Source organism: Armatimonadota bacterium, assembly GCA_031460175.1.
GTDB lineage: Bacteria > Sysuimicrobiota > Sysuimicrobiia > Sysuimicrobiales > Sysuimicrobiaceae > Sysuimicrobium > Sysuimicrobium tengchongense.
Genome location: JAVKGW010000009.1, coordinates 1 through 56,604, shown reverse-complemented (window position 1 = coordinate 56,604; position 56,604 = coordinate 1). Strand labels below are relative to the sequence as shown.

Sequence of the window (56,604 nt, the reverse complement as noted above, 5' to 3'; positions counted from 1 at the left end):
ACTGTACTGAACCAGGTACCACACCAGGCCACCCGCGGAGTAGACGTTGAAGGGACCTTCCCCGCCGAAGAGCGTCCGGAAAGCGGCGTTCAGCAGGCCCGCCCGCGGGGCCGCCAGCATCCCCCAGGCCGCCGCCATCAACACGGGAGGGATGAAGAGGGGGAGGGTGAATAGGGCTTCCCACAGGGCCGCACCGGGGACGTCTGTCCTCGCCACCACCCATCCCAACAGAAGCCCAAGCACGAGCCCCGTACCCGACCCCGCGAGCGCGAACCCGAACGTCTCCAGTAGGATCCGGAGGTTCTCCCCGGACCCCAGGGCCCGATACCCCTGCGCGGTCAAGGTTCCGGGATCCCCGGGGGGCGCGCTGTAGAGGCTTCCGTAGATCAGGAACGCGGTGGGGTAGACCACCAAGAGGCCGAGACCCAACAGGAGCAGGACCGCCGTTCCCTCCCGCCGGAGGGACGCCCGTACACCGGGGATCTCAGGACGCCAGACCTGCGCGCCGACCATCTACCGGTAGATCTCCGCGGCCGCCTTCAGTTGCTCTTCCGCCCGGGGTGGATCCGTGGTGTCCCACAGCCTGGCCCGCAGGAGGGTCCGAACCTCCGGAGGCGCCTGCAGGAGGGTGCCGGCCACCGCGGGCAGGAGGTAGTCCCGCGCCAGCTGCTTTTGCACCTCCTCCGAGAGGAGGAACTCCGCGAACAGCCGTGCCGCGTTCGGGTGCCGCACGGTCTGGGGCATGGAGACTCCCTGGAAGACGTAGGGCGCGCCCTCCCGCGGGATGACCACCTTCACGTTGGGGAGGTCCCGGACCCGGGGGAAGAGCCCCAGGGCGAAGGGGTACATGAGGGCGAACTCTCCCCGGGCCACCCGGTTCGCGGCCTCCGCGATGGCCCGGGTCAGGAACGGCCGTTGGGCGGCCAGGGCCTCGTGGTATCGCCGACCCAGCTGCTTGTATGTGGCGGCGAAGAACACGAAGCCTCCCCCAGGAGCCCGGGGGTCATCCGTGATGAGCTTGCCCCGCCACCTCGGATCCAACAGGTCCATCCAGCTCCTGGGCTCCTCCTGCGGCGGCACGAGCTGCGTGTTGACGAGGATCCCGTAGAGCTGTACGGCTTCCGTGAGCATCACGTCCCCGATCCCCCACGCCTCCATCTGGAGGCGGATCTGAGCTGAAACCTTCCTCCCGCTCGGAAGGGGGCCCAGGGGCTGCAGGGTCCGATCCAGGTTCTTCATCTGCCAGGCGGTGGTGGACCCCACGGTCACGAGGTCCGCCACGGGCCGGCCCGCACGCTGCTCGATGCGTACCCGCTCCACCGCCTCGCTGGCCCGCATGACGCTCACTTCCACCCGGATCCCGTACCTCCGCTGGAAGCGCTCCGCCGCGAACTGGATGGTGGGGATGGCCCCCCCGTGGCCATCGTAGAGCACGAGCTGGTTTTCCCGCCGGGCCGCCTCCACCACCTGCGACCAACCATCCGCGGGCGAGCTCCACCCCGCGAGGGCCGCCAGCAGACAAATCGCGAGCGCGGACAACAGTACTCCCTCCCGAGACCAACCGCTCCCCTTCCGCGGCATGCGCATCGCACCACCTCCTTCGGCATCCTAACGGATGGGAAAGGCCAGGAGACGGCCCACCTGGGCCACCACCCACACGGACTCTCCTTCCTCGAACCGCTCCGTCTTGGGGACCTCCACCCGGAACACCCCCGCTTCGCCTCGGATCACCAGGAGCCGGGACTGCCCCCGGAAACGGCTCTGCTCCACTCGCCCCCGCCAGGACGCCCCTCCGTCGGCTTTCGGATCCCGGCGCACCTCCAGGTCCTCCCCCCGCACGCACACCTTCACCCGGGTGCCCGCGGGGATCGGCTCCCGGGCCCTGCACCAGCCACGCCACCCCACCCCTTCCACCTCCACCAGGACCCCGTCCGGGCTTCCCTCGCTCCCCCGCACGGTGGCGTCCAGCAGGGTCGGGGAACCCAGGAACTCCGCCACCGTGGCGTCCGCGGGCTGCAGATAGATCTCCTCCGGAGTACCCACCTGGAGGACCCGGCCCGCGTGCATCACCACCACCCGATCCGAGAGCACCATGGCCTCCTCCTGATCGTGGGTGACGTACACGGTGGTCATGCCCAGCCGGCGCTGCAGGGCCCGCAGCTCATTGCGCATCTCCTCCCGCAGCTTCGCGTCCAGGTTGCTCAGGGGTTCGTCCATCAGGAGGACCTCGGGCTCGTACACGATGGCCCGGGCGATGGCTACCCGCTGCTGCTGACCGCCGCTCAAGGCGGTGGCCGGACGATCCATCAGGTGCTGGAGGCCCACGAGCTGCAGGACCTCCGTGACCCGCCGCCGGATGGCCTCCGCGGGCCAGCGCCGCACCCGGAGGGGGAAGGCCACGTTCCCGAACACCGTCATGTGCGGCCACACCGCGTACGACTGGAACACCATCCCCACGGACCGCCGTTCGGGGGGGACGAAGATCCCCACGTGCGGGTCGCTCACCAGCCGGCCCCCGATGTACACCCGGCCCTCATCCGCCTCCTCCAGTCCCGCGATGATGCGCAGGGTGGTGGTCTTCCCGCAGCCGCTCGGGCCCAGCAGGGTCACGAACTCCCCCTTGGCCACCTCCAGGGTGACCCGATCCACCGCGGTCACGCTCCCGAACCGCCGGGTCACGCCCTCCAGCCGGATCTGCACCCGACCCGGCCCCCCTTCCGTCTCCCCGTGCGGGGTCCGGACCGTCTCCACCTGCATGCCCCCACCTCCTCACGACAGCCGGAGGTTCATCTCCACGATGCGCGTGAGCTGCCGGAGATCCTCGATCTCGTAATCCGCGGGGACATCCCCCGCCTCGAAGGTCACGTTCCGGCGTCCCAGTCGTCCGTGCGCCCGCCGGAGCCACGCGGCCTTCATCCCGCAGGCGATGGCGCCCTGCACGTCGAACTGGGGCGCGGCGCAGTAGAGGACATCCCGGGGCTCCAGGCCCACCTGCCGGAGAACCCAGAAGTACACCCGGGGATTCGGCTTGTGCACCCGGGCCTGCTCCGTGCTCCCCACGAAATCCGGCCGGAACCCCCGGAGCTTGCTCACGTACATCTCGATGTATTTCGTCTCCACGTCCGAGAAGATGAGGATCTTCACTCCCAGATCCCGCTGCCGCTGGAGTTCCTCCAGCACCTCCGGGAACGGCTCCACCCGTTCCTGCAGCTCCAAAAAGATCTTCACGTCCTCATCCGGGTTCCCCCGGATCCCGTGCAGCCGGTAGGCGTACCGCAGCCCGTCCCGGATGTGATTCGTGAGATCCGCGTACCGGGTGAAGGCCGCCCGGCGCTGGAACCCCTCGAACATCACGATCCAGTCCTCCGTGAACTCGTCCACGTCCACGCCGCCGCCGTACTTGGCCGCGATGCGCTGCGCGGCCTCTCGCCAGCTCCACGCCCAGTCGAACAGGGTGGTCTTCGAATCGTAGAAAATGGCCCTCGGCCAGCGTCCTGTAGCCATCTCCTCCCCTCCTGTTCTTCGGTGGATTTACTCCACCAGGATGGCGCCGTCCCGCAGGGGACGTACGAGCCTCCGGTAAATCTCCAACCATCCGTGCTCCTCCACCGGGCTTTCCCAGGGACGGGCCTGCCGCCGGGCCTCGAGCACCTCCGGGGGCACCTCCAGATCCACCCGGCGCGCCTCGAGATCGATGACGATCCGATCCCCGTCCTCCACCCACGCGAGAGGACCCCCTTCTGCGGCCTCCGGGGAAACCTCCGCCACCACGAGCCCGCGGTTGAGCAGACCGGACACCTGTCCGTCGCTGACCATCGCGACCCGCCCGCTGAGCCCGGCCCGGTCCAGGGCAAAGGCGAACGCGGAGACCATCCCCATGCCGGGTCTGCCCCGGGGGCCCATCCCCCGGATCACCACCACCTGTCCCGGACCCACCTCTCCCCTCCGCAACCCCTCCAGGGCTCGCTCCTGCGAGTCGTAGACCTTGGCCGGCCCGGAGAAACGTGTCGACCCGTCCTGCGCGGATCCCAGCCGTACGATGGCCCCCTGGGGGGCGAGGGAGCCCCTCAGGATCACGATGGTTCCCCGCCTCCGCCAGGGTCGGTCCAGGGGACGGACCACCTCCTCCCGGCCCACCCGCACGTCCCGGAGGATTTCCCGGAGCGTCCGTCCCGCCACGGTGGGAACGTCCGCGGCCAGCAGGGGCTCCAGCCGCTTCAGGACCGCCAGGGTCCCCCCGGCCTCTTCCAGATCCTCGATGCGGTGTTCGCCGTTCGGCCGGACCGCCACCAGGAGGGGCACCTTCTCCTCATACTGCGCGAAGAGCTCGTAGATGTCCACCGGGCAGCGGGCTTCCCGCGCCACCGCCTGAAGGTGCTTCACCACGTTGATGCTCGCCCCCACTGCCAGCATCACCGTGACCGCGTTGGCGAACGCTTCGGGGCGGAGGATTGAGCGGGGCCGCACGTCCTCCACCACCAGCTCCACGATGCGCTGGCCGGCCTCCTCCACCACTCCCCACATCCGGGGACCATTCGCGAGCACCGGTGTGCTTCCGGGCAATGCCATCCCCAGGGCCTCGCAGGCCATGTGCATGGAGTTCGCGGTGCCCATGCCCGGGCACACGCCGGGCCCCTGGATGGCCCGGTCCGCCATCTCCCACACCTCTCGGAGATCGCAGGCTCCCGCGGCCGCGCCGGAAGCGTGCAGGAACACGTCCTCGATGTCCACGGCTCTTCCCTTGTATTCGCCGCTGGGCTGGTACCCGCAGGCCACGATGAGGGTCGGAAGGTTCAGCCGGGCGGCGGCCATGAGGTGGGCGGGAACCGTCTTGTCACAGGACGAGAGGCAGATCATGCCGTCCAGGAGGGCCCCCTCCACCGCGACCTCGATGTCGTTCACGATGAGGTCCCGGGCGCTGAGCACATATCCTCCCCCGTGCCCGGCGCTGGTGATGAAGTCCGCGGGGGCCGCGGTCCGGATCTCGAAGGGTACCCCTCCCGCCGCCCGGATGATCTCCTTGAGCCGCGCCGCAATCCCGTCCAGGTGCCGGAAGCACATGGCCAGTTCCGAGGAGCTGTTGACGATGGCGATCTTGGGCCGTTCCAGATCCTCCTCCGTGAGCCCCATGGCCCGCCAGTGCGCCCGCCGCACCGCCCACCGCGGGGATTCCTCCGCAAGGCAGCTCCGCCACCGCCTCCGCAGGCCTTCCTCTCGACGTCCCGCTCGGTCCACCATCCACCTCCCTTACTGACCTTCGTCCGTTCGTCCGGAGCCCCCCGGCCACCTGCCTCCGGAGACAAAACTGCCCAGGAGGTTTCCCCGGGTCACGGGCACCAGCAGGAACGAGGGGTGTTGGGCATTTCGGAAAACCGTGATGCGGGAAGGGGACTGCCGCCGGAGGCTGCCGCTTCCGATGACCTCCAGGGGATTCGTGGCAGGATCCTCCACACCGCTCAGCCTGAGCCGGAGCCGCTCTCCGGGCCGAAGTCGCACGCCCGTGGGGACGATGTTGATGAAGAACTCGTACATCTCTCCCGGGCGTAGCGGTTCCCGGCGATCATGCGGATGGTGCACCTCCCATGGGCAGGATGCCTCCCAGTCCACGTGGCGCTGGGAGCCCCGCAACCACCCCCGGGTCAGGAGCGTCCGGTTCCCATCTCGATCCTCCCTGTAAACCGACGCGATCCAAAAGATCTCCACGTCCGTGCTCGCCGCCCGCAGCACCAGGACCATAGGCCCCAGGATCTCCGTGGTCTCCACCATGGGCGGGGTCACGTACTCCAATGCGCCCCGGTACCACGGGGAGTCCTCCCACGCATCGCTGCCCTCCTCCCCGAAAGGCTCGCGGTCCAAAAGCAGCCCTCCCTCGTGCAGGAAGAAGGGGATCCACCGCGTGCCCGGGACCGGCCAGTCCGTGGCCTCCCGCCAGTCTTCCAGGCCGACGATGAACAGCCGAACCGGAGGCTCTTCGAGAATGCGGGTCTCCATGCCCTTGAGCCAGTAATCGAACCAGCGGAGGGCTTCGAAATGCAGTTGGTAGAGGGGACGATCAAGGTACACGGGGGGTCCGATCAGCATCTTCTTGGGCCCCCGAATCCGTCGCCAGCTCCGAAACGCCCCCGGCAGGTGGAGGCCGAAAATCCCCCAGTCCCCGCCCAAGTACGCGGGAATTTCGATGGCATCCAGGCGGGCAGAACGCTCTTCCCAGAACGCGTCGTACAGGGGGTGCAGGAGGACGTCCACGATGAAGGGATGAATCCCCTTCTCCGGATTTTCGAGGACGGTACGGAGCTCCGGCACTCCTGCCAGGTCTTCATCCTCCAGGAGTCCCTGGACGGCCTGACGATAGGCCCGCTCTCCGAGCATGGCCTTGCTGTGGTTCGCGGGCCGGCATCCCGCATAGGAAAGGGAGGTCCGGCTCCACCCCAGCAGCCACTCATGGGCCAGGATTCCTCCTCGGTACATCACGTCCCGATAGAAATCCGTCGAGGCCCAGGGGCAGAATAGACACGTTAACCCCTCCGGATGCTCAGCGGCAACGAACAGCTGGATCCGCGCGAAGTAGGAGACCCCGAACATCCCGACCCGTCCGTTGCACCAGGGCTGCTGTCGGATCCAACGGATGAGCTCGCACACATCCTGGACCTCCCGCCGCCCCATGAACTGCCAGAGCCCCTCCGACCGCCCCGTCCCCCGGACGTTGCAGATCACGTGGACGTAGCCCCGACGGGCGAAGAAGTACGGATCCCCCGCTTCCAGGGAGGCGTTCGTCCGCTCCTGGCCAGGATTCCGCCATCGCGTGGTGGAGAGGGGGCCGGGCCGGATGGGTGCCGTCTGTCCCTTGGGGTCGTAAGGATGACAACCCAGGATGACCGGGAAGCGTCCGTTCGCGTCCGGCCGGAAGATGTCACAACTCAGGTGTACTCCGTCGCTCATCCGTACCCGGACATCCCGCTCCACCACCACACCGTATTGTCGAGGGGATGTTCGCCAATCCGTGCCGAACGAGCTTCCCAACAGACACTCCTGCGGTCCCATGTCCTCTCCCTGGAATCAATCACGAATCCCTTTCCTTCGCAGGTGCTCGTGAGCAGCCTGCAGGAAGCTGAAGTCCACGAGTTCCTCCGTGGGCACGATCCCTCCGATGGCCCTCCGGCCCAACATGAACTCCTGGAGCGGGCGCAGGTATTTCGCGTCAAAGGTTCCATCCGGCCGGAGGTCCGGCCAGATCATCCGCTCCCAAACCACCCGTTCGTACTGCAGATACCGGCTCAGGATCCGTCGCATCTCCTCGAGCCGGCCCTCCCGTCGGGCCCGTTCGTAATACCGCAGACCCCGCACGTATGCCGCCATCCATCGGATCCCCAGGTTCCGATCCCGGTACATCCGCTCCCCGTAGAAGAGGACGCCGATGGGGAAATCGGGAAGCACCCGATCCAGGGTCATGAGGTCCCTCCCCGCGTTCAACCCGTCCACCGCCACTGTCCGGGAGGGCTCGATCATGAGTGCCGCGTCCACGGATCCGTTCTGGAGGGCGACGGGCATGTCCGGGAACCGCAGGGTCACCAGCTGGACATCGTCCAGGGTGAGTCCTGCGGTTCGCAACGCCTCCTGCAGTTCGAAGGCCACGGCCCCGGAGGGACTGCTCACCGCGATCCTTCGCCCCCGCAGCCCTGCGACCGTGCGCAGCCCCTGTTCGAACAGCTCACGGCGGACCACCAGCACCTGCTGCTTCATGCTCCCCTTGGTCGCCACCGCCCGCAGGTGAATCCCCTGTCGCACGGCGTTGATGAACGCCGCATCCATTGCCCCACCCGCCACCGGGAGCTCACCGGTGGCCACGAAGGGGATCATCTCCCCGCCGGTCCGGAAGGTGTTCTGGACCACCACCTCGATGCGCTCATCCCGAAAGAACCCCTTCTCCTGGGCCACGTAGATCCCCGCATCCGCCGTGGTGCCCACGGTTCCCACCCGGATGCGGTCCAACCGTTCCTGCCCGGCCAGCATCCCCGACCAGAAGACCGAGGCGAGCAGCACGACCACTCCCACACGCCATGGCCTTCGCATGAGATCCTACGCCTCCTCTCCTCCGCCCTCTTCCGGCACGAGCGCCACGGCACGGACCCAGCCCGCTCCCGAGCCGGCCAGTTTGATGGGGAATGCCGCCACCCAGAACCCCCACGCGCGTCCGATGGCCTTCAGGTTGCAGAGCTTCTCGATCTGGCAGTACTCCCGCTCCCGTCCCGCATAATGCGCGGGGAACAGGGCCTTCGCCCCTGCTTGCTTGTAGGCATCCGCCATCACCCGAAAGGGCCGATCCAGGCTGTACGCGTCGATGCCGATGACCCGAATCCCCTGATCCAGCAGCCACAGCAGGCCCTCCCGGGAGAGCCCGGGGTGGGCCTCCAAGTACTCCTTCGTGCCCAGATACGCATCGCACCCGGTATAGAGCAACACGATGTCCCCTGGCTTCAGCGTGTAGCCGATTCCGCTCACGGCTCGCTCCAGGTCCGCCCGGACGATCTCCTCCCCCGCCCTCCGGTGGCTCACGTCCAGCACGACCCCCGGTCCGAAGCACCAACCGAGGGGGATCTCGTCAATGGTGCGCGCCTTTCTTCCCTGGGAAGTGGGGCCATAGTGCCACGGGGCATCCATGTGGGTCCCCACGTGGGTGATGAGGCGCCACTCCTCATTGGCCAGGTGGAGTCCCCCCGGGAACTCGTCGGGGGAAATCCCAAATGCCGCCGCCCGCTGGAGGGCGGCGGTCCGATGATCTACCCGCCGGACCTCCGCAGGCCAGGGCTCGTCCGGGCTCCGGTGGTCCACGCGGACGCTTAAGTCCACGATCCGGAAGTTCACCGCTTCCCGCCCTCCTCCAGCAACCTCGGCGCGAACGGGATCAACCCGCCTGCCCGGAGCATCTCGAGGAGAAATGGAGGGGTGGGCTCGCCGCGGAGCGTTCTGCCCGTGCTCTCGTTGCGCACCCACCCGGTCTCCAGGTTCACGTCCAGGACATCCCCTTCCCGGACAGCCTCCGAGATCCCCGGGCACTCCAGGATGGCCAGGCCGATCTCGAAGGCATTCCGGTAGAAGGTGCGGGCGAAGCTCTCGGCCACCACGCAGGCCACCCCCGTGGCCTGAATGGCCTTGGCGGCGATGGCCCGGCCGGAGGACTGCCCGAAGTGTTTCCCCGCCACCACGATGTCTCCGGGCTGCACGCGCTCAGGGAACTCCGGATTCAAATTCACGAGCACGTGCCGCACGATCTCCGACATGGGACGGTACACCAGGTGCGAGGGCACGATCTGATCCGTGGGGATGTAATCCCCGAACTTCCAACACCGCCCCCGGAACCTCATCCTACTCCCTTCCTTCTCTGAGGAACTCCCTCGGATCCGTGATACACCCTGCCACCGCAGAGGCGGCCACGGTGAGGGCGCTCGCGAGATACATCTTGGCCTGCGGGCTTCCATTGCGGCCGGGAAAGTTCCGGGAGTGAGTGGAGATCATGGCCTCGCCCGCGGCCATGGCGCCCATGTTGATGGCCTGGTTGCTGCCCGCGCTGGGCGGAAACCACGTGGCCCCTGCCTCGTGGAGGACCTCCACCAGACCCTCCCGCAGGGCCTGCGTGAAGACCGCGCGGCTTGAGGGCACGATGTTGAACTTCACCTGCGGGTGCTTCCTGCGGCCGCTCAGAATCCGCGCGGCAAGCCGGATGTCCTCGATCCGGCATCCTCCATGTCCTCCCAACTCGGCCCACTGGATGGGGACACCGGCCACCTCCGTCACCGGTTTCACGTTCCCCACCGTCGGCGGGCAGGCCACCTGGGGCTCCAGTCCGCTCACCTCGTACCGCCACACCGCCTCGTACTCCCGATCCGGATCCCCCCGCACCACCTCGTAGGGCTCCTTCGTGACGGAGCGGAGGAAGGCTTCCGTCACCTCATCGGGCTCAATGTACCCGCACTTCGCGCCCACGTCCACGGTGAGAAGGGGGAACAGCCAACGGTCCCAGAAGCCGAGCTGCCGGAGGTACGGGCCGTCGAACTCCAGAGCCTTGTAGATGGCCCCGCCCTCCCCGATGGTGGCAGCAAGCCAAAGGGCCACGTCCCGGGGCGTGACTCCGGGACCGGACGTCCCCTCGAGCTCGATGCGGACGGTGTGGGGCACCCGGAACCAGGCCTTCCCGTAGGGGAATCCCAGGGCCGCGTGGGAGTCGTTGCCGAGGGCCGCCGCGAAGCAGCCCAGCGTCCCGTGCACCGGGGTATGGCTGTCGGAGCCCACCACCACCATCCCGGGGCGCACGAGCCCGGCCCACACCGCCACGTTGTGGATGTTCCCGTGCCCGCAGTCGAAGAGCCGAATCCCGTACCGTCGGGCGAAGGCCCGGTTCTCCTCCAGCAGCCTCGCCCCCTCCTCCGTGGGAGGAGAGAAGTGGTGATCGAACACCATCACCACCCGCTCCGGGTACCGCAGGGGGAGCCGCACCTTTTCCTCGAACACCCGGGCCGTCAGGTATCCGCTGAGGTCATGCAGGAGGATGAGATCCACGTCCGCCACCACCACCTCTCCGGGCTCCACCCGGGTGCGTCCGCTCGCCCGCGCCAGGATCTTCTCCACCAGAGTCATGGGACGCTCCTTCCGCATCTCACGCGATCCCTACGTGAGGCCCCACCATCTTCTCCATTCGGAGGAACTCGCGGGTGATCTCCCGCTCGAGGGCGAACAGCCGCTCGTCCTCGTACGTCCTCGGATACGGGATCGGCACCGGCACATCCAGGTAGATCCGGGCGGGCCGGGGGGTCACCACCACCACCCGGGTGGAGAGGAACACCGCTTCCCGAATGCTGTGCGTCACGAACAGAACCGTCCGACCCGTGGCCTGCCAGATCCGCACGAACTCCTCCCGCAGCCGACGGGCTGTGATCTCGTCCAGGGCGGAGAACGGTTCATCCGCCAGCAGCACCTCCGGTTCCACCGCCAGCGCCCGGGCGATGGCCACCCGTTGCTGCATCCCTCCGGACACCTGCAGGGGATAGTAGTGGGCGAACTCCTGGAGCCCCACCAGGGCCAGATACCGATCCGCCCGCGCCTCCCGCTCCGCACGCGACAGCCCCATTTCCTCCAACGGAAGGAGCACGTTCCCCCGTAGGGTGCGCCAGCTGAGCAGCCGCGGCTGTTGAAACACGTACCCCACCCGCACCGTCCCCCGTCCCGGCCCCACTTCCTTTCCGCTCACCAGGACCCGTCCCTCCGAGGCCGGCTCCAGTCCCGCCACCATGTTCAGTAGGGTCGATTTCCCGCACCCCGAGGGTCCCACGATGGAGAGCAGCGCTCCCTCCTCGACCTCCAGATCCAGCCGCTCCAGGACCCGGAGCTCCCCGCCCCGGGGCAGCTGGAACCGCTTCGAAACCCGCTCCAGCCGGATCTTGGGGCTTGCCCGCACGGGTTCCCTTCCTACGTCGAGACCCTGGGCCGCCATCGGGTCACCCACCCGTCCAGGGGTTTGAGCACCACGAATTCGAAGAGCACGAGCACCCCCGTAAACGTCAGGGTCCAGGCGAGCACCTGCCGCATGGAGAACAGACCGTACCAGTAGTGCAGCATGTACCCGACTCCGCTCGACAGACCGATCAGTTCCACCACGGTGGCGATCTTCCAGGAGATCCCGAGCGCGTACCGCACCGCCGCCAGCAGATAGGGCACCGTTTGAGGAATGACCACCTTCAGAACCAGCGCGCGCCGGGAGAGGCGGAACGCCTTTCCCATGTGCACCAGGGAGAGATCGATGGCCTTCACTCCCTGCCACATGTTGATGGCAATGGCGGGAAACGCGGAGATCCCGATGGCCATGAACGCCGCGAGGTCGCGAAGGCCAAACCAGAGGATACACACGATCCCGTAGACCACCGCTGGGATGGTGAGGCCCACCAGCACCCAGGTATCCAGCACCCACTCCCCCACCCGGGAGATCCCCATGATCACCCCGACCAGGGTGCCCGCCACCAGGGCCAGCCCCATGCCCACCAGAACCCGCCGCACGGTAACCCCGATGTGGTAGAAGGTCTCCGGCTGATGGAGGTTCCGCCAGATGGTCTGCAACACCGCGGAGGGACCTGGCAGGACCGTATCGGGGAGCAGCGAAGCCGCTCCCATCCACACCACCAGCATTCCCGCGACTCCCACCAGGCGGACGGCCCCGCTTCGCCAAGCCATGGTCCGAGCCTACCGCCGCGGCTGCAGGTCCAGGCGCATGAGCCCGGGTGGGACGTCCCGGACGAACCGCTCCGGGCCCAGCACCTCGATCAGGATCCGGATGAACTGCTCCTGCACCTTCCGCTGCTCCTCATCCCACCGCCGGATGAACCGGCTTCCCATGCGTTGGCGCAACAGGACCGCGGCCGCCTCCGGGCTAGGGAACTCCAACTGCCGGGCGTACTCCACCCACACCCGGCGTTCCCGATCCACGTACCGCATGGTGTCGTTGTACGCGGCCACGAAGGCCCGCAGGACCTCCGGATGCCGACGTGCGTAATCCTCCGTGGTGGCCATGACCACGTGGGCGGCCACCCGCCCGAACCGTTTCTGGAAGTCCTCCGCGAGGTCGCTCACAATCCGGTACCGTCCCTCCAGGAACACCTTCACGCTGTCCACGGTGCCGAACAACGCCGCCGCGAGCTCGCCTCGGTCCATGAGCCCTTTGAGGGCGGGGTTCGGGGCGGAGACGAGCTGCGCTTCCTTCTCCAGATCGATGCCGTAGACGTGCCGTCCGATGGCGACCAGCATGGCGTAGGTGGCGCTTCCGGGGCCGCTGAAGGTCCCGATCTTCTTCCCCCGCAGGTCCGCCAGGGTCCGCACCGGGGAAGCTTGCGGAGCGAGGACCAGGTTGCTGGGGCCGGTGAGCACGTTGAAGATCACGACCCCCTTCCCCTCCGCCCGTGCCTTCACCGCCCCCACGATCCCCATGAATCCGATGTCCACCAGCCGTTCCGCCACCGCCTGGTCTGCGAACTGGGGCTGCAGCACCCGCCGGATGTCCAGCACCAGGTTGTACTTGCGGTCGAAGCCCTGTTTTTGCATCACGTTGATCACGAAGTCCTGCGCTCCGGGGATCACCACCGCGCGGACGGTGGTGGGCTCCGGGAGCCGTACGGAGTCCGGAACGGACGGGCCTGCCAGGGTCCTGGCGGAACCGGCGGCCAGCAGGATCAAGCCCACAAGCACCCACGGCACTCTTCGCATGCTCCCCCCTCCCCGATCAGACTTCCAACGGCACCGTACGGGGATCCGTGATGACTCCCGTCACCGCGGAGGCCGCGGCCGTGGCCGGACTGCAGAGGTAGATGGAGGCGTTGTAGCTTCCCATCCGCCCCTGGAAGTTCCGGTTGGCGGTGCTGAGGCACACCTCCCCGTCCGCGAGGGCCCCACCATCGCCCGCACACGCCCCGCACCCCGGGTTCGTGATGAGGGCCCCTGCCTGCAGGAAGACGGAGAAGATCCCGTCCTCCACCATCCGCTGGAGGGTCTCCTTGCTCGCGGGGGTGACGATGAGGCGCACGCCCGGAGCGACCCTTCTCCCCCGCAGGTAGCGGGCCGCCTCCACCAGGTCCTCGTACTTCGCGTTGGCGCACGAGCCGATGAACACCTGATCCACCCGAATCCCCGCCACCTCCGTCACGGGCTTCACATTGTCTACGCTGTGCGGGCAGGCTACCTGAGGGACCAAATGACGGCCGTCGATGTGTACCACCCGACGGTATGCGGCATCCGGATCCGGGAACACCTCCTCGTACTGGTCGGGGAATATCCCCCGCGATGCCAGGTAGTTCCGGGTTACGTCATCGGGAGGCACATAGGCGCACTTGGCCCCCAGCTCCATGGCCAGGTTGCACAGGGTCATGCGTTCCGATACCGAAAGGCCACGGATGTACGAGCCCGTGAACTCCACGGAGCAGTACGTGGCGCCATCCGCGGTGAGGTCCCCGATGAGCCTCAGCATCACGTCCTTGGCGCTGCATCCGGGCGCCAGCGGTCCCTCGATGGCCACCTGGATGGACTCCGGAACCCGCATCCACAGCCGGCCCGTCACCCAAGTGGCGGTGAGCTCGCTGAACCCCACGCCGGTCCCGAAGGCCCCCAGAGCCCCGTAGATGGTGGAGTGGGAGTCCGTGCCGATGAGCACCATGCCGGGCCGCACGTGTCCCTCCTCCATGAGGACCACGTGGGCGATCCCCGCCTCCATGTCGTAGAACTTCCGGATCCCGTGCCGCCGGGCGAACTCCCGGCACAGCTTCATGTCCGCCGCGGTCTTGGCGGTCTTGGGCGGGGAGATGTGATCCATGACCATCGCGATGCGGTCCGGATCGTACAGGCGATCCACGCCGAGCTTCTCCAGCGTCCGGATGCACCGCCAGGAGGCCATGTGGCTCATGTAGAGGTCCGGGTAGACGTCTACGATCTGGCCCGCGTCCACGAAGGGGAGGCCGGCGGCCCGGGCCAGCACCTTCTCCGCGAAGGTCTTGGGGCCGGGCCTCCCGGGCGGCGCGGGCCGGGGCCTTGTGGCCGCCCCGCTCGCGAGGTACGGGATGAGACCTCCCGCGGCCAGGATCTCCCGCAGGGTCTCGGGATACGGCCGGAAGCGGAAGGCTTGACCGTCCACCTCCACCGTCCCCGCCGCCAGGTCCACCCAGACCTCCGCCCCGTCCTCCGCGGCCTCCGCGGCCTCCGGGCACTCCACCGCCACCAGCCCGGTGTTGATGGCATTGCGGAAGAAGGTGCGGGCAAAGGACCGGGCCACCACGGCCCGGATCCCGGCACCCAGTAGACACGTGGCCGCCTGTTCGCGGGCGCTCCCGCACCCGAAGTTCTGACCCGCCACCACCACCTGGCTCGTGCGCAGGCGCGCCTGCACTTCGGGGCCGAGGGGCTCGAAGGCATGCGGGGCGAGTTCCGCAGGATCGATGCTCACCAGGTACCGGCCCGGGATGATCACGTCCGTGTTCACGTGGTCACCGAACCGGATGCACTTCCCGCCCACGCGGTCGGACATCCGCTCCCCCCTCCTCTCTTCACGGAGTGGTCTCCTCCAGGAACCACTCCACGGGGATGGTCCGCCCCAGACCCAGGGCCTCCGCCCTCGCCAGGACCCGGGCTCCGACTGCCGCGAACTGGATCCCCATCCCCGTGTTGTTGGCGAACACCGTGATCTGGTCCCGGCGGGTGCGTCCAGGAGCCCGTCCGAGCAACACCTCCCCCAACTCCCGGATCTCCTCCCGCCGCTTCCTTCCACGCCGCACGGGCCCCAGGATGTCGATCTGGTTGTCGTGCTCCACCTGCTCGTTGGAGAGCACCACGATCACGTCCGCCCGATCGAAGGTGGTGTCGTCGAGCTCTCGGCGCATGGCGGTCCCGTCCGGACTCGTGATGCAGGTCACGTGGGTTCCGGGCTCCAGCCAGGCACCGTCAAAACAGGGATCCATGGCCGCGGTGGCGCACGTGACGATCTGGCAACCCTCTACCGCCTCGCGGGGATGGTCCACGGCGATGACCCGCTTGCCCGTCCGCTCGCTCCACTGGGCGGCAAACGTTTCCCGGTGTTCCCGGGTGGGGCTGTAGACCCGGATCTCCTCGATGCCGGGCCGGACCAGCAGCAGCGCCTCCAGGTGCGCCCCTGCCTGCCATCCCGATCCGAAGAGGCCCGCCACCCGGGCATCCGGATTGCTCAGTTCCCGGATGCCCAGGGCGCTCGTTGCCCCTACCCGCATCTTCTGGATCACGCTGTCGTGGAGGACGGCAAGGGGCGCGAGATCCCGGAGGCTGAACAGGAAGACCAGTCCCACGTACCGGTCTCCCGGGGCCGCGGGAAGAAGACGCCGCCGCTTCACCCCGCCCGGGAGGACCTCCACGCCCGCGAGGTCCGAGGTGATCCGGAGGGCCCACACCCCTGCGCTCACGCACCCCCCTTCCTGGGACTTGAACCGGAACCGGAAGCCGGGGTAGCGGGGGTCCTCCACGGGGAAGTACGTGTGGTTCCGGGGTCGGTTCGCGCCGAGCCCCTGAGCCAGCTCCTTATAGGCCTGCTCCAGGGCCTCGATGCAGTCCTGCATGGTGAGCACCTGCTCGATCTCCGCGTTGGTGAGAATCCGCATGCCTCCCTCCTACCCCACCGCCTCCCGCCACACCGGAATCGGGGGCAACCGGTCCGTGAGGCGGTCCGCGCCGGTCGCGTGTAGCTCATACGTGTCCGCGGCAACCCACCAGCCCCTCTCCGGTCCCCGGAGCCGGAGCGCCAGGGAAACCACGGCGCCCTCGGGAATCGGCTCGTCCCACGGCTCGAGCGGCCGGTGCTCTCCCCAGGTCTCGAGATCCACGTGCTCCAAGACCTCCACGGACCACCGTTCCTCCGGCAGGTCCCCGAGGAGGGATCGCACCTCCGCTTCTACCTGGCTTTGCCGTACCCCGGCCCGGAGGACCGCCGCAGCCTCCCGATAGGCCTCCACGAACCGCTCCTCGGGTTCGGAGGGGGCCTGGCCGGGGAGAACCGTACGGGCCGCGTGGGCCCAGTATCCCCGCCAATCCACCCTGGCCTCCACGATCCAGGTTCCCCCGGGTCTGGGATCGCACCAGAGGATCACATCCCGGACGCCCGCTCTCCGCAACTCCCCCTCCGCGGCGGCCACGCGCTCGGACCTCCCGCCGGAGGTGGAGGCGGCCACGGCCACCGCGATGGCCGCGAGCCTGGCGCTCTGCCGGAGGAGCCGGCGCTCCGCCCCGGAAGGACGGCGCCGCAGGGCCCGGACCGCCGGTCCCAGGTCGCGCACCGTGCGGTCCACGAGCCGCTTCCGGACGGACTCCAGCAGGGGGGCCGGCCACCACGCCTCTTCCACCAGCCCCACGGCCCCCTCCGGATGCCCCGTGGCAACGGCCTCCACGAGGGCCGCGAGATCCTGGTCGCTCCTCAGATCCGAGACCGTGCTGGTGGACCGAATCCAGGGATGGACGCGAGGGGAGAGCCTGGTGAGGAACGCGGGTTCTCCCTCCGCGGGGATTGCGAGGATGCCCTCGTTCCAGTACAGGCACAGGTTGGTGAGATACGTGAGGTCCCCGGATCGGTACACGTCCCCGTAGATCAACCCCAGGCCGCAGCCGGAGGCACGGAGGAGATTTTGAAACGCCCCCACTCGCTGGGCATACTCCTCCGGGGTGACCTCAAGCGGATCCAGCACCACGAGTCCTCGCTTCATCGGTCTCCCCTTACACGGCGAACAGGATGGGCTCCGTCCGGAGCAGCCGCTCGCAGCCCTCCCGGGTGACCACCACGGGATCCCCCAGCACGAAGTAACCCGCGAGCGGCGTGTAGGTGTTCGGGTGCACGATGAGCACCGTGTTCTCCTCCAGGGGAACCTCCACCCCTTCCAGGAGGGTGGGCCACTCGTCCAGGTGCAGGCCGTGCCCGTGCCCCCGCACCCGGGTGTACCGGCTCGTGCAGTACTCCCCGTAGCCGTGCTTCCGGAAGACGTCGTTCTGGGCCTTCGCCACCTCGTGGGCGGTGGCCCCCGGCCGACAGGCCGCGATGCCTGCTTCCATCGCCTCCCGGAACAGCTCCAGCGACCGGAGGTGAGGCTCCGCAGGCGCTCCCACCACCGCGGTGCGACAGATCTGGGCCCAGTACCCGTTGACCTGGGGAGTGAGCTCGGTGCGCACGAGATCCCCCCGCTCGATGCGGCGCGGGCGAGGAGGGGTCATGCCCCGGACCTCGTCCCTTCCGGAGGCGATGAGCATGAAGTTGTCCTCCGCTCCCAGCCGCTTCAGCGTCTCCTCCACCGCCGCCACCACCTCGTACTCGGCGATCCCCGGCCGGAGGGCCTGCAGAAACGCCTCCCACCCCGCCTCGCACACCCGCGCCGCCCTCCGGATTTGCTCCACTTCCCAAGAGCTCTTCACCATCCGGAGGCGATCCAGGAGGTCGGTGGCGCAGACAACCTCCGTCCGGGGGAGCTCCCGCCGGAGAACCCCTCCCAGGGCCTCCGGCACGAGTTCCCATAAGGCCACCCCGATCCGCGCCGGAGGACCTCCATCGCGGATCCGGCTCACCAGCTCCTGACAGCCGGGAAACCCAAGCGGGCGGATGTCCCGGATCCATCCGATCCGTTCCACCGCATCACGGTCTTCCTCTCGGGAGACGAAGGCGGTAGGCTCTCCGACCGCCGGCACGTACACCGCGGAGAAACTCCCCCGGAGCGGAGCCCCGGTGAGGTAGCGCACGTTCTCCCGTCTCCAGGCCGGACCCCAGAGGAGGACCCCCTCGAGCTCGGCCTCCGCCATAGCCGCCCGGATCCGACGGATCCGCCAGTCCCGCTCCTGCCGCGGGGGAAGGGATGCTGGGAGCACCTCCATACGCGCCACCGGATCGTTTTGTCTATACATTACTACGCGGTCCTCTCCCGTCCTTCCTTCTCGTGGGGCCTCACCGATAGAGGGTGACCTGGAAATAATAGCGGTCGGCCCGGTAGTAGGTACGGGTGACCTCGAACAGCTGGCCCGTCGCGAGGTAGGCCCGCCTGCGCGCGAGGAGGAGGGGGCTGCCCACGGGCACTTCCAGCACCCGGGCGTGGAAACGCGTGGCGGGGACGGCCTCCACCCGTTGCTCCGCCCGGTAGATGCGCAGCCGCAGCCGATCTTCCAGCACCCGGTACACGGACCCGCGCTCCAGGTCCCGGGGACGCAGCCCTCGGACCATCTCGGCGGGCATGTAGATCACCTGCAGGGCGAGGGGCGCCTCGTCTAGGTAGCGGACCCGGCTCATGCGGAGCAAGGGGGTCCTGGGGGGGAGGTCGAAGATCTCCGCCACAGGGCGTGCCGCTGGGAGGACACACCAGCTGAGCACCTTGGATCGGAGCCGGTCCCCCTGCCCCCGGGCTTCCAGCTCTTCCGAAAGGGTGGTGAGACGGCTGAGCTGGCGTTCGAAGGGAGGCTGGGTCACGAAGGTCCCCACGCCCTGTCGTCGGTACAGCCAGCCCTCACGCACCAGCTCCATGACCGCCTGACGAGCGGTCATGCGGCTCACGCCGAACTGCTCCGCCAGCTCCTCCTCCGGCGGGATCCGGTCCCCCGTGCGCAGATTTCCCGACTGGATCTGCTGAAGGAGGTGTTCCCGGATGCGCTGGTACCGGTAAAGGGCTGGCTGGGCCTGGCTCGCTTCCGAGGTGGGTTTCCGGCTCATCCCTCAGACCGCGTGGAGGCGAATCCGCACGTCCAGTTCCGTGCGGCAGAGGGCGTGGAGAAAGCAGGTTTGCTCGCCCATGGCGAGGATCTCCTCGGCGAAGGCGTCGTCCTCGTCCGTGTCCAGGAAGACGTGCGTCACCACAGGATCCGCGTCTCCCCCGGCCCGGAAGCCCGTATCCTGCACCACCCGGCAGGCACGGAGGGCTTTGCGCCGGATTTTGGCAAACCGGGCCAGTTGGGTCATGAAGCAGAAGGCGATCCCCGCGGACAGATACGCGAGGGGGTCCGGCGCGCGCAGGCCAGATGGGTCACACAGAAACCGGAAGATGGTTCCCCTTGGGTTGTACATGCGCTGCTCCACGTGCCACAGCCCCTCCGGGGTTCTGGTGCAGATGGCCTGCAGGTGCAGGGTCCGATCCTGGGTCTCCGCGAGGCTCGACCCCTGGTAGCTGGTGTCCTCCTCGGTTTTCGGGGTGGGGCCGTCCCGCTCCACCACTCCCGGAGCCTCCGCAGGGGCCGCCTGGTCGAAGAGCCGGTCAGGATCCGCGGGGACCGAGGTGTCCGCGGGCATGACCCGCAGGACCTTCAAAGGCCGGCCGTTGTGGACCAGTGAGAACCGGCTCACGAGTCCCGAACGCACCAAGCCGTACGCGGACGCGGTCCGCACCGCCTCCTGGATCCGCTCCTCCGGCAGATCCCCTTCCACGGAGAGCTCCGGGGACAACGCACCCGCGCGAAGAGTTCCCTGGCTGGCAGACCCCTTCATGGTATACCGGGTGTCCAGCTGAATCCGGACCGCTGTCCACGCCCCCTCCATCGAGTCCGCGCCTCGCTGGAGGGCCTCCGCGAAATCCGTCACCAACCCCACGCTGAAAAAGGCCAGGGGAGGGGGTGCCACGTCGTCGCCCAGGAGGTAGGGGCCCTCGTCGCTCGCGAGCCGCCAGATGGCCTGGCTGGCCCCCGTAGCCACCAGGGCTTCCTTCTGCATGGTGGACAACGACCGGGCCACGGTACGGACCCCAATCCCCCCGGGGATCCGGGAGGGCCGCAGGCTGGGGTCTGCGGCCCCGACCCGGAAGAACAACGGCAGGCCTGAGACTTCCAGAGGGCTTTTCCCCATGGCATCCCCCCTCACCGGGACACGCCCGCAGGCTCCCTCGGGATGGACGGCACGCCGTACGTGTAGAAGGTCTCCGGCAGCCGCCCCCCGAACCAGATGCTGCTCTTCTCCAGGTCGCTTTCGTTCGAGACGTCCCACACCACCGTCTTCCAATCCGGGTCGAAGATCAGGTATCCCGTATCGCCGAAGAGCTCGATGCGGGTTCCTCCAGGCTCGAACACGTACAGGAAGTAGGCCTGGGTGGTCCCGTGTTTTGCAGGTCCCGCCTCGATCCGGACTCCATAGTCGCTGAAGATGTCCGCGATGTCCAGGAGGTGCTGGGGATATCCGTACCAGTAGGCGAGGTGGTGGAACCGGCCCCGCTGGCCCGTGGCGTCCCGCATCACCGCGATCTCATGGACCAAGGGGCTTACGCTGAGCCACGCACCGACCTCGACTCCTCCTTCCCCGATCTTCTGCTCCCGCAGGCGGAAGCCCAGCACCTCCTGGAAGAACTCCCGCATGGGGGGGACAGCGCTCGCCATGAGGTTCACGTGGTCGATCCGCCGCACAGGGACGCCCCGCAGGGGCCGCCTCTGGGGTCGGTTGCGCAGGGCCGTGCGCTTCTCCGGGGGCACCTGGTAGTACTCCACCTCCCACAGGATCTCCATGGGGTGGCCTTCCGGCGTGGTGAACCGGTATGCGGGCCCGTGTCCCAGATCCCCCTCGGACCAACCGCGCCCGTAGCCGCTCCGCTCCAGCCGCTCCACGGCCGCCTGCAACCCCTCAGGGCTCGGGGCCCGCCACGCGATGTGTCCCAGCCCCGCGGTAGGGCCCTCCGTGATCACCAACGTGTGGTGGTAGGCGTCCTCATAGGCCCGTAAGTACACGGACCGTCCGTGACGGGTGGTCTCCTCCAAGCCCAAAAGGTCGTGGAAGAACCAGTAGGTCTCCTCCGGCTTGGGCGTGAGGAGTTCCACGTGCAACAGCTGCGCCACCACGGGCTGGATCATCCGCTCACCTCCTACCGGCTTGCTCCGCTTCCTGCGCCTCTGCCTGCGCGATCTCCATGAGGATCTGGGATCCGTAGTTGGCGGCGGAAAGCCCACGGAAGAGGAACGCAAGCCCCACCACCGCCGCCAGCTCCTCCCACGTGGCCCCCGCCCGACGCGCGGCGATGGCGTGCAACTTCGCGGCGTCCTGGAGATTCATGAGCAGCATTCCGAACAGCATCAACTGGGCCGTCTTCACGTCGAAGCATTTGGGATACATGAAGTGGCGCCGCAGGGCTTCCTGCAGCCGCAGACCTTCCGGATCCACCCGGGAGAGGAGATCCGTACGGGCCTGGATCCGAGGAGGGACGAACCCCATCAGGTCCACGTACACCGATCGGAGCTGTTGGATCTCTGCTTCGTCCATCCGTCGAGGAGGAAGTCCTTCCTGCATCCCCTTGCCTCCTTTCCCTCATCCTCCCTGTGTGGACTCCGAACTCCCCATGCTCCCTTCCGGGACACCTTCCGCCTCCCGGAGCAGTCTCCGGGAGAGGACCCGACCAAGCCGCAGGAAGAGCTGGACGCCAATCGGTACCACGCCCTCTCGGAAGATCAGGAAGAGGACGATGAGGAGAACGCCGTACGTGAGGACGGTCAACTGCCCGAAGGGACGCACGAGCTCGTCCACCAGGGTGAACACCACCGCTCCCACCACCGGGCCCAGGGTGGTCCCCATCCCGCCCAGCAGCAGGGCGATGAGCACGGGGATGTCCACGTGCCCCACGGCGAAGACGGAGGGGCTGATGAACCCGTTCACGTCCGCGTACAGAGCCCCCACAAGCCCGATGAGGGCGGAGGCCAGGATCGCGGTCCCGACCTTGTACCGGGTGACGTCGATGCCGGAAAGCTCCGCGTTCAGCTCGTCGTCCTCCAGGGCCCGGAACGCCAGCCCGTGCCGGGAGCGCAGGAGGAGCTGATACCCTCCCAGGGACAGGACCAACACCGCAAGGAGCACGTAGTACGCGCGCTCCGGAGTCTCCCCGAGCCCGAATCCGAGCCCCCGGGTGGAGAGCCCTGTCTCCCCGTTCGTATACTGCCGCAGGCCGAGCAGGAGGTTGTGGAAGATGAGGGAGACCGCCACGGTGATGATCCCCACGAACAGCACCCCGAGCCCCCGACGCACCCCCACATAGCTCAGAAACCCTCCCACCAACCCGACGCCCACGGTGGCCAGGGCCGTGGCCAGGAGGGGGGAGAGCCTCACGTCCCGGACCAGGATCACGGAGGCATATGCCCCCAGCCCCGCGAGCGCCCCGACGCACAGGAAGAGTTGCCGGGTGTGTCCGAACAGGAGGTTGAAGGCCACCGCGTAGATGGCCAGGATCAGCATGAGGCTTGTGATGCGAAGCCCGTACGGGCTTCCGCCCACGAGGAGGGGGACGGCCGCCAGGGCGATCCCCGCCCCCAAGACGGGGAGGGCGTGGGTGAGGAGACGGCGTCCGCTCATGGCCAGTACGCCAGCAGGCCTTCCGGCCGGATCAACAGGGTGCAAGCCGCCACCGCCAGGAGCACGACCCAGGTGATGTAGGTCCCCACCGTGTAGCTGAGCGCAGCGTTCACCAGCCCCAGCATGAGACTCGCCAGGAAAGTTCCCGTGAGGCTCCGCACCCCGCCCACCACGGCCACGATCAGGGCCAGGATGGTGAATTCCGTGCCCATCTCCGGGCCCAGGTACGAGAAGAAGCCCTGGGCGACGGCCGCCACCCCTGCCAGAAGCCCGCTGAGGAGCACCGTGAGGGTCCGGGCCCGGTGCACGTCCACCCCACACAGCCAAGCCCCGACCTCGTTCTGGATGATGCACCGGATGGCCTTGCCCAGGAAGGTGGTCTTCAGAAACGCCAGAAGGAGGAGGAAGGCGGCCAGGGCGAGGGCCGCCACCGCCAGGCTCCCCGTCCGGACCGTGAGCCCTCCCAGGCGGACATAAGGAGAGCCCATCTGCAGGGTCAGGGCCACGTTCGGGTACCGCCAGGTGAAGAGCCCGTCCAGGGCGAAGGAGAGCCCCAGGGTCAGGATGATTCCCAAAAGCAGGCGTTCCTCCCCGCGACGTGCGTATGCCTGCCGCAGAAGGGTTTGATCCAGGAGGAGGGCTACAAGCCCCGCAAAGAGGATCCCCGCCACGCAGGCCAGAACCGGTGGCAGGCGGTTCTGCATGAGGAGCGCGGCCACAAGCCCGCCGGACACCGCCACCTGCCCGTGGGCCAGGTTCAACACCCCTCCGAGTCCGTACACGAACACCACGCCCACGCTGAGGAGGGCCAGCTGCAAGCCCTGCACGAGACCGTCCAGGACGATGCCCATCACCCGTCCCTCGCTTCCCCCACGGGTTCCACGCGGCGCAATTCTCCCAGGTACGCCCGGCGCAGCTCCGGCCTTCCCCACAGCTCGGACGCGCTCCCCTGGAACACCACCCGTCCATCCCGGAGGACGTAGACCCGCTCGCACAGCCCCAGGGCCGCCCGCACCTGCTGCTCCGCGAGGAGGATGGTCACCCCCTCCCGCTGCAGCACCGCCAGCTGCCGGTACAGCTCCGCCACCAGACGGGGGGCAAGCCCCGTGGAGGGCTCGTCCAGCAGCATGAGCTTCGGGCGCCCCATCAGGGCCCGGGCGATGGCCAGCATCTGCTGCTCCCCGCCGCTGAGGGTCCCTGCCCGTTGCCCCCGCCGCTCCGCCAGGCGGGGGAACAGGTCGAACACCCGCCGCAACCGGGACCGGAACCCGTCGGGAGAACTGTAGGCTCCCAGCTCCAGGTTCTCCAGAACCGTGAGCTGCGGGAACAGCTCTCGCTCCGCGGGCACGTACACGAGGCCCCGGCGGGCGATCTCATGGGGGGGAAGCCCGTGGATGGGGGATCCCTCGAAGACCACAGTTCCCCGATGCGGCCGGACCAGGCCTGCGATGCTTCGGAAGAGGGTGGTCTTGCCGGCCCCGTTGGGCCCCAAGATCGCGGTGGCATTCCCTCCGGGGACCTCTAAGCTGATGTCCCGGATGACCGTGATCCCGTTGTATCCTGCCCAGAGGTTCCGGACTTCCAGCATGGGCTACCCGCGTGCCCCCTCCAGCTCGTGCATGGAAACCCCCAGGTAGGCCTCCACCACCACGGGATCCTGAGCAACCCGCGCGGGCGGGCCGTCCGCGATGACCGCGCCGTGGTCGAGGACGATGACCCGGTCCACGGTCCCCAGGACCGCCTCCATGACATGCTCCACCCAGAGGATGGTCATCCCCAGCTCCTGCCGGATGCGCCGGAGCAGGGCGGTGCACTGCTCGATCTCCACGGGGCTCAATCCGCTCATCAGCTCATCCACCAGGAGCAGTCGGGGGCCTGCCGCGAGGGCCCGTGCCAAGTCCACCAGTCGCCGCTCCTGCGTGTTGAGCTTCCCCACCACCTCTCCCCGCTTCCGCTCCATCCCCACCAGGCTCAGCGCTTCCTCTGTCCGCCTCTGCGCCTCCTGCCAAGACACCCTCCCGGGACGGCCGAAGAGAGCACCGACTAAGACGTTCTCCTCCACCGTGAGGCGGGGAAAGAGCCGCGGGATCTGGAGCACCCGGCCCACGCCCCGACGGGTGACCACGTGGGCGGGGAGCCCGGAGATCCGCTCGCCCTCCAGTTCCACCACGCCCTCCTCCGGCCGCAACAGCCCGTTGATCACGCTGAGGAGGGTGGTCTTGCCGGCCCCGTTGGGGCCGATCAATCCCACGAGGCTGGCCCGCTCCACGTCGAAGGTCACATCCCGGAGGGCCACCATGCCCCCGAAGCGCTTCGTGATCCCCCGGCATCGCAGGAAGGCGGCCTCACTCCTCGGGGACATACGGCTCCAGCTGCGGCACCCGGAACTCGTACTTCTGCTTCCACCCGCAGCCCGGGCAGATCCCGCCCGGCGGATCCCCCCGCTGGATGGTGAACATGATGGGGCGCGCTTCCTTCATCTCGCCCCACTCCGTGAAGGAAAGGGGCCAACCGTATCCGGGCTGCACGAACCGGCCCCGCCGGATCACGTCCGCGATGCGGCGGGGATCCGTGGAGTTCGCCTTCCGGGCTGCGTCCGCCACCATCTTCACGATGGCATAGCCCGAGAAGGCGTTGTCGTCAAAGTAACGCCGGTAGGTGGAGTAGAACCGTTCCGCCAGCCGACGGAAGGTGGGGTGGGTGAAGTCCGCGCAGGTGTAGTCCACGTAGCGTCCATAGAGGGCCTCGCCAGCCCGTTGCACGATCCACTCCGGCGGGTTGTGGGCCCCGAACATCTGCTGGCGCATGCCCAACTCCGTGGCCTGCCGCACGATCACCGGGATGCCGGGCGGATGGCCGCCGATGTCCAGGAACTGGGGGTTAAACCCTTGCAGGCGCCGCAGGTAGGGGGTGAAGTCGGAGGTGGCCACGGGGGCGATCTCGATCTGGATCTGCATGCCCGGGATGGAGCGCACGTAGCGTTCCAGCCACTGCATGTAGGACCGCCCCCACGCATAGTCCGCGATGATGGCCCCCACCCGGGTGTACTTGGAGAACTGCATGAGGGCCGCGGACGCCTGCACGTACATGGGAGAGGCCACCAGGCACGTCCGGAAGGTATAGCGGCTGCTCTTCCGGAGGATGGTGTGCGCACCCGCCCGGGTGAGGAAGATGGGAACCCGCAGGGACTCTGCCTCCCGCGCGAGGGCGGCCCCGATGTCGCTGCTGATCATCCCTCCCGCGGCCGCGATCCCTTCCCGTTCCACCAGGAACCGGAAAGCGCTGATGGCCTCCGCGGGGCTGTTGCGGTCATCGCGTTCGACGAACTCCACAGGGCGTCCCAGGACTCCTCCCGCCGCGTTCAGCTCCTCCACCGCCATGCGCATCCCGTCCCGTACGTTCACGCCCCAGAAGGCGAACGGGCCACTCAGGGCCGTCAGGGCCGCCACCTTCAGGGGCCGGACCTGCCCACCGGTGGGCACAGCCAGCACCCCGACCAACCCAAGGATCACCACCGCTCCGGCAATCCTCAAGTTCCGCATTTCCCCCTCACCTCCCGTAAAATCCGCACGCAAATTGTACTCTAGCACGAACGGCGGGCCCCCACAACGCAGCCCGGCCTTCGGGATTAAATCCCTCTCACGAGATCCGCGGGTCGCCGCTTCGGGGCCGTCCGAGCGGGGACGAAGCGGCGCAGGCTCCGGCCGATCTCCACCAGTCCCCCGGGGAGCAACAGAACCACTAAGATGAAGAGAAGTCCGAACACGAGCACGTGAACCTCCGCGAGGCCCAGGGCCAGGATCTCCCGAACGGTTACGAAGAACGCGGCTCCCACCACGGGCCCCCACACGGTCCCGATCCCTCCCAGGAACACCATGAGCATGCTGTCGAAGGTCCACACGGGACTGAAGGCGAACTGGGGGTAGAAGCTGGGGTGGTAATAGCCGAACGCACCACCCGCGGCCCCGGCGAATCCCGCGCTCAACAGGAAGGCGAGGAGCTTATGTCGGAAAGCGTCCACCCCCACGCTCTCCGCCACGAGCTCGTCTTCCCGCACCGCCACCAGCCCCAGTCCGAACCGGGCACGGGAGAGCCACCAGGCAGCCAGGGTGACCGCGGCCGCCACGAGGAGGACGAGGTAGTAGCGGGGGAGGAGGCGGTATGTGGCGATGGCCCGGGAGGGGAGCGCGGAGACCTCCGGCAGAGTGGTGCCCACCACGATGCGCAGGATCTCCGCCATGGCCAGGGTTCCGATGGCGAAGTACGGTCCCCGGAGGCGGAGGGAGGGGGCTCCCACGAGGAGGCCGGCCAGCACGCTGCCCGCGCATCCCGCGGCCAGGGCCGCAACGACGGGGACTCCGCCCAGCCAGAGGAAGCGGGTGAGGAGGGCCCCGATCCCGAAGAAGGCAGCCAGCCCCAGGTTAACCTGTCCTCCGAATCCCCCCACGAGGTTCCAGGACTGGGCGAGGGCGACGGAGAGGAGCACGAGGAAGGTCCAGTTCACCACCGCGGCCTCCCGGACCACGAGGGGCAGGACCAGGAGCCCGACCCCGGCCACCACGGCTCCCGCCCGCTTCACCCGCCCCTCCCGAACAGGCCCTGCGGCCGGAGGATGAGGACCACGAGGAAGAGCACCAACCCTACCACCTCCCGGAACACCCCCCCGAAGGCGAAGGCCGCCGCGGATTCCGCCATCCCTAGCAGGACGCCCGCCACGAAGGTTCCGAAGATGCTCCCCAAGCCCGCCAGGACCACTACGATGAGGGCCTTGAGGGTCCAGCCCAAGCCGATGGCCGGACTGATGGCGTCCGACACCGTGACGAGGGCTCCCGCGACCCCCGCGAGGGCGCTTCCCAGGGCGAACGCGGTCCGGTAAACGCGGCGCACCGGTACTCCCATGAGGCTGGCTGCCTCCCAGTCCTCCGCGGTGGCCCGGATGGCCCGGCCCAGGTCCGTCCGTTGCAGGAAGAGGTGCAGCCCCCCCAACGTCGCAAACGCCACCCCGAGGCTTCCCAGACGCGTCAGGGGGACCACCAGGGGTCCGAGGGAAACCACGCGCCCCGCGTAGGCGGTGGTCACGGCCCGCTCGTCCGCGGTCCACGCGAAGATGGCGAGGGCGTGGAGCACCAGGGCGAGGCCGAATCCGATGAGAATGGATAGCTGAACCTTCGCCTCCTCCTCAATTCGAACCAACCGGCCGAACAGCGCCTGGTAGAGCACCACGCCCACCCCGAACAGGAGGGGGCCCGTGATCAGGAGGGAGGCGAACGGATCCACCCCCCACAGGGAGAAGGCCCAGAAGGTGGCGTACCCGCCCAGCATGATGAGCTCGCCATGGGAGACATTCAGCATGCGCAGGACGCCGAACACCAGGGCGAGCCCCACCGCCGCAAGGCCGTACACTCCGCCCACCAGGGCTCCGAAGATGAGGTTCTGCAGCCAGATCTCCACTAGGACCCCACGTAGGAACGCCGCACCTCTTCCGTCCCGAGAAGCGTCCGAGCGCTTCCTTCCACGAGCACCCGCCCCTGCGCCATCACGTATCCTCGCGAGGCGTGCTCCAGCACCGGAAACGCGTTCTGCTCCACGATCACCACGGTGACTCCCTCCCGGACGATGCGGTGCACGGCCTCGTACACCTGCTGCACCACGCGCGGAGCCAGCCCCAGAGAGGGTTCATCCAGGAGCAGCAGCCGGGGCCGGCTCATGAGGGCCCGGGCGATGGCCAACATCTGCTGTTGACCACCGGAGAGGGTTCCCGCGAGCTGGTGCCGCCGCTCCGCGAGAATGGGGAAGAGGTCGAAGACTTCCTGCAGGGCCCGGGCCCGGTGGGGGCGGGCCCGGGCCACGTACCCGCCCATCCACAGGTTCTCCAGGACCGTCATGTGGGCAAAGAGGCGGCGGCCCTCGGGAACCATGGCGATGCCCCGATCCACCACCGCCTCCGCGGGCTTCCCATCCAGGCGTTCCCCCTCGAACCGCACCTCCCCGCGCAGGGGCCGCAAGAGGCCCGCGACGACCCGGAGGGTGGTGCTCTTGCCCGCGCCGTTCGGTCCCACCACCGCCACCACCTCCCCGGGCTCCACCCGCCAGTTCACCCCCCACAACACCTGCACATCCCCGTACGCGGCCTCCAGGTCCCGGACCTCCAGGAGGGGAGCCATGGGATCACCCTCGGCCCAGGTAGATGTCCACCACCCGGGGGTGGCCGAGCACTTCCTCGGGAGTTCCCTCCGCGATCTTCTCCCCGGAGTTCAGGAACACCACCCGTCCGCACAGGGCCCGGACCGCGGGCACGTTGTGCTCCACCAACACCAGGGTGAGCCCTTCCGCCCGGAGACGCTGGAAGAGGGCGATCTCCGCCTGAACCTCCTCCGGGTTCAGCCCCGCGAAGGGTTCGTCCAGAAGCAGCAGGCGGGGTCGGGTGGCCAGGGCCCGGCTCACCTCCAACCGCCGGCGCTCCGCCAGATTCAGCTGAGCTGCCGCGAGGGATGCCTTCTCCCGCAGCCCCACGAGGCCCAAGAGCTCCTCCGCCTCCCTGCGGGCGGCGGCAACGGAGGGGGCGGGATGCGCCCCGTACAGACGGGCGATGGCCACGTTGTCCAGCACGGAGAGGTGGTGCAGGCTGCGCACCAGCTGAAAGGTGCGGGCGATCCCCATCGCGGCCCGTCGGTGGGCCGGAACCCCGTTGAGGGAGACCCCTCGAAACCGGATCTCCCCTCGGTCCGGGCGGAGCGTGCCCGCCACCAGGTTGAACACCGTGGTCTTGCCCGAGCCGTTGGGACCGAGGAGCCCGAAGATCTCTCCCTCTTCCACACAAAGGGTGAGGTCCCGGACCGCCTGTACCCCTCCGAAGGCCTTCCACAGTCCGTGGACCTCAAGGAGGGCGCGACCCGGGGGCATCACCGGCTGCGGAAGGGCGGGGCCGGATACACGAAGGAGGCGGTGGCGAACTCCCGGGGCCAGACGAGCTCCTGTCGTCCTCCCTGCCACTGCACGATGATCACCCGCACCGGGCTCGTACCGTCCGGCCGGAACCGCACGGGTCCCACCACGGTCATGAGGTTCGTGGAGGCCATGGCATCCCGGATCTTCCCGTGATCCAGGCTCCCCGCCCGCCGGATGGCGTCTGCCACCACCTGCACGCAGGCGTACGCGGGACCCACGATGACGTCCGCGGGCCGGCCGAACCGCTGCTGGTGCTTCGCGTTCAGCTCCTGGACGCCCGGGAACTTCACCGCGTGGTGCCAGCCCGGGATGAGCAGGGTGTAATCGCCGTCCTTGCCCAAGCTCTGAGCCCAGGTGACCGCGTCCGGCGCCCGGATCAGCAGATACGCCTTGGGGTTGTAGTCCAGCTCCTTCATCTGGCGGATCAGGGTGATGCCGTCCGGCGGCGTCGGAACCCCGAGCACCAGCTCCGCGCCCGCGGCCTTGGCCCGCAGGATCAGATCGCTCATGTCCCGGGTGCCCACGGTGTACTCGCCCCGGAACACCACCTGGTAGCCGAGCTCCGTGGACCGCACCGACCACAGGGATGCCATCTCCCGGCCCCAGTCCGTGCGTTCCGCGAAGATGGCCACCCGCCGCGGCCGCTGTTCGGGGGGAAGGAAACCGTTGAGCATCCGGTAGGTCTCGACGGCCATGTCCGGAGACTTCGGGAACGGGGAGAAGAGGTACCGGTAGCCCCGCTGGTGGATGCTCCACAGGGCGAACGCCACTCCGCAGTACGGGATGCGGTTCTTCTCCGCCACCGCCGCGGCGGCCGCGTGCAGATCGCTCCCGAACCCACCCAGATACGCGGCGATGCCCTGCTGCGCCAAGGCTTCCATCCGGCTCACGGTCTTGGTGGGATCCGACTCGTCGTCCAGCATCACCAGCTCCAGCCTCAACCGCTGGCCCCCCACCGGAACGCCCCCGCGGGCGTTGATGTCCTCCACCGCCAGCTCGTATCCCGCCCGCACCTGAGCCCCCCCGGACGCGAACCGGCCCGTGAGGGGGACCACCGCCCCCAGGCGGATGGTCGCCAGGGGAGCCCCCATTCCGGCCACGGATAGGCCCACGCAAACCCACGCCAGGATTCCCGCGAACGCCAGCCGCTTCATCCTCCCGCCTGCCTCCCGTGAGGATTCCGGCCCTGACCCTTCGACGCGAACCCTCCGGCTTCCTCTCCAAACTTAGCAGAGCCTTACCCGACTTAGCAGAGCCTTACCCGACCGGTCAATTCCCCCCATAGGGCAGAGGCACGACTCCGGGAAAACCGGTTTCCCCCTTCCCGGGCCTTGGGAGTAGAATATGGAACGTGGCGTGGGTCGGACGAAAGTCAGCGTCGCCCGCGTAAGATGCGAAGAGGGGGAGTTCAGATGCGGGGAAACGGACGGGTGAAGGTGGCCATCCTGGGATCCGGGAACATCGGGACCGATCTCATGTACAAGATCCTCAAAAATCCGGGGCCCATGGAGCTCGTGCTGGTGGCGGGGATTGACCCGAATTCGGAGGGCCTTGCCCGGGCCCGGTCCTTGGGGATCCGCACGAGCGTGGAGGGGATCCGGGCGGTGCTGGAGGATCCGGAGATCCGCATCGTGTTCGACGCCACCAGCGCCAAAGCCCACGTCCGTCATGCCAAGCTGCTGCGGGAAGCGGGGAAGGTGGCGGTGGACCTCACGCCGGCCGCGGTGGGGCCTCACGTGGTGCCCCCCGTGAACTTCGGGGAGCACGTGGACGCCCCCAACGTGAACCTCATCACCTGCGGCGGGCAGGCCACCATCCCCCTCGTGTACGCGGTGAGCCGGGTCACCCCTGTCCAGTACGCGGAGATCGTCTCCACGGTGGCGAGTCGCTCCGCGGGCCCTGGAACCCGCCAGAACATCGATGAGTTCACCTCCACCACGGCCCGGGGTCTGGAGGTCCTGGGGAAGGCCGCGAAGGGCAAAGCCATCATCATCCTGAACCCCGCGGAGCCGCCCATCATCATGCGCAACACCATTTACTGCATCCCCGCCTCGGAGGACCTGGACCCTCAGACCATCCGGGAGTCCGTGGAGCAGATGGTGGCGGAGGTACAGCGCTACGTCCCCGGATACCGGCTGAAGAACCCCGTGCACTTCGATCGTCGGGAGACACCGTGGGGCGAGCGCACGGTCATCGCCATGCTCCTGGAGATCGAGGGCGCGGGGGACTTCCTCCCGCCCTATGCGGGCAACCTGGACATCATGACCTCCGCGGCCCGCCGGGTGGGCGAGCTCATGGCTCAACACATGCTCGCGAGGGTAACCGCATGAGCACGCTGGTGGAGAAGCGCAACCTGAAGCCGCCCCGGGTCACGGACACCACCCTCCGGGACGGGTCGCACGCCTTCCGTCACCAGTTCACCCGGGAGCAAGTCCGCAAGCTGGCCGCGGCCCTGGATGAGGCCGGGGTTCCCGTGATCGAGGTGAGCCACGGGGATGGGCTTGCGGGTTCCAGCATCCAGTACGGGTTCTCCCGGGTGCCGGACCTGGACCTCGTGGAGGAGGCCGCCTCCGTGGTCAAGCGGGCCCGCATCGCGGTGCTGCTCCTCCCCGGCATCGGCACCCGACACGAGCTCAGGGAGGCGGTCCGTCGGGGAGCCACCATCGCCCGCATCGCCACGCAGTGTACGGAGGCAGACATCTCCGAGCAGCACTTCGGGCTGGCCAAAGAGCTCGGCATGGAGACCGTGGGCTTCCTCATGATGGCCCACATGCGGCCTCCGGAGGTGCTGGCGGAGCAGGCCCTCCTCATGGAGTCCTACGGGGCGGACTGCGTGTACGTGGTGGACTCCGCAGGGGCCATGCTGCCCTGGGAGGCCGCGGCCGCGGTCCGGGCCCTCCGGCAAGCCCTCAAAGTACAGGTGGGATTCCACGCGCACAACAACCTGGGCCTGGCCATCGGGAACACCCTGGCCGCCATCGAGGCGGGGGCGGACCAGGTGGACGCCTGCCTGAGGGGATGCGGAGCAGGCGCGGGGAACGCGGCCACGGAGGTGCTGGCCGCGGTCCTGGACAAGGCCGGCATCAACCCCGGCCTGGACGTCTTCAAACTCATGGATGCCGCGGAGTTCCTCCTGGCCCCCATGATGCCCTTCCAGCCCTTCCCGGATCGGGACGCGGTCACCATCGGGTACGCGGGGGTGTACTCCACCTTCCTCCTCCACGCCCGGCGGATCGGGGAGCGGCTCGGCATCGATCCCCGGGAGATCCTGGTGGAGCTGGGACGGCGCAAGGCGGTGGCAGGGCAGGAGGACTGGATCCTGGACGTGGCCCTGGACCTGGTACGGGCCCGGGAACAGGCGGCGGTGGGCGGATGACGGAGACCCAGCTCGCGGAGGAGATCCGCAAGGCGAGGCACCGCCGCACCCCTGTCCCCAGTGCCGGAGCGCAGCTGGACCTCCCGGTGGCCTACCGGATCCAGGAGGCCCTGTGTGCGGGTCGGGTTCTGCGAGGGTTCAAGCTGGGCCTGCTGAGCGAGGCGAAGCAGGCCCAGATGGGCGTGCACGAACCCATCTACGGGCGAATCTGCGCGGACATGCTGCTGGAGCGCGAGGTCTCCCTCCTCCGCTTCCTCCAGCCCCGCCTGGAGCCGGAACTCGTCACCATCCTCCAACAGGACCTTCCACCCGGAAGCCCTCCCGGGGCCGCGCGGAAGGCCATGGCCGGTTGGTTTTTGGGACTGGACATCCTGGACAGCGTCTGGCAGGACTATCGCTTCACCGCGGCGGAAGTGGTGGCGGACAACGCCTCGGGCGGAGGGTTCGTGCTCGGGGAAGTCCTCTTAAGGGACCATCCCCCCGAGACGCTCCGCCTGTACATCAACGGGACCCTGCGCACGGAGGGGCGCACGGAATCCCTCGGTGACCCGGCCCTGCGGCTGTGCTGGCTCGCGGACCGGGTGGGCGGGCTCCGGGCGGGCCAGGTGGTGTTCCTGGGTTCTCCCGCCCCCGCGGTCTCCGCGGAGCCCGGAGTGGTGGAAGTCGTCGGCGACGGTCACCTGCTGCTCGTAACCTTCCACGGCGAGGTCGGGATCGGGAAAGGAGGGGGCTGAGATGGACCGGCCGTTCTTCGAGCTGGAGCACTACATCGGCGGTGAGTTCGCGAAGGGGAGGAACCGGTTCGAGGTGTACTACCCCGCCACGAACGAGGTGATCGGCACCGCCCCGGAGGCCACCGCGGAGGAGGTGGACGCCGCGGTCCAGGCCGCCCACCGGGCCTTCCGGACGTGGAGCCGTCTGCCGGCCGTGGAGCGCCGGAGGTACCTGCGGGCGTTCGCGAACGCCATCCGGGAGTCCGCGGAGGAGCTGGCCCGCATCGAGACCTGGGACGTGGGACGCCCCATCCGGGAGAACGACCCCGCGGTGTACATCGCCCGGGTGGCGAACAACATCGAGTTCTTCGCGGACTTCGCCGTGACCCACGGCACGGAAGCCTTCCTCATGGACACCGGGTACGTGAACTACGTGCAGCGGATGCCTGTAGGAGTCGCCGCCCTCATCACGCCGTGGAACGTGCCCCTCCTGCTGGAGACGTGGAAGATCGGGCCGGCCCTGGCGTTCGGGAACACCGTGGTCCTCAAGCCCGCGGAGTGGACCCCCATCGGCGCCTGGAAGCTTGCGCAGCTCGCGCACCAGGTCGGGCTCCCGCCGGGTGTGCTGAACGTGGTCCACGGATTCGGCCCGGACTCCGCGGGGGAGTTCCTCACCAAGCACCCGCTCGTGCGGCTCATCTCCTTCACCGGGGAGACCACCACGGGCCGCATCATCATGCAGAACGCCGCTCCCACCCTCAAGCGGCTGAGCTTCGAGCTGGGCGGCAAGGGCCCGAACATCGTCTTCGCGGACGTGGACCTGGACCGGGCCGTGGAGGTGAGCCTGCGGGCGGGCTTCTTCAACCAGGGGGAGTTCTGCCTGGCGGGCCCGCGGGTGCTCGTGCAACGGCCGATCTACGAGGCCTTCCTGGACCGGTTTGTCGCCGCCTGCGAGCGGCTGCGGCCCGGGGACCCCATGGACCCCCAAACCACCCTCGGTGCCCTCATCATGCCGGAGCACCTCCAGCGGGTCTTGGGGTACGTGGAGGAGGCCAAGGCACAGGGAGCCCAGATCCTGTTGGGCGGGGATCGGCCCTCCCTTCCCGCCCCCTTCGATCGCGGCAACTTCCTCAATCCCACGGTCATCACGGGCGTCCGGCCCTCGGACCGCATCTGCCAGGAGGAGGTCTTCGGTCCCGTGGTCACGGTTCTGCCCTTCGAGACGGAGGAGGAAGCCATCGAGATCGCAAACGGTGTGAACTACGGGCTGAGCGCGGTGGTACAGACCAAGGACGTGGGGCGGGCCATCCGGGTCTCCAACGCCCTGGAAGTCGGCACGGTGTGGGTGAACGACTTCTTCGTCCGGGACCTGCGGGTGCCCTTCGGCGGGATGAAGGACAGCGGCATCGGCCGGGAGGGTGCCCAGTACAGCCTGGAGTTCTACACGGAAGCGAAAACCGTATGCCTCAGCAACCGGTAGAGGTCCTCGCGCAACGGCTGGAGGAGGCGTTGCTCAGCCGTCGGCCCATCCCGCCCCTGAGCGAGGAGGCCGGGCTGGTGCAGATTCCGGATGCGTACGCGGTGCAGCAGCACTGGATGCGTCTGCGCATCCAGTGCGGGGAGCGCATCGTGGGTCGGAAGATCGGGCTCACGAGCGCCGCCATGCAGGCCCAGCTGGGGGTGAACGAACCGGACTACGGGTGCCTGTGGGGCTCCCGGTACTTCCCGGTTCAGGCCGGTCGGGCGGAGGTTCCCTACGACCTCTTCCTGCAGCCGCGGGTGGAGGGAGAGGTGGCGTTCTTGCTGGGCCGGCCCCTGCGGGGCCCCCACGTCACCTTGCAGGACGTGCTGGCCGCTTCTGAGGCCGTCACCGCGGGCATCGAGATCATCGACTCCCGCATCGCCGATTGGCGCATCAAGATCACGGACACCATCGCGGACAACGCCTCCTTCGGAGGGTTCGTGGTGGGGCCGTGGTCGAGCCGGATGCGGGAGGCGGACCTGCGCCTGGTGGGCATGATCCTCTGGCATAACGGCCGGGCGGCCACGGAGGGTCTGGGCGCCGCGGCCCTGGGGCATCCGGCCCGCTGCGTGGCCTGGCTTGCCAACAAGCTCGCGGAATTCGATGAGGAGTTGCAGGCCGGGGACATCGTGTTCAGCGGGTCCCTGGGAAGGGCCGTTCCGGTCCAACGCGGGGATGTGATCACCCTGGAGATGTCTGGGGCCCCCTCGCTCTCCGTACGGTTCGTATAGACGACCGACTTGCACACGCTTGAAGAACTCCCCACCATAATAGCCGGACGTTTCGGGGGGATTCGGTGCAGGTGGTACCTCTTGACCTCAGGACAGGGCCTCCCGCAGTGGTGGTGGAGGAAGTGAGCAAGGCCTTTTCCACCCGGAGGGGGACCCTGCAAGCCCTGGATCGGGTCAGCTTCGAGGTGGCCCAGGGGCAGTTTACGGTGATCGTGGGGCCGAGCGGATGTGGCAAGACCACGCTTCTCCGGATCCTCGGGGGGCTCGAGCGGGAGTTCGAGGGGCGGGTGGTCCTGCACACCAACAGCGGCGGGAGCCCCTTTGCCATGGTGTTCCAGGAGCAGTCCGTGTTCCCCTGGATGACGGTCCGGGAAAACGTGGCGTACGGACTTGCCCTCCGTGGGATTCCCCGGGCTCGGCGGTCCGCCCTCGCGGAGGAGTGGATCGAGCGGGTGCACCTGGGAGGCTTTGCGGACGCCTATCCCCACCAGCTCTCGGGCGGCATGAAGCAGCGGGTGAGCATCGCCCGGGCCTTTGCGGTGGATCCCGAGATCCTGCTGATGGACGAGCCCTTCAGCGCCCTGGATGAGCAGACCCGCACCCTCCTCCAGCAGGAGGTGGCCCGGCTGTGCGAGGAGTACCGGAAGACGGTGGTGTTCATCACCCACAGCATCGACGAGGCCATCACCCTGGGCGATGAGGTCGTGGTGATGACGCGCCGGCCCGGGCGCGTGAAGGCCCGGGTGCCCGTTCCCTTCCCCCGGCCCCGGGACGTGGTGGAGATCCGCTCAAGCCCGGAATACGGGCGCATCTACCGGCACATCTGGTCCCTGATCGCGGAGGAGGTCAAGAGCTAGTGGAGGAGCGGATCCTTCCCGCACAGGCCCTGGAGCGGAGGCCCGCCTCCCAAAGCTCGGGACTCGGGATCCAGGCCGCGGCCCTGGCCCGCAGCGCCTTCCCCCTCGTGTGGCTGGGCGCCTGGGAGGCAGCGGCGCGGATGGGCTGGATGGACGCCCGGTTCTTCCCACCCCCGAGCCTCATCTTCGAGACCCTGGTGCGGGGACTGGCGAGCGGGGAACTGCTGCCGCACCTGGGGGCCACCTTGGCCCGGCTCGGGGTGGGGTTTGTGATCGGGGCTGTGCCCGCGGCCCTGTTGGGCATCCTGATGGGGCTTTCGCCATGGGTGCGGGCCGCCCTGGACCCCGTGGTGGCTGCCCTGTACCCCATTCCGAAAAGTGCCCTGCTGCCGCTCCTGCTGCTGATCTTCGGGCTGGGAGAGGGCTCCAAGCTCACCATGTCCGCCATCGGGGTGTTCTTCGTGATGGTGGTGAACGCCATGGAGGGGGTTCTGGTGACGGGGCGGGTGTACTTCGACGTGGCCCGCAGCTTCTCCGCCACCCGCTGGCAGATGATCCGCACGGTGGCCCTCCCAGGGGCTCTCCCCCTCATCATGGCGGGAGCACGGCTGGGAATCGGGCTGAGCCTGATCCTCGTGGTGCTGGCGGAGATGCTGGGAGCCCGCAACGGGCTGGGGTACGTGCTGTGGAGCAGCTGGCAGACCTTCAGCGTGCCGACCCTGTACGCGGTGCTCATGATCACCGCCCTGCTCGGTTACCTCTCCGTGCTGGCCGTGGATGCCCTGCGCAGGATCCTGGTGCCCTGGCAGTAATCCGGGGGAGGTGAGGAGGATGCGGATCTGGCGGTGGGCGGTGTTCGGACTGGCCTGCGTCCTAGCCCTGGCTGGGGGCTGGGAGGCGGCCTTGGGGCAGCGGCGGCTGGACCGGGTGGTGGTGGGGACCGTGGGCCATCCCTCCGACGCCGGGATGTACATCGCCATGGAGAAGGGCTACTTCGCGGAGGAGGGCATCGAGGTCTCCATGAACAACACCTTCCGCACGGGCGGGCAGACCATCCCGCTGCTGGCCACGGGGCAGCTCCACGTGGGGGGAGGAGCTCTCGATCCCGCCTTCATCAACGCCATCCACCAGGGGATCAACCTGAAGGTCGTGGCCGGGAAGGGGATCATCCGGCGGGGCAACGGGTTCAACGTGCTGCTCGTCCGCCGGCAGCTGTACGAACAGGGAGTGCGCTCCATCGCGGGACTCCGGGGTCGGAAGCTGGCGGTGACGAACCTGGAGGGTGCGGTGACCTTCGAGGTCCAGGAGATGCTCCGGACCGCGGGGCTCTCCCTGCGGGACGTGGACCTGGTGGTCCTGCCGAACCCCGAGATGCCCGTGGCCCTACAGAACGGCGCCGTGGACGCCGCCTTCGTGATCGAGCCCGTGGCCACCGTGGCCACCTACCGGCTCAAGTCCGCGGTGGTCCTCATGACCGCGGACCGCGTGGTGAACGACTTCCCCATCGGGGTGATCTTCTACGGGCCCGCGATCCTCGCCAACCCGGACCTGGCGGTGCGGTGGATGACCGCGTACATCCGGGGATTGCGTTACTACGACGTGGCGATGCGGGATCCCTCCGTCCGGGAGGAGGTGATCCGCATCTTCCTCAAGTACCTCCCCTTCAAGGACGTGGAGGTGTACCGGAACATGATCTGGCCGGGCCTGCGGCCGGACGGCACCTTCAACGTGAGTTACATCAGACCCCTGCAGGAGTTCATGCTGGAGTGGCGGGCCATCCGGGCCATAATCCCCACGGAGCAGCTCGTGGACTTCAGCTACCTACAGAAGGCCTTGGACCGGATCCGGGAGCGGGGGTCCCGCTGAATCCAGCGCCGGAGGACGGACATGACGTGGAAAATTGACGTCTTCTGCCACATTCTCCCAAAGCGGTACTACGACTACCTGGTGCGCCACGTGGCCGGGGAAGCATACATGCAGAAGCGGGTGCGTGGGATCCCGGCCCTTTACGATCTCGACGCGCGCTTCCGCCTCCTGGACGCCTACCCCGACTACGTCCAGGTCCTCTCCCTGGCGGCGCCGCCCCTGGAGGCCGTGGCGCCGCCGGATCGTTCCCCCGAGCTCGCCCGGGTGGCCAACGACGCCCTGGCGGAACTGGTGGACCGGTACCCCGACCGGTTCGTGGGCTTCGTGGCCTCCCTGCCCATGAACCATCCCGAGGCCGCGGTCCGGGAGGCGGACCGGGCGATCCGGGAGCTGGGAGCCACGGGGGTCCAGATCTACACCAACGTGAACGGAAAGCCCCTGGACGCTCCCGAATACCTCCCCCTCTTCGAACGGATGAGTCAGCACGACCTTCCCCTCTGGGTCCACCCCACCCGTCCCCCGGACCAGCCCGACTATCCCACGGAGACCCGCTCCAAGTACGACATCTGGTGGACCTTCGGGTGGCCGTACGAGACCAGCGTCTTCATGGCCCGCGTGGTGTTCTCGGGGTTGTTCGACCGGTTCCCGAACCTGAAGATCCTCACCCACCACATGGGCGGCATGGTGCCGTACTTCGAGGGCCGGGTGGGCTGGGGGCTGGACCAGTTGGGAACCCGCACGGACTCCGAGGAGGACCTGCGGGCCAAGGAGGCCCTGAAGAGACGCCCCCTGGAATACTTCCGCCTGTTCTATGCGGACACCGCCCTCTTCGGGGCGCTTCCGGCCACGGAGTGCGGGATCGCCTTCTTCGGGGCCGAGCGGGTTCTCTTCGCCACGGATTTCCCTTTTGATCCTGAGGGCGGAGCCCTCTACATCCGGGAGACCATCCGGGTGGTGGAGAACGTCTCGTTCTCACCCGAAGCGAAAGGGGCGATCCTGGAGGGGAACGCGCGCCGGCTACTCCGCCTCCGGCTCTGACCCGACCCGTTCCGGCTCCGGGAGGGATTCCGCCACCAGCTCCGCCACGTCCAGGACGCGCACCGGGTGCCCCGGGGCCGCGGACTTCACTGCGTCCTCCAGCATCTGGAGGCAGAACGGGCAGCTCACGGCCACCGCCTCCGCCCCTGTCCCCACCGCTTCCCGCGCCCGCTGGAGGGCCACCCGTTCTTCTCCCCGCTCCTCCATCCAGGCCCGCCCCCCTCCGGCTCCGCAGCAGAAGGTGTTCCTGCCCCTCCGGGGCATCTCCGCCAGCTCCAGCCCTACAAGCCCCGCCAGGACCTCCCGAGGAGGATCCACCACCCCGTTGTACCGGGCCAGATAGCAGGGGTCATGGTAGGTCACGCGGACCCGACCTTCCCCGACCTTCTGCACGGGACCTTCGAGCTTCCCCTGCCGGAGCAAGGAGCGGAGGAGCTCCGTGTGGTGCTGGACCTGCAGGTTCCCGCCCAGGTCCCGGTACTCGTTCTTCAGCACGTTGTAGCAATGCGGACAGGAGGTCACCACCCGCCGCACCCCATATCGGGCGAACGTCTCGAGGTTCGCGGTGGCCAGGGTACGGAACAGGAATTCGTCCCCTATCCGCCGGGCGGGGTCGCCGGTGCACCGCTCCTCAGGGCCCAGAACCCCCACCCGCAACCCGGCGTGGTCCAGGACGCGCATGAGGGCGCGGGCCACCCGCTGGTAACGCTCATCCAGCACCGCGCACCCCGCCCAGTAAACCACATCCACCTTCTCCGCACGCCCCGCCTCCCGTAGCTCCCGGACCGGTACCCCCCGGTACCAGTCTCGCCGGCTCCACCGGGTCCCTGCCCACGGGTGCTCCCGCGCTTCCAAGCTGCGGAGGGCCTCCCGCATCCCCCCGGGGATCCGGGCCTCCTCCATCACCAGGTAGCGGCGCAGGTCGAGGATCTTCGGGACGTGCTCGATGAATACGGGGCATGCCTCCATACACGCCATACACGTGGTACACGCCCAGAGGGTCTCCTCCCGCGCCACCCCTCCGGCGAGGGGAGCTGGGGAGCCCCGCCCCCGGAGCACCCCTCGGAGGTCCAGGATCAGGTGCATGGGGGAGAGGGGTTTGCCCGTAGCGGATGCAGGGCAGACCGCCGTACACCGTCCGCACTCCGTACAGACATCGAGGTCCAAAAGATCCTTCCAGGTGAAGTCCTCCAGGCTCCGCGCTCCCAAGGTGGCGGCTTCCTCCAACGGGAGGGGACGCGGGGACCCTGCTCCCTCCAACGGTTGGAGGTACACGTTCAGGGGGGCCAGGAGGAGGTGGAAGAGCTTCGAGTAAGGGATGTACGCCACGAAGGCGGTGGCGAGGAGGAAGTGGAGCCACCACAGGACTGCATGGAGCCCTCGGACAACCGGGAACTCCCAGCCCGTGCCCCGGACGAGCCACGCCACGGCGAACCCCACCGGGCTCCACCGCCCCCAAGGGTCCTCCGTGGCCGCGATGCGCAACCCCTCCACCACGAACCCCGTGAGGAGGATGGCCTCGAAGAGGAGGAGAAGGAGGGTATCCGACCAGATCCCTCTCCGGAGTCGGGGTGGACCTCCCACGTGCCGGTAGATGAGAGCCGCGCCCACCCCCACCACGGCCACCAGGCCCATCAGGTCCAGGGTGGCGGATTGGAAGTACAGGTAGAAAGGCCCCCGCATGATGGGGATTCGGAGATCGTGGTGGATGAAAACCACCACGGTCCCAAGGAAGAGCACGAGGAATCCCCAGAAGAAGGCGAAGTGGTACAACCCCGGCACCCGCTCCGCAAACATCCGGGCGTGTCCCGCCACGTGGAGGAGGACGAGCCTCAGACGGGGCCAGACGGGCCGGAGGCGATCCGCGGGTTTTCCCCGGCGCCACCTCCGGACCTCCCGATAGATCCCGTACCCGAAGATCCCCACCGCCACCGCGGTGAGGAGGTACATGATCCCCACGCCGAGAGGTGGGATGTTCCAGAAGACCTCCCGGGTGGCTTCGCGCAACGTCTCCGGTGGCATGGATTCGTTCCCTCAGAAGATCTAGGGATCCGCCCTCTTCCTCTCCTTCAGCCGCTCCACAAGCCGGGGGACGATCTCCCTCCAGTCCTCCACCACGCCTACTTCCGCCGCCTTGAAGATCGGAGCTTCCGGATCGGTGTTGATGGCCACGATGTGCCGCGCACCGCTCACCCCCGCGAGGTGCTGGCTTGCCCCGCTGATCCCGACCGCGAGGTAAAGCTCGGGGGCGATCTTCTTCCCCGTCTGGCCGATCTGGAGGTGACCGGGAGCCCAACCGGCGTCCACCGCGGCACGGCTCGCTCCCACCGTCCCCCCCATCAGACGCGCGAGCTCCTCCAGCACCCGGAAGCCCTCTTCCCCGCCGATGCCCCGCCCTCCTCCGACCACCACCCGGGCCTCCTCCAGGCGGGGCCCCGTGGTCTCCTGCCTGCGGTGCTCCAATACCCGGATCCGGGGAACGATCCGCACGGCCTCGTCCAGCGGGACGGTTCGGATTCCCTCCGGACCTGGATCCCCGGATCGCACCGGCTGCGCGGAGAACGCCCGGGGCCGCACGGTCACCACGGTCACGGGGCGGTGGGATCTCACCGCAGCCAGGGCCTTCCCGCCGTACATGGGCCGGATCCAGAGGAGAGAGCCCTCCGGATCCCGGCGCACGCCCACCACATCCGTGATCGAGGCCGCCTGCAGCCGCCACGCGACCCGGGGACCGAGCTCCGCGCCCATCGGGTCGGCCCGGAGCAGGAGGACGGTGGGCTGTACCGCGCGCGCGACCTCCGTCAGGGCCGCCACGTACCGATCGCTGGACAGGTCTTGAAGGACAGGGTCCGTCGCCAGCCAGATCCGCTCGGCCCCTCCTCGCCAGGCCTCCCGCGCCATCTCCTGAGCGACCTCCTCCTCCGGACCGAGGACGGCCACCTCCAGGGCACCGTCCGCGACCTGGACCGCCGCGCGCCCGGCTCCCACCACTTCCGCCCATGCGGAATTCGAGGGGCTCGAAAGGACCACCGCGAGCACACGCATCTCCGCCTCCTCACACCACCTTCAGCCGCTCCAGCTCCGCCAGCAGGGCTTCCACTTTCGCCTCCACCGTCTCTCCCTCGATCATCTGGCACCGGCCCTCCACCCGCGGCAGGTCCAGCTCCACGAGCGTCGTCCACGGGGACGCGGCCTCCGGGGGCAGATCCCCTACCCCCACGGTGGGAACCGTCTTCCGCTGGGCGGCCATGATGTCCCGGACCCGCGGCATGCGGGGAACGTTGCACTCCGCGTTGGTGACCGTCAGGAGGACGGGAAGCTGCACCTCCACGACCTCCGTGCCCTCTTCCGTCTCCCGCTCCACGTGAAGGGCACCCGGAGCACCCGGACGCGCCCGGAGCACGTTGGTCACCACGGGGAAGCCCAACATCTCCGCGAGGAGAGGCCCCACCTGACCCGCGTCCGTGTCCGCGGCCTGCCGGCCGCAGACCACCACATCCACGGGCCACAGGTGGCCCCGGAGGGCAGCCGCCAGCGCCGCGGCCGTCTGGACCCCATCCGGTTCCTCCAGGGACGAGGCATCGACCCGCAACGATTCCTGGGCCCCCATGGCCAGGGCCTTCCGCAGCACCTCGTCCGCGCTTCGACCGCCCAGGTTCAGAGCCACCACGGAGGCTTCCCCCGCCGCCTCCCGCAGCTGGAGGGCGACTTCCAGCGCGATCTCATCGAAGGTGCTCATCACCAATCGGGGGTTCTCCACCGCGGGCCGCCTCGCCGCCCGGTCAACGGCGAACTCCTCCGCGGGCAGCTCCGGGTCCAACACCTGCTTCACGCACACCACGATGCGCATCCGTCCGCCTCCTCACCCGCGTCTACGGGCTTTCCTCCGGGTCCGGCCCCGTCCCGATCACGCCCTCCGCCTGGAGGTCCCGGATCTCCTCCGGGGAAAACCCCAGCTCCCGCAGCACGGGGACCGTATCCTCTCCCAGGTCCGGAACCCGGGTGTACTGTGCCCGGTTCCGCTCTAGCCGCAGGGGGCTCGCGATGGTCTTCACCTTCCCCACCGGGGAGTCCAGCTCCTGGATCAGTCCTCGGGCCAGCACCTGGGGGTGTTCCAGCACCTCCCCGATGCTCCGCATAACCCCCCACGGCAGGCCCGCTGCCTGCAGCCGCCGCGCCCACTCCTCCTGGCCGCGGGTCCTCAGGATCTGCTCCAGGAGCGGCTCCAGCACCTCCCGGTTCTGCCGGCGCTTCTCCACGGTGTGGAAATCGGGGTGGTCCACGAGCTCCGGCCGCTCGATGACCTGCTCGCAGAACCGCCTCCAATCCCGGTCGCTGGCCACCGCGAAGCAGATCCACTTCCCGTCCGCCGCCTGGAACGGCCCGTAGGGCACGATGTAGTGGTGCCGCATGCCCGCGCGCCCGGGCTCCTCTCCGCCGTACCAGACGTGGTAGGGGAAGTACCCCAGCCACGCCAGCATCGCCTCGAACATGGACACCTCCACGAACTGCCCCTCCCCGGTCCGCTCCCGCTCCAGCAGGGCCAGGACGATCCCTAGGGCCCCGTACAGCCCCGCGGCGAGGTCCGCCACCGGTACGCCCACCTTGGCCGGTGCCTCCGGGTACCCCGTGACGGCCATCATGCCCGCCTCTGCCTGCACCAGCAGATCGTAGGCCTTCATCTCCCGGTACGGCCCCTCCCGCCCGTATCCGGAGATGGAGCAGTAAACGAGCCGGGGGTTCCAAGATCGGACGTTCCCATAGCCTAGCCCCAAGCTCTCCGCCACGCCCGGCGCGTGGTTCTCCACGAACACGTCCGCACGCTCCACCAGCCGCCGGGCCACCTCCCGAGCCCGCGGGCGCTTGAGATCCAGCACCACGCTCCGCTTGTTCCGGTTCACCCACACGTATCCAGAGCTCAGCCCCCGCACCACGCTGTCCCACGATCGGATGAGATCTCCCCCCGGCCTCTCGATCTTGATGACCTCCGCCCCCATGTCCCCGAGGAGGCTCGTGCAGAACGGCCCCGCCACCGCCACCTCCAGGGCCACCACCCGCTTCCCTGCCAGGACGCCCGGCATCACTCCTCCCGCGGGGTGGGGAACAGGTCCCGCCGTGGCGCGTACTCCCGTTTCCAGACCATGACGCTCCGCGTGTACTCGATCACCACCTCCCCCCGCTGGTTAATCCCCCTGGTCCGGAACTTCACGATCCCGAATTGAGGCCGGGATCGGCTTTCCCGTTTTTCGACCACCTCCGACTCCGAGTACAGGGTGTCCCCCACGAAGACCGGCTTTGGAAGCTTGATCTCGTCCCAGCCTAAGGCGAACCCGTTCTCGCTCGTGTCCTGGACCCCCAACCCCGCCACGATGGCCAGGGTCAGGGCGCTGTTCACCAGGGGCTTCCCGAACTCCGTCCGCTTCGCGTATTCCACATTGAAGTGGATCTGGTTGGTGTTGTTGGTCAGGAGGGTGAACCAGATGTTGTCCGCCTCCGTGATGGTCCGGCCCAGCCGGCTCCTGTACACATCTCCCACCTCGAAGTCCTCGAAGAACCGGCCTTCCCAACCCGGCTTCACCGGCATCTCCCTCACCTCCCTTTCCGGTTAATCCTCCAGCCAAATCAGCTTCGCCGGGTTCTCCACCAGCATCTTCCGGATGTCCTCCTTGCTGATGCCGAAGGCCAGCAGGGCTCTCAGGAAGACCCGCATCCCGTCCATGGTGTCCATGTGCATCACCTGCCCGAAATCGCTCCCGATGATGCACCGCTCCGGTCCGATCTGCTTGATGGCCTCGATGGTCTCCATGGGATCCGCCACGGGCTGGTACAGGCTGGGGATCATGGGCTGGCAGTAGGTTCCCACGTAGACTCCCAGGTCCGCCAGCTCCCGCATCTCGTCCAGCAGGAGCTTGTTGAGCTCCAGAAGGGGATGGTCCAGGACGGCCCGGACGCCCAGCTCCTTGGCCTTCTTCGCGAGGGGGAGGAGCTCCTGAAAATCCGTGTGTCCGAAGCCGATCCCCACCCGGTGCTCCACGGCCAGCTTCATGATCTCCACCACCTCGGGGAGGACCTCCCCGTTGTCATCCACCAGTCGCACCTTCCCGAGCTCCGGCCGGCCCGCGGATCGCCAGTACCCGTAGGAGGTGAAGGTGGGGAACCAGATCATCTTGCAGTTCGGGTACTGGAGGGCGATCCGCACATACTCCGGGTTCATCCCGTGGCAGGTGCCCATCCCCCCGTAGACCTCCACCCGGTGCTCCAATTCCCCCCGGGCCACCAGGTCGTCGATGTACCGCTGCACCACGTATGCCGCGTTGCAACTGATGTTGTAATGGTCCTTGAACACCACGGCCCGCATGCGGGCCTTCGCCGCGTCTATGGCCACCTGGATCATGTCCTGGGATCGATAGACGAAATCCGGATAGGCGTGGATGTGCGTGTCGATGGCTCCCACCAGGAGCTCGTTCTCGATTCCGGGATAGATCCTCCGGATCTCCGGGCGGTCCTTCAGCATCTGGTAGAAGTAGTCCTTCGCATTCAGCTCCCGGACCCGCTTCAGGGTCAGGGTACGTCCCACCATGATCTGTTCCGCCGCCTGCTGGTCATAGAGGTCACACATTTCCACACCTCCTCCTCGCAAGGCTCTCCATGGGTTTCGGCCTCTTGGGCGCTACACTCTCACCGCGCTCCATGCCCGGAGGAACCGGGCCGCGTCCTCCGCGGGAGGATCTTCTGCGGGCACGTACGGGATGATCAGCCGGGTGACCCCGGCCTCCGCAAAGGGCTCAAGCCGCGCCCGGACCTCCTCCACGGAGGCGGCCGGGATGACCGGCAGCCGGTCCATGTACTCGTCCGTGATGGCCTCCTGGGCGGCCTTGAACCCCCCTTCCCGGAAGGCCTCGTGCACCCGGTCCACCTCCGCGCGGAAGCCCATCTCCCGCAGCATGTCGCGGTAGTACTCCGCGAGGTTGTAGAAGGTCAGGACCTGCCGGAGCCGGCTCCTGGCCTTTCGTTCGTCCGGGTGCACGGAAACGCGAACCTTGGCGATGATCTCCACGGAGTTGGGGTCCTTTCCCGCGTCCTCTGCCCCCCGACGCACGTTGGCCGCGATCTCCCGGATCTTCTGAGGGAGGGCCATGTTGATGAGCACCCCGTCCCCCACGGCCCCCGCCAGGTGGGCCATGCGAGGTCCCAGGGCGGCCACGTACACGGGAGGGGGTCCGTACCGGGGCCGCCACGCGAGCCGGAACCGCTGACCGGTGGAGTAGAAATGGCCCTGGTGCTCCACCCGCTCGCCCCGGGCCACCCGGCGCACGATCTCGATGTACTCCCGGATCCGCTCCAGGGGCTTGGTCAGGGTGCTCCCATGCCAGCCCGCGATGTTCTCGTTCCCCACGCCGAGACCCAGGAGGAACCGCCCCCCGCTGAGATCCTGGAGGGTGGCTGCCTGGATCCCCAGGGTCACGGGGCTGCGCCCGTGGATGTGGTAGATGGCGGTCCCCAGGAGGAGGCGCTGGGTCCTGCTGGCCACCGCGGACAGGAGCACGAGGGGGTCCGTGCTGTTGGACTCCCCTTTCCAGAGTGCTCCGAAACCTGCCTCCTCCGCCAGCACCGCGAGACCGACCACCTGATCTGCAGGATAGTGCGCGGCAGAATTCAGCTCGATGTCGTACTTCATCTTGAGATCACCCCCAGACTCTCTGCGAGGCGTAGGGTGGCCCGAGCCCGCTCCACGATGGGGCGATCGATGAGCTGTCCTCCCAGGGTGATGGAGCCCACCCCTGCGGCCTCCGCCTGCTCGAAGGCCTCCACCACCCGCCGGGCGAACTCCAGGTCGCTGGCGGAAGGGGTGAACACGTGGTTCACGGGCTCGATCTGGGAGGGGTGGATGATGGACTTCCCCGTGAACCCGAGCCTCCGGGCCATCCAGCAGTCCTGCCACAGGCCCGCGATGTCGTTCAGATCGGGCCAGACCCCGTCCACCGCCTGCACGTGCGCGGCGGCGGCTGCGGTGGCGAACGCGGACCGGGCGTACAGCAATTCCCGGGCTTCCTTCTCTCGCACCACGGGGAGACCCAGCTCGCGGGAGTAGTCCTCGGCCCCGAAGAGCAACCCCACCACCCGCTCACTCGACCGGGCGATGCGGTAGGCCTCCAGCAACCCCAGGGGACTCTCGATGGCCACCAGGAAGCGGAGACCCCCCACCGCCATCCCCCGTTCTGCCTCCACCCGACCCACGCGCTCGTCCATCTCCTGGACCTGCTCCGGGCTTTCCACCTTCGGAAGCACCAACCCATCCGCCCCTGGGCGCACCGCGCACCAGAGATCCCGTTCCAGGTCGGGGTGCCGGATGCCGTTCACCCGGACGAAGCGCATGGGGCCTCCCTCCGTCCGGGGTCGCTCCAGAGCCTCCGCGATGCGTTCCCGCGCCTCCTCCTTGGCGGCCGGGGGGACCCCATCCTCCAGGTCCAGCATGAGGGCGTCCGCGGCCAGCCCGAAGGCCTTGTCGATCATCCGCTGTCGGTTCCCCGGGACGAACAGCCACGAACGTTTCAGATCCATCTCCACCGCCCTCTCCCTCCTCTCAGTAGGATCTCGGCAGGCCCAGCACCCGATGGCCCAGGTACGCGAGGATGAGGTTCGGACTCACCGGTGCCGTCATGAGCAAACGGGTCTCCCGGAACTTCCGCTCCACGTCGTACTCCACCGCGAAGCCGTACCCTCCGTGGACGTTCATGCAGACGTTGGCCGCCTCCCACGCGGCCTCCGTGGCCAACAGCTTCGCCATGTTCGCCTGGGCGCCGCAGCTCTCTCCCCGGTCGAACCGACGGGCGGCCTCGAACCGCATGAGATCCGCGGCCTCCGTGTGGGCGAAGGCCTGGGCAATGGGGAACTGAATCCCCTGGTTCGCGCCGATGGGACGGCCGAACACCACGCGCCTCTTCGCGTATTCCACGGCCCGCTGGATGAACCACCGGGCGTCCCCGATGGCCTCCGCCGCCACCAGAATCCGCTCCGCATTCCACCCGTCCACGATGTATCGAAACCCCTTCCCTTCCTCCCCCACCAGGGCGTCCTCCGGGACCTCCAGGTCATCGAAGTACAGCTGGTAAGTGGGATGGTTGAGCATGGTCTCGATGGGGGTGATCCGGATCCGGTCCCGGCTTTCCCGCAGGTCAATGAGGAACAGGGACATCCCCTCGGTTTTCTGAGCCACTTCCTCGTAGCGGGTGGTGCGGGCCAGCAGGAGCATGAGGTCGGACTGCAGGACCCGGGAGATGAAGATCTTCTGGCCGCGGATCACGTAGCGGTCTCCCACCCGGCGGGCGAAGGTGGTGATCCGGGTGGTGTCCGAGCCCGCATCGGGCTCCGTGACGGCAAAGGCCTGGAGTCGGAGTTCCCCGCTGGCGATCCTCGGCAGGTACCGGCGTTTCTGTTCCTCGCTGCCGTAGCGGAGGATGGGCGCCATGGTGTACATCTGCGCGTGGCACGCGCTCGCGTTTCCCCCGGAGCGGTTGATCTCCTCCAGGATCACGCTGGCCTCCGTGATCCCCAGCCCCGCCCCTCCGTACTCCTCCGGAATGAGGATGGAGAGATACCCCTGCTCCGTGAGGACCCGGATGAACTCCTCCGGGTAGGCACGCCGTCGATCCAGCTCCCTCCAGTACTCGTCCGGGAACCGCTTGCACAGCTCCCGGATGGACTCCCGCAACAGGGCCAGGGACTCCGGAGAGCCTCGTTCCATGATCGCCCCCTCCTTTCCGTCTCACCTCAGGTACCAGCCATGCGGATCGATGCGGGTCCGCAGGATCTCCAGCTCCTCCCGAGAGGGGGGTGGGGTGGTCTGGATCTCCCCGGCCCAGACCAACGGGAAGCCTGTGGCCTCCTGCACCGCCTCGGGGTCCACGCCCGGGTGCACGCTTATCAGCCGCATCTCCCGGGTTTCCGCATCAAACCCCAGCACGGCCAGATCCGTGATCACGTGCACCGGCCCCCCGCGCAGGCCTGCAGCCTCCCGGCTGCGCCCTCCCTCGAGGAAGCCCGGGCTTGTACGGTAATCCACCCGTTCCGGGAACCTGCGCCGCTCGTGGGGCGTGATGATGATCACCCGTCCCGCCAGGGCCGCGATGTCGCATGCGCCTCCGCTGCCCCGAAATCTGCGGACGGGCCGTCCGTTCTGGCACACGTGCGTGGAGTTGATGTTGCCGAACCGGTCCACCTGGGCCCCGCCCAAGAACCCCACGTCGATCCGGCCGCCTTGAAGCAGGACCCCGAGGGTCTCCGTGAAGCTCGTGTGGCAGGTGGCGCGGTACCAGAGGCGTGGATCCGCGATCCCGATGGCGGGATCTACTGGCTCGGGCTCGAGGACTCCGATCTCGAGGACCATTCGGAGTCCCGGGGCGTGCGTGGCCTTCGCCAGCAGACACGCCAGCTGCGGAAGCCCCAGTCCCACCAACACGATCTCCCCGTCCCGGAGCAACCGGGAGGCGGCCACCACCATCATCTCGCTCGGGCTGTACCTCTGGCTTTTGCTCATCGCCTCAATACCCCCTTTCCGGATCCGCCACCAGATCCCGCAGGCGTTCCTCCCCCACGCGGTGCAGGTATCCCTCGTGGTCGGAGGTTCCCAGGACGTACTCCTCCAGGTATTGGGCGAACCCCTCCTCGGTTTGTGCGAGCGTGGCGTAGCGCCGCAGATGGTCGAAGTCGTAATCGTACTTCCGGTAGCAGGCGGTGGGGTAAGCGGAGAAACGGAGGGGGACCACCGCGTCCACGTAGAGGCCGCTCAGGACCGTCCCCTCCGGGGATCTCCGGAACGCCTCCTCGTCCACCAGCTCCTCCGTGAGCACGATGGTGCGGCGGGCGGCCCGGGCCTTCTCCAGGTTGTCCCACGTGGGCCCCAGGATCCGGCAATTTCCCTGACGATCTGCCATCTGGACGTGCAGCACCGCCACATCCGGCCGCAGGGCTCGGAGCCGGACGATCCTCTGGCCTTCAAAGGGATCCTCCGCCACCTCCGCCTCCCCCGCCTCCACGAGAGGTTCCAGCATCTCGGATCCCAGGAGCGTACGGGTGGGAATGTAAGGAATGCCGAGGGCCCCCGCATGGTAGCGGAGGGTGATGGCCAAGCTGCTTTGCTCCAGGACCCGGACCCTGCCCCTCAGGATCGCCTCGTTCACCCGGTTCAGCAGGCCCGCCCGATCTAGGGATCCGCCTCCAAAGATCAGGGTGTCCACCAGCCCCGCGCCCACCAGGAGGTCCGTATCCATTCCCCCCACCGCCTGACTGAGGGTCAGCCTTCCCCGCCGCTGCCGGATCATCTCGTGCACGAAGGCGATGGGGCAGCCCGAGACGGCAAATCCTCCCAGGGCCACATGTGCCCCCTCCGGGACGGACGCCACCACCTCCTGCAAGCTTCGCACCTTGTCCGGATTCATCGCGGCCCTCCTTCGCCTGGCGGAGTTGCCACCCAGTCCGGTCTTCGGCTCCCGATCTGACGGAAGATCCGGCTTCGCAAGGAAGCGAACGCGGCCGCGGACCGCGTCGCGATCTGATCACGAGGTCGCGGCAGATCCACCGGCACGTCGTCCACCACCCTTCCCGGAGACCCACTGAACACCAGAACTCGATCCGCGAGGTAGATGGCCTCGTCCACGTCGTGCGTGACGAGCAGGGTGGTAAACCGGAACTGGGTCCAGAGGTTCAGCAACAGATCTTCCAGCTCCATCCGCGTGAGGGCATCCACAGAGCCGAAGGGTTCGTCCATGAGGAGGATGCGGGGCTGAAAGGCCAGAGCCCGGGCGATGGCCACCCGCTGCTGCATCCCCCCGGAGAGCTCCCACGGATAGTGGTTCCCGAACCCGTCGAGGCCCACCGCCGCCAGCATCCGGAGGGCCAGTCCCTCCCGGTCCAGGGGCGTGAGTCCTTTCCGCTTCCGCAGGGGGAGCATCACGTTCTGGATCACCGTGAGCCAGGGGAACAGGGATCGGTTGTACTCCTGGAACACCAGGATGACTCCGGGCGGCGGCCCTGTCACCCGACGCCCTTCCACCCGGATCTCGCCCCGGGACGGGGCCATAAGACCACACACGCACTTGAGCAAGGTGGACTTCCCGCATCCCGAGGGCCCGACGATGGCCACGAATTCCCCTTCCATCACGGAGAAGGAAACCCCTTGGAGGGCCGCCCGCTGGCGTTCCGAGAATTCCTTGCTCACGTCCACCACTTCCAGCACGACCCGGCTCATGGCTGCACCGCCCGGGATCCCCGATGCCAGCCCAGGACGCGGCCCTCCACCCGCTCGAAAGCGCCGTTTACCAGGTATCCCAACAGGCCCAGCAGGAGGATGCCCGCGTACATCTCCGGCACCGCAAACAGGCGCTGGGCATTCAGGATGAAGTACCCCAGCCCATTGGTGCTTCCCACCATCTCCGCGATCACCATGGTGATGAAGGCCACGCCGAGACTCGTCCGGAGACCCGCGAAGAGCTGGGGCATGGTGGCCGGAGCCACCACCCCCATCACCACCTCTCGGGCGCTGAGGCCGAACATCCTGGCGGTCTCGATCATTACCTGATCCACGTTCCGCACCCCATCCCGGGCGTTCAGGAGGATGGGCCAGAGACTGGAGAAGGCGATCACGAACACCTTGCTCGCGTCTCCGATTCCCATCGTGAGGAGGGCAAAGGGGATGAGCGCAGGCGGCGGGATGGCCCGGAAGAACTCCACGAGGGGGTCCACGAACCGATCCAGCCGTCTCCAATGCCCCATGGCAATCCCCAGGACCGTCCCCACAAGCGCCGCGAGGCCGTACCCTTCCCCCATCCGCACCAGGCTGGGCACCACGTGGGCCGAGAGGTTTCGGGCCTGCCACACGGCCATGAAGGTCTCGACGATCCGGGTGATCGGGGGAAAGTACAGGGACCCGGATCGGCGGGAAAGGATCTCCCAAAGCCCCAGAAACGCCAGGAAAACCAGCCATCCCGCCCAGTTGGCCATCCGGACCCCGCGCCATCCCCTCGGCATCCTCACCCTCCTGCCTCCTCCGCCCGTCCCATGGCTCCCCGGTACCACCCCAGGGTCCGGCCCTCCAAGGCTCGCAGGAGGTGGTTCAGCAGGTATCCCAGGATTCCCAGAAGCAAAATCCCCCCGTACATCTCTGGGACACGGCTCCCTAGCTCTGTAGCCTTCACGTAGAAGCCGAGCCCTCCGGTGCCCGCCACCATCTCCGCGGTTACGGTCACGATGAGGGCCACCGCGGAGCTCACCCGAATGCCCGTGGTGATGAACGGAAGGGCGGACGGAACCACGACCCGCCAGAGGACCTCCCACCGCGCGAACCCAAAGACCCGGGCGCTGTCCACGAGTACGGGATCTGCGTTGTAGACCCCGTACATGGTGTTGAACAGCACGGGCCACACCGCCGCATAGCAAGCCACCGCGAACCGCATCTCCTCCCCGATCCCCAGCAGCAGGATGGCCACGGGAATGATGGCCACAGAGGGGATGGGCCGCAGCATCTCGATCAGCACCGCGCTGGCCCGCCGCATGATCCGGACCCGGCCCAGCAGGACGCCCCACGGCACCCCGATGGCCAGGGCCAGGGCGAGACCCCGTGCATAGGCCGCGAGGGTGGTCAGGGTGTGTTTGGGGATCTCACCCGTTCCCAGTTCCCGTACCAGGGCCAGGAGGACCCGGCTGGGAGGGGGGAAGAAGGCCGGGGGCAGAATTCCGGCCCTGGAGACCACCTCCCACGCCAGCACCGCTCCCAGGACCGAGACCCACCGGTCAAATCCCTTCCCCTGGAGCCACACGGTGCTCATCCTTTAGCGCAGGCCTCGCACTAAGATGTCTCCGAGCGCAAGAGGCCTCCGCAGCAGCCCGTGTTTGACAGCCGCCTCCACCACCGGCTGCACGTCCGAATCGAACACCGTGGAGAAGAACCCTGGCAGGGGCATCCGCTCCGCGACATCCGCGGGGACCCGGGTGTACCGGGGGATCAGGGCCCGGGCCTCACCGGGACGACGGAGGATGAACTCGTTCGCTCGCCGGATGGCCCGGTTGAAGGCGGCTGCGGCCTGCCGGTTTCGATCGAGCCAGGAGCGCTTCGCGAACCAGGAGGCCACCAGGACCCTCCGACCGAAGACCGCGAAGGGACGTGGATCCAGTACCCGAGCAACCCCCTGGGCCAACGCCACGCTCGCGAAGGGCTCGATGACCACCGCGGCATCCACCCGCTTCCCGCTCAGGGCCGCCGGCATATCGGGGAACGGAATTTCCACGAACCGGACCTGGACCGGATTCACCCCGTGCTGGTCGAGCCACGCGAGGGCCGCGAGGTAGGGGATGTTCGCCAGGGTGTTGACCGCCACGGTCTTGCCCACGAGGTCCCGCGCCCCGCGCACCGGGGAGTCCGCGGGGACCAACAACTGGTGGACGCGGTTGTGGGGATCCACCTCGAACGCTCCCGGTGCGAAGAACACGAAGTCAAACCCCCGCTCCCGGGCCAGCAGGATGGAGACGACATTGGACCATCCCACATCCAGACTGCCCCCTTCCACCGCGGGGGCGATCTGCGCACCTCCCGCCATGGTCGTGGTCTCCACCCGCAAGCCTTCCTCTGCGAAGTAGCCCTTGGCGTCTGCCACGAACAGCTGGAGCAGATCCACGATGGGAATGATGCCCACCCGGAGCCGTACCGGGGCCTGGGCGGGAACGGACGAGACGGAGCACACGATCAGGACCGTCACCACAAAGCCGGCCAATCCCGTCTGAAAGGCCACGCGTCTCACGGCTTTGCCCTCCTCCCGCTTTCGGTTTTGCGCCCCCTGCGATCAACACCCTCCCCGGCCTTTCCTACCCCAGAGAGAGCCGAGGCCACGGGCTGAACGGAGGCCTGCGGCCGGCCGTATCCCGTGGTCAGATAAGTCTCCAGGAGCGTGGGATCCCGGCCCAGTTCCTCGGGGAAGTAGTGGCGCAGAATCGCCTCCCCCGCGGCCAGGATGTTCTCGCGGACCAGGGTTTCCACGCGGATGGGGTCCCGGGCGCGGAACGCTGTCATGATCTCCTCATGGGCCCGCACGGACGCCTCCGCCCGTCCCGGAACGGAGATGGACATGTACCGAAGGCGCAGAATGGGCCGTCCCAGCCCGCGCAGGATCTCCTCCAGGGTTGGGTTCTGGGCGATCTCCGCGATCCGCTGGTGGAAGATCACGTTGAGGCGGAACAGTTCCGGCACATTCGGGGGCTCTAAGGCCTGGCGCATCTGGCGGACGAAGCTCTCGAGCTCCTCGATCTCCGCCTGCGTGGCGACCAGGGTGGCCTGCCGGGCGGCCAGGCCGTGAAGCCAGGCCCGACAGAGATAGATCCCCGCGACGGCACGGGCGTGGATGGTCGCCACCACGAACCCTCGACGGGGGATGTGCTCCACCAGGTGCTCTCGCTCCAGGCGTCGGAGGGCTTCCCGGACCGGCGTGCGGCTGGTCTTAAATTGGGCGGCCAAGGCCTCTTCCCGGAGCCTGGTACCTCCGGGCAGGCGACCCTGGATGATCTCGTTGGCCAGGATCTCCGCGATCTGCGCGCTGATCTCGGAGCGCTCCAGGGGAAGGACCTCGGACCGGATCAGGCGCTCCGCATCCCGGGCCAGCACGGGCCACCGCCTCGATCGGTCTCCATACGGCTAGTTCAATACAGAGTTTTGTATACAGAGTACACTACTGTCAAGAGGCTCCCGCCAAGTCGAACCCTGCAGAACAGTCCTCTCCTACCCTCGGGGTTCTGCTGGGGTGGCCGAGGGGATTTGAACCCCCAACCCCCAGAGCCACAGTCTGGTGCTCTGCCGTTGAGCTACGGCCACCGTGCCTCCGTGAGCCAGGGGGATTATACCACACGGAGCACCCCGCGCCATCGTCGGTCGGTCCCAGGGTCTTGCCCGTGGGCGCTGATGGGAGGCCTCCCCGTCCCCTTCCTGTTGGAGCGATTCCCGGATCGTGCTCCGGCGCAGTAGAATGAGCAGGGCCGCGCCCGTAGCTCAGGGGAGAGAGCGGCTGCCTTCTAAGCAGCGGGTCGGGGGTTCGAATCCCTCCGGGCGCGCCAGCGCTTGTACCGCAAGAGTTTCAGCCGCCCGCGACCTCAATAGAGCGGCCCGGAAAGCCAGGGTTCACCACCTTGGTCGAGGCCTTCCTGCTCAACAAGCAGGTAGCCGGGTGCACGCAGGCCACCTTCGGTACCTATCGGTGGTGACTAGATCGGTTTGCGAACTTCCTGGGCGATTTGGACTTGCCCCGCCTGCGTGAGGGATCTAGCCAGGGCCGGATCCGCAGCATCCCGCACCCGGGCTTCGCTAATCCGACCTGGTAATCTTTGCCAGCGGTCGCAGCCGCCCGGCCGCTGGTGGGGTTGGAGGTGCGGCTCACGCCCGGGACGGTCCCTGTAAGCACGCGGCGCAACCTCTCCCCGCTCCCGCAGCCTTCGGAGTCCCCGCCCCACGGCTGGATTGACGGGAGGGGAGGACCTCCATAGAGTGGTGCTGTGGATTTGTATAGACAGACCGGATGACCGGGGTGCGTCGGGGGTGTGCGGGCGTTCTCGGGTGTGGCCGGCCGGGACGGTTCCAGAAACCGGGAAAAGGAGGCGAGGGGCCATGCGACGGATGTCGGGGTGGGAAGCGGTTTGCGTCCTCCTCGGGCTGGTGGGCGTCCTGACCGTTCCCCTGCTGCGGACGGGGAG

The 56,604-nt window shown here is 68.1% G+C and carries 56 protein-coding genes and 2 tRNA genes (1 of these 58 only partly in view); 10 read left to right on the top strand and 48 right to left on the bottom strand.

Annotated features, from left to right (window positions below; translation table 11 throughout):
- The 31 genes from QN206_11085 to QN206_10935 all read right to left on the bottom strand — a co-directional run.
- Nucleotides 1-513, bottom strand: the beginning of a protein-coding gene (locus QN206_11085; protein MDR7615350.1) for an iron ABC transporter permease. It extends 1,221 nt beyond the left edge of the window; the window shows 513 of its 1,734 coding nt (coding positions 1-513); the start codon lies at nt 511-513; the stop codon falls past the left edge of the window.
- Complete coding sequence (locus QN206_11080) at nt 514-1,539, bottom strand: extracellular solute-binding protein (protein MDR7615349.1); 1,026 nt, start codon at nt 1,537-1,539, stop codon at nt 514-516.
- Nucleotides 1,540-1,608: 69 nt separating this feature from the next.
- Nucleotides 1,609-2,757: an ABC transporter ATP-binding protein gene (locus QN206_11075; protein ID MDR7615348.1), complete on the bottom strand. Its 1,149-nt coding sequence runs from the start codon at nt 2,755-2,757 to the stop codon at nt 1,609-1,611.
- A 12-nt stretch (nt 2,758-2,769) separates the two neighbouring features.
- Complete coding sequence (locus tag QN206_11070; protein ID MDR7615347.1) at nt 2,770-3,504, bottom strand: HAD hydrolase-like protein; 735 nt, start codon at nt 3,502-3,504, stop codon at nt 2,770-2,772.
- A gap of 27 nt (nt 3,505-3,531) precedes the next feature.
- Nucleotides 3,532-5,235, bottom strand: coding sequence for a dihydroxy-acid dehydratase (gene ilvD, locus QN206_11065; protein MDR7615346.1), 1,704 nt, complete (start codon nt 5,233-5,235; stop codon nt 3,532-3,534).
- 12 nt (nt 5,236-5,247) lie between these two features.
- Entirely contained in the window at nt 5,248-6,939 is a 1,692-nt protein-coding gene (locus QN206_11060; GenBank protein MDR7615345.1) for a CocE/NonD family hydrolase, read from the bottom strand.
- A gap of 117 nt (nt 6,940-7,056) precedes the next feature.
- Complete coding sequence (locus QN206_11055; GenBank protein ID MDR7615344.1) at nt 7,057-8,070, bottom strand: ABC transporter substrate-binding protein; 1,014 nt, start codon at nt 8,068-8,070, stop codon at nt 7,057-7,059.
- Nucleotides 8,071-8,076: 6 nt separating this feature from the next.
- Nucleotides 8,077-8,862: a cyclase family protein gene (locus tag QN206_11050; protein ID MDR7615343.1), complete on the bottom strand. Its 786-nt coding sequence runs from the start codon at nt 8,860-8,862 to the stop codon at nt 8,077-8,079.
- Nucleotides 8,859-9,362 carry a 3-isopropylmalate dehydratase gene (locus tag QN206_11045; GenBank protein ID MDR7615342.1) on the bottom strand — a complete coding sequence of 168 codons (504 nt, stop codon included), beginning with the start codon at nt 9,360-9,362 and terminating at the stop codon, nt 8,859-8,861. The genes QN206_11050 and QN206_11045 overlap by 4 nt, the downstream gene beginning before the upstream one ends.
- 1 nt (nt 9,363) lies before the next feature.
- Nucleotides 9,364-10,650: an aconitase/3-isopropylmalate dehydratase large subunit family protein gene (locus QN206_11040; protein MDR7615341.1), complete on the bottom strand. Its 1,287-nt coding sequence runs from the start codon at nt 10,648-10,650 to the stop codon at nt 9,364-9,366.
- A gap of 1 nt (nt 10,651) precedes the next feature.
- Nucleotides 10,652-11,485 carry an ABC transporter ATP-binding protein gene (locus QN206_11035; protein ID MDR7615340.1) on the bottom strand — a complete coding sequence of 278 codons (834 nt, stop codon included), beginning with the start codon at nt 11,483-11,485 and terminating at the stop codon, nt 10,652-10,654.
- A complete protein-coding gene (locus QN206_11030) occupies nt 11,461-12,219 on the bottom strand; it encodes an ABC transporter permease (protein ID MDR7615339.1) in 759 nt (252 codons plus the stop codon). Before QN206_11030 ends, QN206_11035 begins: the two co-directional genes overlap by 25 nt.
- Nucleotides 12,220-12,228: 9 nt before the next feature.
- Entirely contained in the window at nt 12,229-13,245 is a 1,017-nt protein-coding gene (locus tag QN206_11025; GenBank protein ID MDR7615338.1) for an ABC transporter substrate-binding protein, read from the bottom strand.
- A gap of 16 nt (nt 13,246-13,261) precedes the next feature.
- Nucleotides 13,262-15,052 (bottom strand): aconitase/3-isopropylmalate dehydratase large subunit family protein, encoded by a 1,791-nt coding sequence (locus tag QN206_11020; protein MDR7615337.1) that lies wholly within the window; start codon nt 15,050-15,052, stop codon nt 13,262-13,264.
- A gap of 19 nt (nt 15,053-15,071) precedes the next feature.
- Complete coding sequence (locus tag QN206_11015) at nt 15,072-16,151, bottom strand: ornithine cyclodeaminase family protein (protein MDR7615336.1); 1,080 nt, start codon at nt 16,149-16,151, stop codon at nt 15,072-15,074.
- A 9-nt stretch (nt 16,152-16,160) separates the two neighbouring features.
- Complete coding sequence (locus QN206_11010; protein MDR7615335.1) at nt 16,161-17,246, bottom strand: hypothetical protein; 1,086 nt, start codon at nt 17,244-17,246, stop codon at nt 16,161-16,163.
- A 10-nt stretch (nt 17,247-17,256) separates the two neighbouring features.
- Nucleotides 17,257-18,399, bottom strand: a complete 1,143-nt coding sequence (locus QN206_11005) for a Xaa-Pro peptidase family protein (GenBank protein MDR7615334.1) — start codon at nt 18,397-18,399, stop codon at nt 17,257-17,259.
- 70 nt (nt 18,400-18,469) lie between these two features.
- Complete coding sequence (locus tag QN206_11000; GenBank protein MDR7615333.1) at nt 18,470-19,225, bottom strand: GntR family transcriptional regulator; 756 nt, start codon at nt 19,223-19,225, stop codon at nt 18,470-18,472.
- Nucleotides 19,226-19,228: 3 nt separating this feature from the next.
- Nucleotides 19,229-20,347, bottom strand: a complete 1,119-nt coding sequence (locus QN206_10995; protein ID MDR7615332.1) for an OsmC family protein — start codon at nt 20,345-20,347, stop codon at nt 19,229-19,231.
- Nucleotides 20,348-20,358: 11 nt separating this feature from the next.
- The gene (locus QN206_10990) at nt 20,359-21,339 is read right to left on the bottom strand and encodes a catechol 2,3-dioxygenase (protein MDR7615331.1); all 981 of its coding nucleotides are present in this window, start codon (nt 21,337-21,339) and stop codon (nt 20,359-20,361) included.
- A 4-nt stretch (nt 21,340-21,343) separates the two neighbouring features.
- Nucleotides 21,344-21,772 (bottom strand): carboxymuconolactone decarboxylase family protein, encoded by a 429-nt coding sequence (locus tag QN206_10985; GenBank protein MDR7615330.1) that lies wholly within the window; start codon nt 21,770-21,772, stop codon nt 21,344-21,346.
- Between the two features lie 18 nt (nt 21,773-21,790).
- Complete coding sequence (locus QN206_10980; protein MDR7615329.1) at nt 21,791-22,825, bottom strand: branched-chain amino acid ABC transporter permease; 1,035 nt, start codon at nt 22,823-22,825, stop codon at nt 21,791-21,793.
- Nucleotides 22,822-23,676: a branched-chain amino acid ABC transporter permease gene (locus tag QN206_10975; protein ID MDR7615328.1), complete on the bottom strand. Its 855-nt coding sequence runs from the start codon at nt 23,674-23,676 to the stop codon at nt 22,822-22,824. The genes QN206_10980 and QN206_10975 overlap by 4 nt, the downstream gene beginning before the upstream one ends.
- Entirely contained in the window at nt 23,676-24,413 is a 738-nt protein-coding gene (locus tag QN206_10970; GenBank protein ID MDR7615327.1) for an ABC transporter ATP-binding protein, read from the bottom strand. Before QN206_10970 ends, QN206_10975 begins: the two co-directional genes overlap by 1 nt.
- Nucleotides 24,414-24,416: 3 nt before the next feature.
- Nucleotides 24,417-25,187 carry an ABC transporter ATP-binding protein gene (locus tag QN206_10965; GenBank protein ID MDR7615326.1) on the bottom strand — a complete coding sequence of 257 codons (771 nt, stop codon included), beginning with the start codon at nt 25,185-25,187 and terminating at the stop codon, nt 24,417-24,419.
- A complete protein-coding gene (locus QN206_10960) occupies nt 25,171-26,367 on the bottom strand; it encodes an ABC transporter substrate-binding protein (GenBank protein MDR7615325.1) in 1,197 nt (398 codons plus the stop codon). The genes QN206_10965 and QN206_10960 overlap by 17 nt, the downstream gene beginning before the upstream one ends.
- Nucleotides 26,368-26,453: 86 nt before the next feature.
- Complete coding sequence (locus QN206_10955) at nt 26,454-27,404, bottom strand: branched-chain amino acid ABC transporter permease (GenBank protein MDR7615324.1); 951 nt, start codon at nt 27,402-27,404, stop codon at nt 26,454-26,456.
- A complete protein-coding gene (locus QN206_10950) occupies nt 27,401-28,276 on the bottom strand; it encodes a branched-chain amino acid ABC transporter permease (GenBank protein ID MDR7615323.1) in 876 nt (291 codons plus the stop codon). Before QN206_10950 ends, QN206_10955 begins: the two co-directional genes overlap by 4 nt.
- On the bottom strand, nt 28,276-28,989 hold the full coding sequence (locus QN206_10945) for an ABC transporter ATP-binding protein (protein MDR7615322.1): 714 nt from the start codon (nt 28,987-28,989) through the stop codon (nt 28,276-28,278). The genes QN206_10950 and QN206_10945 overlap by 1 nt, the downstream gene beginning before the upstream one ends.
- A 4-nt stretch (nt 28,990-28,993) precedes the next feature.
- Nucleotides 28,994-29,728: an ABC transporter ATP-binding protein gene (locus QN206_10940; protein ID MDR7615321.1), complete on the bottom strand. Its 735-nt coding sequence runs from the start codon at nt 29,726-29,728 to the stop codon at nt 28,994-28,996.
- Nucleotides 29,728-30,927, bottom strand: coding sequence for an amino acid ABC transporter substrate-binding protein (locus QN206_10935; protein MDR7615320.1), 1,200 nt, complete (start codon nt 30,925-30,927; stop codon nt 29,728-29,730). Before QN206_10935 ends, QN206_10940 begins: the two co-directional genes overlap by 1 nt.
- Before the next feature lie 258 nt (nt 30,928-31,185).
- Between QN206_10935 and QN206_10930 the strand changes: the two genes are divergently transcribed.
- The 9 genes from QN206_10930 to QN206_10890 all read left to right on the top strand — a co-directional run bounded on the left by QN206_10930 (nt 31,186) and on the right by QN206_10890 (nt 39,876).
- Entirely contained in the window at nt 31,186-32,103 is a 918-nt protein-coding gene (locus QN206_10930) for an acetaldehyde dehydrogenase (acetylating) (GenBank protein ID MDR7615319.1), read from the top strand.
- A gap of 23 nt (nt 32,104-32,126) precedes the next feature.
- On the top strand, nt 32,127-33,149 hold the full coding sequence (gene dmpG, locus QN206_10925) for a 4-hydroxy-2-oxovalerate aldolase (protein MDR7615318.1): 1,023 nt from the start codon (nt 32,127-32,129) through the stop codon (nt 33,147-33,149).
- Nucleotides 33,146-33,883: a fumarylacetoacetate hydrolase family protein gene (locus QN206_10920; protein ID MDR7615317.1), complete on the top strand. Its 738-nt coding sequence runs from the start codon at nt 33,146-33,148 to the stop codon at nt 33,881-33,883. The genes dmpG and QN206_10920 overlap by 4 nt, the downstream gene beginning before the upstream one ends.
- Nucleotide 33,884: 1 nt before the next feature.
- On the top strand, nt 33,885-35,342 hold the full coding sequence (locus tag QN206_10915) for an aldehyde dehydrogenase (GenBank protein ID MDR7615316.1): 1,458 nt from the start codon (nt 33,885-33,887) through the stop codon (nt 35,340-35,342).
- Nucleotides 35,324-36,115: a 2-keto-4-pentenoate hydratase gene (locus QN206_10910; protein ID MDR7615315.1), complete on the top strand. Its 792-nt coding sequence runs from the start codon at nt 35,324-35,326 to the stop codon at nt 36,113-36,115. The genes QN206_10915 and QN206_10910 overlap by 19 nt, the downstream gene beginning before the upstream one ends.
- A gap of 122 nt (nt 36,116-36,237) precedes the next feature.
- Complete coding sequence (locus QN206_10905; GenBank protein ID MDR7615314.1) at nt 36,238-36,972, top strand: ABC transporter ATP-binding protein; 735 nt, start codon at nt 36,238-36,240, stop codon at nt 36,970-36,972.
- Complete coding sequence (locus QN206_10900; GenBank protein MDR7615313.1) at nt 36,972-37,784, top strand: ABC transporter permease; 813 nt, start codon at nt 36,972-36,974, stop codon at nt 37,782-37,784. Before QN206_10905 ends, QN206_10900 begins: the two co-directional genes overlap by 1 nt.
- A gap of 19 nt (nt 37,785-37,803) precedes the next feature.
- The gene (locus QN206_10895; protein MDR7615312.1) at nt 37,804-38,838 is read left to right on the top strand and encodes an ABC transporter substrate-binding protein; all 1,035 of its coding nucleotides are present in this window, start codon (nt 37,804-37,806) and stop codon (nt 38,836-38,838) included.
- Between the two features lie 21 nt (nt 38,839-38,859).
- A complete protein-coding gene (locus QN206_10890; GenBank protein ID MDR7615311.1) occupies nt 38,860-39,876 on the top strand; it encodes an amidohydrolase family protein in 1,017 nt (338 codons plus the stop codon).
- Here the strand turns inward: QN206_10890 and QN206_10885 are convergent.
- The 17 genes from QN206_10885 to QN206_10805 all read right to left on the bottom strand — a co-directional run bounded on the left by QN206_10885 (nt 39,856) and on the right by QN206_10805 (nt 55,732).
- Nucleotides 39,856-41,898 carry a (Fe-S)-binding protein gene (locus tag QN206_10885; GenBank protein MDR7615310.1) on the bottom strand — a complete coding sequence of 681 codons (2,043 nt, stop codon included), beginning with the start codon at nt 41,896-41,898 and terminating at the stop codon, nt 39,856-39,858. The genes QN206_10890 and QN206_10885 overlap by 21 nt on opposite strands.
- A 21-nt stretch (nt 41,899-41,919) precedes the next feature.
- Entirely contained in the window at nt 41,920-42,921 is a 1,002-nt protein-coding gene (locus tag QN206_10880; protein ID MDR7615309.1) for an electron transfer flavoprotein subunit alpha/FixB family protein, read from the bottom strand.
- A gap of 10 nt (nt 42,922-42,931) precedes the next feature.
- The gene (locus tag QN206_10875; GenBank protein ID MDR7615308.1) at nt 42,932-43,726 is read right to left on the bottom strand and encodes an electron transfer flavoprotein subunit beta/FixA family protein; all 795 of its coding nucleotides are present in this window, start codon (nt 43,724-43,726) and stop codon (nt 42,932-42,934) included.
- Nucleotides 43,727-43,748: 22 nt separating this feature from the next.
- A complete protein-coding gene (locus QN206_10870) occupies nt 43,749-44,957 on the bottom strand; it encodes a CaiB/BaiF CoA-transferase family protein (GenBank protein ID MDR7615307.1) in 1,209 nt (402 codons plus the stop codon).
- Nucleotides 44,957-45,460, bottom strand: a complete 504-nt coding sequence (locus QN206_10865; GenBank protein MDR7615306.1) for a MaoC family dehydratase — start codon at nt 45,458-45,460, stop codon at nt 44,957-44,959. The genes QN206_10870 and QN206_10865 overlap by 1 nt, the downstream gene beginning before the upstream one ends.
- 21 nt (nt 45,461-45,481) lie before the next feature.
- Nucleotides 45,482-46,495, bottom strand: a complete 1,014-nt coding sequence (locus QN206_10860) for a DUF6282 family protein (GenBank protein MDR7615305.1) — start codon at nt 46,493-46,495, stop codon at nt 45,482-45,484.
- A 51-nt stretch (nt 46,496-46,546) separates the two neighbouring features.
- Entirely contained in the window at nt 46,547-47,554 is a 1,008-nt protein-coding gene (locus QN206_10855; GenBank protein ID MDR7615304.1) for an LLM class flavin-dependent oxidoreductase, read from the bottom strand.
- Nucleotides 47,551-48,438 (bottom strand): CoA ester lyase, encoded by an 888-nt coding sequence (locus tag QN206_10850; GenBank protein MDR7615303.1) that lies wholly within the window; start codon nt 48,436-48,438, stop codon nt 47,551-47,553. The genes QN206_10855 and QN206_10850 overlap by 4 nt, the downstream gene beginning before the upstream one ends.
- Before the next feature lie 22 nt (nt 48,439-48,460).
- Nucleotides 48,461-49,621 carry an acyl-CoA dehydrogenase family protein gene (locus QN206_10845; protein ID MDR7615302.1) on the bottom strand — a complete coding sequence of 387 codons (1,161 nt, stop codon included), beginning with the start codon at nt 49,619-49,621 and terminating at the stop codon, nt 48,461-48,463.
- A gap of 21 nt (nt 49,622-49,642) precedes the next feature.
- Nucleotides 49,643-50,413 carry a CoA-transferase gene (locus QN206_10840; GenBank protein MDR7615301.1) on the bottom strand — a complete coding sequence of 257 codons (771 nt, stop codon included), beginning with the start codon at nt 50,411-50,413 and terminating at the stop codon, nt 49,643-49,645.
- 4 nt (nt 50,414-50,417) lie between these two features.
- Nucleotides 50,418-51,314, bottom strand: coding sequence for a CoA-transferase (locus QN206_10835; protein MDR7615300.1), 897 nt, complete (start codon nt 51,312-51,314; stop codon nt 50,418-50,420).
- Nucleotides 51,311-52,123 (bottom strand): ABC transporter ATP-binding protein, encoded by an 813-nt coding sequence (locus tag QN206_10830; protein MDR7615299.1) that lies wholly within the window; start codon nt 52,121-52,123, stop codon nt 51,311-51,313. Before QN206_10830 ends, QN206_10835 begins: the two co-directional genes overlap by 4 nt.
- Nucleotides 52,120-52,902: an ABC transporter permease gene (locus QN206_10825; protein MDR7615298.1), complete on the bottom strand. Its 783-nt coding sequence runs from the start codon at nt 52,900-52,902 to the stop codon at nt 52,120-52,122. Before QN206_10825 ends, QN206_10830 begins: the two co-directional genes overlap by 4 nt.
- Before the next feature lie 2 nt (nt 52,903-52,904).
- Nucleotides 52,905-53,699, bottom strand: a complete 795-nt coding sequence (locus QN206_10820; protein ID MDR7615297.1) for an ABC transporter permease — start codon at nt 53,697-53,699, stop codon at nt 52,905-52,907.
- Nucleotides 53,700-53,702: 3 nt separating this feature from the next.
- Complete coding sequence (locus tag QN206_10815; GenBank protein ID MDR7615296.1) at nt 53,703-54,668, bottom strand: ABC transporter substrate-binding protein; 966 nt, start codon at nt 54,666-54,668, stop codon at nt 53,703-53,705.
- Complete coding sequence (locus tag QN206_10810) at nt 54,665-55,525, bottom strand: GntR family transcriptional regulator (protein ID MDR7615295.1); 861 nt, start codon at nt 55,523-55,525, stop codon at nt 54,665-54,667. Before QN206_10810 ends, QN206_10815 begins: the two co-directional genes overlap by 4 nt.
- A gap of 132 nt (nt 55,526-55,657) precedes the next feature.
- Nucleotides 55,658-55,732: transfer RNA gene (locus QN206_10805), tRNA-His, on the bottom strand.
- Nucleotides 55,733-55,895: 163 nt separating this feature from the next.
- Between QN206_10805 and QN206_10800 the strand changes: the two genes are divergently transcribed.
- A tRNA-Arg gene (locus QN206_10800) sits at nt 55,896-55,971 on the top strand.
- Nucleotides 55,972-56,604 lie beyond the last annotated feature (633 nt).

Excerpts from the sequence above, each read along its gene's own strand:
- QN206_11075 (MDR7615348.1), bottom strand. The coding sequence starts at position 2,757 with ATGCAGGTGGAGACGGTCCGGACCCCGCACGGGGAGACGGAAGGGGGG.
- QN206_11070 (MDR7615347.1), bottom strand. The coding sequence starts at position 3,504 with ATGGCTACAGGACGCTGGCCGAGGGCCATTTTCTACGATTCGAAGACC.
- QN206_11060 (MDR7615345.1), bottom strand. The coding sequence starts at position 6,939 with ATGAGCGACGGAGTACACCTGAGTTGTGACATCTTCCGGCCGGACGCG.
- QN206_11055 (MDR7615344.1), bottom strand. The coding sequence starts at position 8,070 with ATGCGAAGGCCATGGCGTGTGGGAGTGGTCGTGCTGCTCGCCTCGGTC.
- QN206_11045 (MDR7615342.1), bottom strand. The coding sequence starts at position 9,362 with ATGAGGTTCCGGGGGCGGTGTTGGAAGTTCGGGGATTACATCCCCACG.
- QN206_11040 (MDR7615341.1), bottom strand. The coding sequence starts at position 10,650 with ATGCGGAAGGAGCGTCCCATGACTCTGGTGGAGAAGATCCTGGCGCGG.
- QN206_11035 (MDR7615340.1), bottom strand. The coding sequence starts at position 11,485 with ATGGCGGCCCAGGGTCTCGACGTAGGAAGGGAACCCGTGCGGGCAAGC.
- QN206_11030 (MDR7615339.1), bottom strand. The coding sequence starts at position 12,219 with ATGGCTTGGCGAAGCGGGGCCGTCCGCCTGGTGGGAGTCGCGGGAATG.
- QN206_11025 (MDR7615338.1), bottom strand. The coding sequence starts at position 13,245 with ATGCGAAGAGTGCCGTGGGTGCTTGTGGGCTTGATCCTGCTGGCCGCC.
- QN206_11020 (MDR7615337.1), bottom strand. The coding sequence starts at position 15,052 with ATGTCCGACCGCGTGGGCGGGAAGTGCATCCGGTTCGGTGACCACGTG.
- QN206_11015 (MDR7615336.1), bottom strand. The coding sequence starts at position 16,151 with ATGCGGATTCTCACCAACGCGGAGATCGAGCAGGTGCTCACCATGCAG.
- QN206_11010 (MDR7615335.1), bottom strand. The coding sequence starts at position 17,246 with ATGAAGCGAGGACTCGTGGTGCTGGATCCGCTTGAGGTCACCCCGGAG.
- QN206_11005 (MDR7615334.1), bottom strand. The coding sequence starts at position 18,399 with ATGGAGGTGCTCCCAGCATCCCTTCCCCCGCGGCAGGAGCGGGACTGG.
- QN206_11000 (MDR7615333.1), bottom strand. The coding sequence starts at position 19,225 with ATGAGCCGGAAACCCACCTCGGAAGCGAGCCAGGCCCAGCCAGCCCTT.
- QN206_10995 (MDR7615332.1), bottom strand. The coding sequence starts at position 20,347 with ATGGGGAAAAGCCCTCTGGAAGTCTCAGGCCTGCCGTTGTTCTTCCGG.
- QN206_10990 (MDR7615331.1), bottom strand. The coding sequence starts at position 21,339 with ATGATCCAGCCCGTGGTGGCGCAGCTGTTGCACGTGGAACTCCTCACG.
- QN206_10985 (MDR7615330.1), bottom strand. The coding sequence starts at position 21,772 with ATGCAGGAAGGACTTCCTCCTCGACGGATGGACGAAGCAGAGATCCAA.
- QN206_10980 (MDR7615329.1), bottom strand. The coding sequence starts at position 22,825 with ATGAGCGGACGCCGTCTCCTCACCCACGCCCTCCCCGTCTTGGGGGCG.
- QN206_10975 (MDR7615328.1), bottom strand. The coding sequence starts at position 23,676 with ATGGGCATCGTCCTGGACGGTCTCGTGCAGGGCTTGCAGCTGGCCCTC.
- QN206_10970 (MDR7615327.1), bottom strand. The coding sequence starts at position 24,413 with ATGCTGGAAGTCCGGAACCTCTGGGCAGGATACAACGGGATCACGGTC.
- QN206_10965 (MDR7615326.1), bottom strand. The coding sequence starts at position 25,187 with ATGTCCCCGAGGAGTGAGGCCGCCTTCCTGCGATGCCGGGGGATCACG.
- QN206_10960 (MDR7615325.1), bottom strand. The coding sequence starts at position 26,367 with ATGCGGAACTTGAGGATTGCCGGAGCGGTGGTGATCCTTGGGTTGGTC.
- QN206_10945 (MDR7615322.1), bottom strand. The coding sequence starts at position 28,989 with ATGGCTCCCCTCCTGGAGGTCCGGGACCTGGAGGCCGCGTACGGGGAT.
- QN206_10940 (MDR7615321.1), bottom strand. The coding sequence starts at position 29,728 with ATGCCCCCGGGTCGCGCCCTCCTTGAGGTCCACGGACTGTGGAAGGCC.
- QN206_10935 (MDR7615320.1), bottom strand. The coding sequence starts at position 30,927 with ATGAAGCGGCTGGCGTTCGCGGGAATCCTGGCGTGGGTTTGCGTGGGC.
- QN206_10930 (MDR7615319.1), top strand. The coding sequence starts at position 31,186 with ATGCGGGGAAACGGACGGGTGAAGGTGGCCATCCTGGGATCCGGGAAC.
- QN206_10920 (MDR7615317.1), top strand. The coding sequence starts at position 33,146 with ATGACGGAGACCCAGCTCGCGGAGGAGATCCGCAAGGCGAGGCACCGC.
- QN206_10915 (MDR7615316.1), top strand. The coding sequence starts at position 33,885 with ATGGACCGGCCGTTCTTCGAGCTGGAGCACTACATCGGCGGTGAGTTC.
- QN206_10910 (MDR7615315.1), top strand. The coding sequence starts at position 35,324 with ATGCCTCAGCAACCGGTAGAGGTCCTCGCGCAACGGCTGGAGGAGGCG.
- QN206_10895 (MDR7615312.1), top strand. The coding sequence starts at position 37,804 with ATGCGGATCTGGCGGTGGGCGGTGTTCGGACTGGCCTGCGTCCTAGCC.
- QN206_10890 (MDR7615311.1), top strand. The coding sequence starts at position 38,860 with ATGACGTGGAAAATTGACGTCTTCTGCCACATTCTCCCAAAGCGGTAC.
- QN206_10885 (MDR7615310.1), bottom strand. The coding sequence starts at position 41,898 with ATGCCACCGGAGACGTTGCGCGAAGCCACCCGGGAGGTCTTCTGGAAC.
- QN206_10880 (MDR7615309.1), bottom strand. The coding sequence starts at position 42,921 with ATGCGTGTGCTCGCGGTGGTCCTTTCGAGCCCCTCGAATTCCGCATGG.
- QN206_10875 (MDR7615308.1), bottom strand. The coding sequence starts at position 43,726 with ATGCGCATCGTGGTGTGCGTGAAGCAGGTGTTGGACCCGGAGCTGCCC.
- QN206_10870 (MDR7615307.1), bottom strand. The coding sequence starts at position 44,957 with ATGCCGGGCGTCCTGGCAGGGAAGCGGGTGGTGGCCCTGGAGGTGGCG.
- QN206_10865 (MDR7615306.1), bottom strand. The coding sequence starts at position 45,460 with ATGCCGGTGAAGCCGGGTTGGGAAGGCCGGTTCTTCGAGGACTTCGAG.
- QN206_10860 (MDR7615305.1), bottom strand. The coding sequence starts at position 46,495 with ATGTGTGACCTCTATGACCAGCAGGCGGCGGAACAGATCATGGTGGGA.
- QN206_10855 (MDR7615304.1), bottom strand. The coding sequence starts at position 47,554 with ATGAAGTACGACATCGAGCTGAATTCTGCCGCGCACTATCCTGCAGAT.
- QN206_10850 (MDR7615303.1), bottom strand. The coding sequence starts at position 48,438 with ATGGATCTGAAACGTTCGTGGCTGTTCGTCCCGGGGAACCGACAGCGG.
- QN206_10845 (MDR7615302.1), bottom strand. The coding sequence starts at position 49,621 with ATGGAACGAGGCTCTCCGGAGTCCCTGGCCCTGTTGCGGGAGTCCATC.
- QN206_10840 (MDR7615301.1), bottom strand. The coding sequence starts at position 50,413 with ATGAGCAAAAGCCAGAGGTACAGCCCGAGCGAGATGATGGTGGTGGCC.
- QN206_10835 (MDR7615300.1), bottom strand. The coding sequence starts at position 51,314 with ATGAATCCGGACAAGGTGCGAAGCTTGCAGGAGGTGGTGGCGTCCGTC.
- QN206_10830 (MDR7615299.1), bottom strand. The coding sequence starts at position 52,123 with ATGAGCCGGGTCGTGCTGGAAGTGGTGGACGTGAGCAAGGAATTCTCG.
- QN206_10825 (MDR7615298.1), bottom strand. The coding sequence starts at position 52,902 with ATGCCGAGGGGATGGCGCGGGGTCCGGATGGCCAACTGGGCGGGATGG.
- QN206_10820 (MDR7615297.1), bottom strand. The coding sequence starts at position 53,699 with ATGAGCACCGTGTGGCTCCAGGGGAAGGGATTTGACCGGTGGGTCTCG.